The organism is Burkholderia theae, assembly GCF_048565265.1.
GTDB classification, from domain to species: domain Bacteria; phylum Pseudomonadota; class Gammaproteobacteria; order Burkholderiales; family Burkholderiaceae; genus Burkholderia; species Burkholderia theae.
Genome location: NZ_CP183461.1, coordinates 2657840 through 2714874 on the forward strand (window position 1 = coordinate 2657840; position 57035 = coordinate 2714874).

The following is a 57035-nucleotide window of genomic DNA, read 5'->3' on the forward strand; positions in this document are numbered from 1 at the left end:
AGCACCGTCACTTCGAGCGCCATCAGTTCGACTTCGAGCGCCGCGACCTTCGCGGCGAATACGGGATCGGCAAGCAACGGCTTGCCGTTCTTGCGCTGGTTCGACGCCACGCGCTTCAGGAACGCGAGTTCGCGCTTCGACGCGCCGACGCGTGCGATGCCGGTGCGCTCATGGCCAAGCAGGTATTTTGCGTAGGTCCAGCCGCGGTTCTCGTCGCCGACGAGATTCTCGACCGGTACCTTCACGTCCTCGAAGAACACCTCGTTGACCTCGTGGTCCTCGTCGAGCATGACGATCGGGCGCACCGTAATGCCGGGTGTCTTCATGTCGATCAGCAGGAACGAGATGCCCTCCTGCTTCTTCGCGTCCGGATCGGTGCGCACGAGGCAGAACATCATGTCGGCGTACTGGCCGAGCGTCGTCCAGGTCTTCTGGCCATTGACGACGTAGTGGTCGCCTTGGCGCTCGGCGCGCGTGCGCAGCGACGCGAGGTCGGATCCGGAACCCGGCTCCGAGTAGCCCTGGCACCACCAGTCCGAGCCGTCGAGAATGCGCGGCAGATAGTGACGTTTCTGCGCTTCGCTGCCGTATTTCATCAGCACCGGCGCGACCATCGACACGCCGAACGGCAGCACGGTCGGCGCACCGATCCGCGCGCACTCCTCATCCCAGATGTGTCGCTGCGTCGCGTTCCAGCCCGGGCCGCCGTATTCGACCGGCCAGGCAGGCGCGGACCAGCCGCGCTGGCCGAGAATCCGGTGCCAGCTCGCGAAATCCTCGCGGTCGAGTCGTTTGTGATCGAGTACCTTGGCGCGCAGTGCGTGAGGCAGGTTGGCCTCGAGCCAGGCGCGAACGTCGACGCGGAACGCGTCGTCGGCGGGGGAATAATCCAGATCCATGCGCAGTGTCTCCTGTCGACCGGAGTTAGCGCTTTAGCGGTTACTCCGGTCCCATGCAGACGCTCGCCACGGCCGTCCGGCCGGGCAAGGATCCACTGCGTACGTCATTGCAGCGGTTCTTTCAGCGCGGCGGGAATCGGCAGCGGCATCACGTCGATGCCTTCTTCGACCAAGGATTGCGCATCTTCCGGCGTGGTGACGCCACGGATGCTGCGTGCCGGCGCCTCGTTGTAATGGATGCGCCGCGCTTCCTCGGCGAAGCGCTCGCCCACGTTCTCGGTCTTCTCCAGCACCTCGCGCAGCGCGCGCATCACCTGCGCCTGCAGCGCACGCGGATCGGCCGGCTGTGCCTGCGTCGCGCCCGACAGGTTCAGGCGCGGCGCCGACGGCAGACGATTGACCTCGGTCGTCCCGCACACCGGACATTCGACCAGCTTGCGGGACAACTGCGCTTCGAATTCATCGGCGGAAGCGAACCAGCCTTCGAACCGATGACCGTGCGGGCACTGTAAATCGAGGACCTTCATGCTGAATCAGGGCGTGTGGCGAGTGTAGCGCAAAAACAGGTTTTGTGAACGATCGTGCTAAATCCCGATCGCGCGACGCGGAAGCGCCGCGTCACCGGATTGTAACGCGGCGCCCCACCCGCCGCTGACGCCGGGCTCAGGGCGTCAGGACCGGGCCGAGCGGCCAGGTGCCGGACAGCACCTTGTCGAGCCACATCGTGCCGATGATCGTCTTCACGTCGGAGATCTGCCCCGTGCGCACCCATTCCTGCAGGTCGGCTTGCGTCGCGGTGAAGGTTTCGAGGAATTCGCCTTCGTCGAGCTTGCGCTCGCCCGCGGTCAGCCCGCGCGCAAGGTACAGGTCGATGAATTCGGTCGAATAGGAAATGATCGGGTGAATGCGGGCCAGGAACACGTATTCGCGTGCCGTGTAACCCGTTTCCTCGCGCAGTTCGCGCACCGCGCACGCGAGCGCGCCTTCGTTCGGGTCGAGCTTGCCGGCCGGAAATTCGGCCATCACCTTGCCGATCGGGTAGCGAAACTGGCTTTCCATCAGCACGCGGCCGTCGTCGAACAGCGGGATCACCATCACCGCGCCCGGGTGCTGCACGTATTCGCGCAGGGCCTTTTTGCCGTCCGGCAGGCGGACGGTGTCGCGCTTGAGCTTGAGGAACGCGCCGTCGAAGATCGCCTCGCTCTCGAGGCAGGTTTCGGTCAGTGCGGCGTCGTGATTGGGTAGTTCGGCCATCGGCGGCTCCAAGATTGAGCGCGACGGCCGGAGCCGTCAGCGTCGTTTGACGAGATACTGGAACGTGAAGCCGGGAAACGCGAACACGATGAAAAGACTGAACGTGATCGCGTAAAACTGCCAGCCCTGTTCGAAGCGGTTGCCGGCGCGCGACTCAAGCCAGAAGCCGAGCGCACCGACGACGAAATACAGCACGATCAGCTCGCCGATCCGCACCCACGCGCTCTTCTTCGCCGCGCCGAACGGCACGACGGCGAAGAGGCGTTGGTTCAGGAACGGCAGGTTGGCGCACACGAGCGCCAACAGCACGATAAACCAGCCGGCTGCCGACATTACAGCGGCAGCGTGTGACGGATTGCCTGCAGGCAGGCCGTCAGCAGCGGGCTCGGAATCAGGCCGAGCACGACGACCGCAAGGCCGTTCAGCACGAGGATCGTGCGCTTGCAGAAATCGCCCGAGATCGGCGTCGAATCCTGCGGCGCATCGAAGTACATCAGCTTCACGATACGCAGGTAGTAGAACGCGCCGAACAGCGACGTGATCACGGCCAGCACGGCCAGCCACGTGAGACCCGCGTTGACGGTCGCCTCGAGCACGGCAAGCTTCGCGTAGAAGCCGACGGTCGGCGGGATGCCTGCCAGCGAGAACATCATGACCATCATCACGAACGCGAACACCGGGCTGCGCTTGTTGAGGCCCTTGAAGTCGTCGATCGTTTCGGCTTCGAAATCGCGGCGCGCGAGCAGCATCACCACGCCGAACGAGCCGAGCGTCGTGATCAGGTAGACGATCGCGTAGAACATCGCCGAGCTGTATGCGTTCGCCGGTGCCGCCGCGTCGCCCTTCACGATGCCCGCGAGCAGGCCGAGCAGCACGAAGCCCATGTTCGAGATCGCCGAATACGCGAGCATCCGCTTGATGTTGCGCTGGACGATACCCGTGATGTTGCCGACGATCAGCGACAGCGCGGCGAGGATCACGAGCGCGGTCTGCCAGTTCTGTGCGAGCGGCAGCAGGCCCATCACCAGGAAGCGCAGGCCCCACGCGAACGCGGCAACCTTCGGGCCGCCGCCGACGAACAGCGTCATCGCGGTCGGTGCGCCCTGGTAGACGTCCGGCACCCACATGTGGAACGGCACGGCGCCGAGCTTGAACGCGATACCGGCGACGATGAAGATCACGCCGAACATCAGCACGGCTGCGTCGGTGTTGCCGCCGACCGCCTTGTACACCTCGCCCAGCTCCAGCGAGCCGGTCGCACCGTAGAGCATCGAGATGCCGTACAGCACGAAGCCCGACGCGAGCGCGCCCAGCACGTAGTACTTCATCGCGGCTTCGCTCGACTGCGCGGCGTCGCGGCGCAGCGCGATGACCGCATACAGCGACAGCGACATCAGTTCGAGACCGAGGTACAGCGTCAGGAAGTTGTTGCCCGACACCATGACCAGCTGCCCGAGCAGCGAGAACATGCCGAGCAGGAACACGTCGCCGCGGAACATGTCGCGATCTTCGAGGTACTTGCGCGAATAAACGAGCGAGACCGCAAAACCGAACGACACGACCGCCTTCATCATGCTCGCGAACGAGTCGACGACGATCATCTTCGAGAAGAAGTAGTACTGCTGCGGGTCGAGCGCCTGCACGGCGAACCACACGCCGGCGACGACCGACGATACGACCGCGATCAGATAGGTCAGGCGGCGGCCTGAGGCACCGGTAAAGGTGTCGTTCAGCCATGCGACGACGATGGCAGCCATCACCAGCGCGTCAGGCAACAGGACATTCATAGGAGCGTTCATGATCTTGAGTTCCTCCGCTCGCGATTACTGCGCCAGCGGCAGCTTGGACTGCGCGACATGGGAGAGGAGGTTTTCCACGGAAACGTGCATCACGTCGGTGAAAGGCTTCGGATACAGGCCCATCAGCAGCGTGAACGCGGCAAGTACGGCCAGCATCACGAATTCGCGACGGCCGATATCCTTCAGCTTGGCGACGTGATCGTTCGCGACCGCGCCGAAGTACACGCGCTTGTACATCCACAGCGTATAGGCCGCGCCGAGGATCAGCGTGAACGCCGCGCCGAATGCAATCCAGAAGTTGTACTGGACGGCCGCGAGAATCACCATGAACTCGCCGACGAAACCCGAGGTACCCGGCAGGCCGCAGTTGGCCATCGAGAACAGCATCGCGAACGCCGCGAACTTCGGCATCACGTTGACGACGCCGCCGTAGTCGGCGATCTGGCGCGAGTGCACGCGGTCGTACAGCACGCCGATGCAAAGGAACATCGCGCCCGACACGAAGCCGTGCGAAATCATCTGGATGATCGCGCCTTCGACGCCGAGCTGGTTGAAGATGAAGAAGCCGAGCGTGACGAAGCCCATGTGCGCGATCGACGAATACGCGACCAGCTTCTTCATGTCGGCCTGCACCATCGCGACGAGGCCGATGTAGATCACCGCGATCAGCGACAGCGTGATCACGACGGGGGCCAGGAAATGGCTCGCGTCAGGCGTGATCGGCAGCGAGAAGCGCAGGAAACCGTACGCGCCGAGCTTCAGCATGATCGCGGCCAGCACGACCGAGCCGCCCGTCGGCGCTTCCACGTGCGCGTCCGGCAGCCAGGTGTGCACCGGCCACATCGGCACCTTCACCGCGAACGCAAGGAAGAACGCTATGAACAGCAGGATCTGCGGCGTCATCGCGATCTTCGCGTTCTGCCACGTCGCCAGGTCGAACGAATGCGTTTCCGTGTACAGGTAGATCAGTGCGACCAGCATCAGCAGCGAGCCGGCCAGCGTGTACAGGAAGAACTTGAATGCCGCATACACGCGGTTCGGGCCGCCCCACACGCCGATGATGATGTACATCGGGATCAGGGTCGCCTCGAAGAACACGTAGAACAGCAGGCCGTCGGCCGCCGAGAACACACCGATCATGATCCCGGACAGGATCAGGAAAGCCGCGAGGTACTGCGCGACGTTCTCGGTGATCACTTCCCACGCGGAGATCACGACGATCACCGTGATCAGCGCGGTCAGCACGACGAACCACATCGAGATGCCGTCGACCCCGAGGTGATACGAGATGTCGAAGCGTTCGATCCAGGTCGACTTCTCGACGAACTGCAGCGCGGCCGTGCTCGAATCGAAGCCCGTGATCAGCGGAATCGTGACCGCGAGGCCGAGCAGCGAACCGATCAGCGCGACCCAGCGGGCCGTCCCCGGATTTTTGTCGTTACCCACCGCAAGCACGAGGAGGCCGAAAACGATCGGCAGCCAGATCGCGGTACTCAGAATCGGAAAAGCGTGCATTAAGTTGTCCCCCCGCCTTATTTGCCGCCGAGCGTTACAAACAGGGTCAGGAGCCCCAGCATGCCGATGATCATGGCGAACGCGTAGTGATAGATGTAACCGGATTGGAGGAAGCGGATCACGCTGGCGAACCAGCCGATGAACCGCGCGCTGCCGTTGACGAGGCCGTCGATCACCACGACGTCACCCTCCTTCCACAGGCCGCGGCCGATCGCCACCGAACCGCGGGCGAACACCACCTCGTTGATCTTGTCCATGTAGTACTTGTTGTCGAGCAGCGTGTAGATCGGGCCGAACGCGCGGCGGATCGACGCCGGCAGCTCCGGACGCTTCAGGTACAGGAACCATGCGACGACGACACCGGCGAGCGCGAGCCAGACCGGCAGGCCCGACACCGAGTGCAGGCCCATGCCCACCCAGCCGTGGAACTCCTCGGCCATCTCGGCCAGTGCCGGATGGTTTTCGCCGATGAAGATCACCTTGTCGAACGCCACGCCGTGCGCGAAGAAGTCGCCGAACAGCATCGGGCCGACCGCGATCGCACCGATGATCACCGACGGGATCGCCAGCAGGACGAGCGGCACCCACACGACCCACGGGGTCTCGTGCGGCTCGTGCGCGTGGTCGTCATGACCGTGGCCATGGCCGTGGTCGTCGTGGCCGTGCGCGGCCGCCATGCCCATCGGCGATTCCGGATGCTTCGGCTTGCGGAAACGCTCTTCGCCGTGGAACACCAGGAAGTACATGCGGAACGAGTACAGCGCCGTGACGAACACGCTCGCGACGACCGCGAAGTACGCGAAGCCCGAACCCGGCAGGTGCGACAGCTTCACCGCGTCGATGATCGAGTCCTTCGAGTAGAAGCCCGAGAAGAACGGCGTACCGATCAGCGCGAGCGAGCCGACGAGCGACGTGATCCACGTGATCGGCATGTACTTGCGCAGGCCGCCCATGTTGCGGATGTCCTGGTCGTGGTGCATGCCCATGATCACCGAGCCCGCGCCGAGGAACAGCAGCGCCTTGAAGAACGCGTGCGTCATCAGGTGGAACAACGCGACCGGGTAAGCGGACACGCCGAGCGCGACGGTCATGTAGCCGAGCTGCGACAGCGTCGAATACGCGACCACCCGCTTGATGTCGTTCTGGATGATGCCGAGGAAGCCCATGAACAGCGCCGTGATCGCGCCGATCACCATGATGAACGACAGCGCGGTGTCCGACAGCTCGAACAGCGGCGACATGCGCGCCACCATGAAGATGCCGGCCGTCACCATCGTCGCCGCGTGAATCAGCGCCGAGATCGGGGTCGGGCCTTCCATCGAGTCCGGCAGCCACACGTGCAGCGGGAACTGAGCCGATTTACCCATCGCGCCGATGAACAGGCAGATACAGGCGGCGGTCAGCAGGCCCCAGTCGGTGCCCGGGAAGTGCAGGCTCGCGAGCTCGGCGCGCTTCGCGAACACTTCGCCGTAGTTCATCGAGCCGGCGAACGCGAGCAGCAGGCCGATGCCGAGCAGGAAGCCGAAGTCGCCCACGCGGTTCACGAGGAACGCCTTCATGTTCGCGTAGATCGCGCTCTCACGCGTGAAGTAGAAGCCGATCAGCAGGTACGACACCAGACCCACCGCTTCCCAGCCGAAGAACAGCTGCAGGAAGTTGTTGCTCATCACGAGCATCAGCATCGAGAACGTGAACAGCGAGATGTACGAGAAGAAGCGCTGGTAGCCGTCTTCTTCCGCCATGTAGCCGATCGTGTAGATGTGCACCATCAGCGAGACGAAGGTCACGACGACCATCATCATCGCGGTCAGCGAATCGACGAGGAAGCCGACTTCGAGCTTCAGCGAGCCGACGTTCATCCATTCGTAGACGGTCGCGTTGAAGCTCGCGCCGCCCATCACGTCGAGGAAGACTTTCGCCGACAGGAGGAACGCGATCATCACGCCGAGGATCGTGATCCGGTGTGCGCCCTTGCGCCCGACTGCGTTCCCGAACAGCCCCGCAATCAGCGAGCCGGCCAGCGGAGCGAGCGGAATCGCCAGCAGCAGGTTTTCATTGAGTGTCGTTGACATAACAGCGTAGCCTGAGATTAACCTTTGAGCTGATCGAGATCCTCGACATTGATCGTGTCGAGCTTGCGGAACAGGGTCACCAGAATCGCGAGACCGATCGCGGCTTCCGCTGCGGCGACAGTCAGCACGAAGAACACGAAGATCTGGCCGTGTATATCGCCGAGATAGTGCGAGAACGCGACGAAGTTGGTGTTCACCGCCAGCAGCATCAGTTCGATCGCCATCAGGATGATGATGATGTTGCGGCGGTTCAGGAAAATCCCGACGATGCTGATCGCGAACAGAATCGCGCCGAGCACGAGGTAATGAGCAAGAGTCAACATGGTTTTCTTTTCTCCGCTTAGCCGTTGTTGCCCGAACCGGCTTCGCTCTGCGCCGCTTCCGGCTCCGGCTTCTCGGCGTCCATCTTCACGAGGCGCACGCGGTCGTCGCGGCGCACCTTGACCTGATCCGACACACGCTGGCGCTTGCTGTCCTTGCCCTTGCGCTCGGTCAGCCCGATCGCGGCAATGATCGCGACCAGCAGCACGAGGCCGGCGATTTCGAACGCGAAGATGTAGTCGGTGTAGATCACCTTGCCGATCAGTCGCGTGTTCGACCAGTTGGCCATTTCGCCCGTCGCCATCGCGTGCACGGTGTGCGTGTCGCCGTAGCCGCGCCACAGGATCAGCGCGGTCTCGATCACGATGATCGCGCCGACCACGGTCGCCATCGGCACGAAGCGCTTGAAGTCGCGACGCAGGTAGTCGATGTTGATGTCCAGCATCATCACGACGAACAGGAACAGCACCATCACGGCGCCCACGTACACCAGCACCAGCAGGATCGCGAGGAACTCCGCTTCCAGCAGCATCCAGATCGCGGCGGCATTGAAGAACGCCAGCACAAGGAAAAGCGCAGACGCCACCGGGTTGCGCGAAGTGATCACCTTCAGCCCTGATACCACCAGGAGCAGCGCGAAGATGTAGAACAGTACGGTCGTGAATTCCATGATTACCGGTTCATCGTTAGGCCATAGTCAGGCGCGGCTTGCGGGACGCCCGCACCCGTCGCGGCGGCTGGCCCGTGCTTCGGGCCGGCACTGCAAACACAATCAACGATACGGCGCGTCGGCAGCCTTTGCCGCAGCGATGTCCTTCTCGTAGCGATCGCCCACCGCGAGCAGCATTTCCTTCGTGAAATACAGGTCGCCGCGCTTTTCGCCGTGGTACTCGAGAATCTGCGTCTCGACGATCGAATCGACCGGGCAGCTCTCTTCGCAGAAACCGCAGAAGATGCACTTCGTCAGGTCGATGTCGTAGCGCGTCGTGCGGCGCGTGTTGTCCGCGCGCGTTTCCGATTCGATCGTGATCGCCATGGCGGGGCACACGGCCTCGCACAGCTTGCACGCGATGCAGCGCTCTTCGCCGTTCTCGTAGCGGCGCAGCGCGTGCAGCCCGCGGAAGCGCGGCGAGATCGGCGTCTTCTCTTCCGGGAACTGCACGGTGACCTTGCGCTTGAACGTGTAACGACCGGTCAGCGCGAGCCCTTTCAGCAGCTCGGTCAGGAAGAAGGTCTTAAAGAAGTGTTGGATAGCCGTCATGATTTCGTCCGATCTTTACTTCACCCAGATGTTGAGCGGCGACATCATCCAGAAGCCGACCACGATCACCCAGATCACCGTGACGGGCAGGAACACCTTCCAGCCCAGGCGCATGATCTGGTCGTAACGGTAACGCGGGAACGTCGCACGGACCCAGATGAACACCGACAGCAGTGCGAAGACCTTCAGCACCAGCCAGAAGATGCCCGGAATGAACGACAGGAACTCGAACGGTGCATCCCAGCCGCCGAGGAACAGCGTCGCAGCCAGCGCCGAGATCACGATCATGTTGATGTACTCGGCGAGGAAGAACAGCGCGAACGCCATGCCCGAGTAATCGATCATGTGACCCGCGACGATCTCCGACTCCCCTTCCACCACGTCGAACGGGTGACGGTTCGTTTCGGCGATGCCCGAGATGAAGTAGACGACGAACGCCGGCAGCAGCGGCAGCCAGTTCCACGACAGGAAGTTCACGCCGTGGCCCGCGAAGAAGCCGTGCTGCTGCGAACCGACGATTTCCGACAGGTTCAGGCTGCCGGCCGTCATCAGCACCAGCACCAGCGCGAAGCCCATCGAGATTTCGTACGAAACCATCTGCGCCGCGGCGCGCATCGCGCCGAGGAACGCGTACTTCGAGTTCGATGCCCAGCCCGCGAGAATCACCGCGTACACGCCGATCGACGAGATCGCCATCGCGTACAGCAGGCCCGCGTTCACGTTCGCGAGGACAGCTTCGGCCTGGAACGGGATCACGGCCCACACCGCGAACGCCGGCACGACGGTCATGACCGGCGCGATCAGGTACAGCCACCGGCTGGCCGCGCTCGGCTGAATGACTTCCTTCAGCAGCAGCTTCAGCACGTCGGCGATCGGCTGCAGCAGGCCGCCGGGGCCGACGCGGTTCGGACCGAGACGCACGTGCATCCAGCCGATCAGCTTGCGTTCCCACAGAATCAGGTACGCGACGCACAGCAGGATGACGACGGAGACGACGAGGATGCGCACGATTGCCCACACCGTCGGCCACGCGAAGCCGAGAAGCTGGGATCCGCCCGCGTTGATCGTATCGAACAAGCTCATTTACGCCTTCTCCACCACCAGTTCACCGGACAGGCTGCCGAGCGCTGCGCCGGCAGGCGTTGCCGCCGACACGCGAACGACCGTCTCCGCAAGATTCGCGTCGCGCACGGCCGGCAACTGCACCGCACGCTCGCCCTGGCGCACGCGCACGGCGTCGCCTTCCTTCAAGCCCAGCTTGTCGAACAACGCGGCCGGCAGGGCTGCGGCATTCGCTGCCTTCGCGGCGACCGTCAGGTGCAGTGCACCTGCGCGGCGCACGAGCGCGTCGGCGTGATAGATCGGCACATCGGCGAGGCGCTCGAAGCCGCCGTTCGCGGCATTCGCTGCGGCACGCGCCGGCGCGACCGATGTCTGGTTCGACAGACGGCCGGCAACCCCTGCGTCGCCGAGCGCCGCGAGACGCACTTCTTCCGCCGTCTCGTATTCGAAGTTCGGCAGGCCGAGCAGGCTGCCGAGCACGCGCAGCACCTTCCAGGCCGGACGCGTGTCGCCGAGCGGGCGCACGACGCCGTTGAAGCTCTGCACGGTGCCTTCCGCGTTGACGAACGTGCCGGCCGTTTCCGTGAACGGTGCAACCGGCAGCAGCACGTCGGCGTAGTCGAGGCCGTGCTTGAACGGCGACATCACGACGACCATTTCCGCCTGGTTCAGCGCGGCAAGCGCCTGCGCCGGATCGGCCGTATCGAATTCCGGTTCGATGTTCAGCAGCACGTAGCCCTTGCGCGGCTGCGCGAACGCTTCGCGTGCATTCAGGCCGCCGTCGCCCGGCAGCGCGCCGACGACGTGCGCACCGACCGTGTTCGCCGCTTCCGTCAGGAAGCCGAACGTGGCGCCGGTGTTGTCGGCGATCCACTGCGCGACAGCGTGCAGCTTCGCGAATTCCGGATGGCGGACCGCGACGTTGCCGAGCAGCACCGCGCGGCGTTCGCCGTTTGCGAGCGCTTGAGCGACCGTCTGTGCAGCCGGCGATGCGGTGACGCCCGCGAGCGTGTCGGGCAGCGCGACGCCGCGCAGTTGCGCGACGGCTGCGGCGATGCCGGCCAGTTCGTCGAGCCATGCCGACGGCGCGGCGACGATGCGCTGCGCGGTCGGGATCAGTGCGTCGTCACCGGTCGCGTGCAGGAAGTGCAGCTTCGCACCATTCTTCGCGGCCTGGCGCAGGCGGGCGGCGAACAGCGGGTGGTCGCGGCGCAGGAACGAACCGATGACGAACGCGGCGTCCACGTTCGACAGGTCGGCGATCGGCATGCCGAGCCACGGTGCGCCCTGGACCGGCGCCGAGAAATCCTGCTGACGCAGACGGAAATCGACGTTCGGCGTCTTCAGTTCGTTGGCGAGCTGCTTCACGAGGAACAGCTCTTCAGCGGTGCTGTGCGCGCTCGCGAGCATCGCCAGCGCGTTCGCGCCGTGATCCGCGGCGATGCCCTTCAGGCCCTTCGCGACGTATTCGAGCGCGGTCTGCCAGTCGGTCTCGATCCACTGGCCGCCCTGCTTCAGCATCGGCTTCGTCAGGCGCTCTTCGCTGTTGAGGCCTTCATACGAGAAGCGGTCCTTGTCCGAGATCCAGCATTCGTTGATGGCTTCGTTCTCGAACGGCAGCACGCGCATCACGCGGTTGTTCTTCACCTGCACGACGAGGTTCGCGCCGACGGAATCGTGCGGGCTCACCGACTTGCGGCGCGACAGTTCCCAGGTACGGGCGCTGTAGCGGAACGGCTTGCTGGTCAGCGCGCCGACCGGGCACAGGTCGATCATGTTGCCCGACATTTCGGAGTCGACCGTCTTGCCGACGAACGTCGTGATTTCCGAGTGCTCGCCGCGGCCCAGCATGCCGAACTCCATCACGCCGGCGATTTCCTGGCCGAAGCGGACGCAGCGCGTGCAGTGAATGCAGCGCGACATTTCTTCCATCGAGATCAGCGGGCCCACGTTCTTGTGGAACACCACGCGCTTCTCTTCCGCGTAGCGCGACGACGACTTGCCGTAGCCGACCGCCAGATCCTGCAGCTGGCATTCGCCGCCCTGATCGCAGATCGGGCAATCGAGCGGGTGATTGATGAGGAGGAATTCCATCACCGACTGCTGCGCCTTCACAGCCTTGTCGGACTGCGTGTGGACGATCATGCCGGCCGACACGGGGGTCGCGCAGGCAGGCACGGCCTTCGGCATCTTCTCGACTTCGACGAGACACATCCGGCAGTTGGCCGCAACCGACAGTTTCTTGTGATAGCAGAAGTGAGGAATGTACGTATCCGCCTTGTGCGCAGCCTGGATCACCATGCTGCCTTCGGGCACCTCGACCTTCTTGCCGTCTATTTCAAGTTCAACCATGATGGTGAATGGTCCTTAACCTATTTCCGCTCGTTCGCGCGTTCGCCCGACCGTGCGCTCAAATTCCGCAACCGGGTGTTTCGCTTCAGGCTGCCGCAGCCACATGCGGCGCGTGGCCGCCGACCATGCAGTGCTTGTGCTCGACGTGGTACGCGAATTCGTCCCAGTAGTGCTTGAGCATCCCGCGCACCGGCATCGCCGCCGCATCGCCGAGCGCACAGATCGTGCGGCCCATGATGTTCTCGGCAACCGAGTTCAGCAGGTCCAGATCTTCCTGACGGCCTTCGCCGTGCTCGATACGGTTCACGACGCGATACAGCCAGCCGGTGCCTTCACGGCACGGCGTGCACTGGCCGCACGATTCCTCGTAGTAGAAGTACGACAGGCGCAGCAGCGAGCGCACCATGCAGCGCGTCTCGTCCATCACGATCACCGCGCCGGAACCGAGCATCGAGCCCGCCTTCGCGATCGCGTCGTAATCGAGATCGGTCTGCATCATGATGTCGCCCGGGATCACCGGTGCCGACGAACCGCCCGGAATCACGGCCTTGATCTTCTTGCCGCCGCGCATCCCGCCGGCGAGCTCCATCAGCGTCGCGAACGGCGTGCCGAGCGGCACTTCGTAGTTGCCCGGACGCTCGACGTCGCCCGACACCGAGAAAATCTTCGTGCCGCCGTTGTTCGGCTTGCCGATCTCGAGGTAATTCTGCGGCCCGATGGACAGCAGGAACGGCACCGCGGCAAACGTCTCAGTGTTGTTGATCGTGGTCGGCTTGCCGTACACGCCGAAGCTCGCCGGGAACGGCGGCTTGAAGCGCGGCTGGCCCTTCTTGCCTTCGAGCGACTCGAGCAGCGCCGTTTCCTCGCCGCAGATGTACGCGCCGTAACCATGGTGCGCGTGCAGCTGGAACGAGAATTCCGAGCCCATGATGTTGTCGCCGAGGAACCCGGCTGCGCGTGCTTCATCGAGCGCGGCCTCGAAGCGTCGATACACTTCGAAGATTTCGCCGTGGATGTAGTTGTAGCCGACGGTGATGCCCATCGCGTATGCGCCGATGGCCATGCCTTCGATCAGCGCGTGCGGGTTCCAGCGCAGGATGTCGCGATCCTTGAACGTGCCCGGCTCGCCTTCGTCCGAGTTGCAGACGAGGTACTTCTGCCCCGGGAACTGGCGCGGCATGAAGCTCCACTTCAGGCCGGTCGGGAAGCCCGCACCGCCACGGCCACGCAGGCCCGACGCCTTCACGTCGGCGATCACCTGCTCGGGCGTGATCTTTTCTTCGAGAATGCGGCGCAGCTGCTTGTAGCCACCGCGCGCAACGTAGTCTTCGAGATGCCAGTTCTCGCCGTTCAGACCAGCGAGGATCAGCGGTTTGATGTGACGGTCGTGGAGGGACGTCATTTCGAGAGCTCCTCAAGCAGCTGGTCGATCTTCTCGCGGCTCATGAAGCTGCACATTCTGTGATTGTTCACCAGCAGCACCGGCGCATCGCCGCACGAGCCCATGCATTCGCCTTCCTTCAGCGTGAACTTGCCATCGGGCGTGGTCTCGCCGAAGCCGATGCCCAGCTTCTGTTTCAGGTAGTCGGCAGTCGCTTCCGCGCCGCCGTCCGGACCCAGCTGGCACGGCAGGTTCGTGCAAAGCGTGATCTTGTGCTTGCCGACCGGGTTGAGCTCGTACATCGTGTAGAACGTCGCGACTTCCTGCACGGCAACGGCCGGCATGCCGAGATAGTCCGCAACGAACTGCATCAGTTCGGGCGACAGCCAGCCGTGCTCTTCCTGAGCAACGGCCAACGCCGACATCACGGCGGACTGTTTCTGATCGGCGGGATACTTCGTCAACGCTCGATCGATTTCCTTCAGGCCTTCAGCTGAGATCATTTTCAGACACGACTCTTTCAATTCCTACCGAACGAACAACCTGCCGCACACTGGGGTGCATGGACGGCAGACCTGGCGCTCACTCTGTTGACAGCTTGCGAAGCCGCACCGGTTCAGCGCGCATCGCGTGTGACTTACTGCTCGCCGCCCGCTCGTGCGGGCGGCGCAACCTATTAGCGATCGATCTCGCCGAACACGATGTCCTGCGTACCGATGATCGTGACGGCGTCGGCGATCATGTGACCGCGCGCCATTTCGTCGAGCGACGCCAGGTGAGCGAAACCCGGTGCGCGAATCTTGAGGCGATACGGCTTGTTGGCACCATCGGACACGAGGTAGATGCCGAACTCACCCTTCGGATGCTCGACCGCCGCGTACGCTTCGCCTTCCGGCACATGGAAACCTTCGGTGAAGAGCTTGAAGTGGTGAATCAAGTCTTCCATGTTGGTCTTCATGCCGACGCGCGACGGCGGTGCAACCTTGTGATTGTCCGTCATCACCGGGCCCGGATTCTTTCGGAGCCACTCAATACACTGTTTCGCGATGCGGATCGACTGGCGCATTTCCTCGACGCGGACCAGATAGCGGTCGTAGCAATCGCCGTTCACGCCGACCGGCACGTCGAAATCCATGCGATCGTACACTTCGTACGGCTGCTTCTTGCGCAGATCCCACGCGATGCCCGAGCCGCGCAGCATCGGGCCCGTCAGGCCCATCTGCAGCGCGCGTTCCGGGCTGACCACGCCGATCCCGACCAGACGCTGTTTCCAGATCCGGTTGTCGGTCAGCAGCGTTTCGTATTCGTCGACGCACTTCGGGAAGCGCGTGAAGAAGTCGTCGATGAAGTCGAGCACCGAGCCGCTGCGCGATTCGTTCATCTTCGCGAGCGCCTTCTCGTTGCGAATCTTCGACGCCTTGTATTGCGGCATTGCGTCAGGCAGATCGCGGTAGACGCCGCCCGGACGGTAGTACGCCGCGTGCATCCGGGCGCCGGACACCGCTTCGTACACGTCCATCAGGTCTTCGCGTTCGCGGAAAGCGTACAGGAACACGGCCATCGCGCCGACGTCGAGTGCGTGTGCGCCGATCCACATCAGGTGGTTCAGCACGCGCGTGATCTCATCGAACAGCACGCGGATGTACTGCGCACGCTCCGGCACGTCGATGCCGAGCAGCTTTTCGATCGCGAGCACATAACCGTGCTCGTTGACCATCATCGACACGTAGTCGAGACGGTCCATGTACGGCACGGACTGGATGAAGGTCTTGGATTCCGCGAGCTTTTCGGTCGCGCGGTGCAGCAGGCCGATGTGCGGATCGGCGCGCTGGATGACTTCGCCGTCGAGCTCGAGCACCAGGCGCAGCACGCCGTGCGCTGCCGGGTGCTGCGGGCCGAAGTTGAGCGTGTAGTTCTTGATTTCTGCCATGACGCCCCCTTAATGTTTCAGACCGCCATAGCGATCCTCGCGGATCACGCGCGGCGTGATTTCGCGCGGCTCGATCGTCACCGGCTGGTACACGACCCGCTTCTCTTCCGGGTCGTAACGCATTTCGACGTAACCCGACACCGGGAAGTCCTTGCGGAACGGGTGGCCGATGAAGCCGTAGTCGGTGAGGATGCGGCGCAGGTCGGGGTGGCCTTCGAACACGATGCCGTACAGGTCGAACGCTTCGCGCTCGTACCAGTTCGCGGAGGTCCAGATGTCGACCAGCGATGCCACGATCGGCAGGTCGTCGTCCGGCGCGAATGCACGCAGGCGCAGGCGCCAGTTGTTCGTGACCGACAGCAGGTGCGACACGGCCGCGAAGCGCGGGCCGTCGTAGGCGCCGTCGCCGAAGGTCTGGTAGTCGACGCCGCAGAGATCGATCAGCTGCTCGAAACGGAGCTTCGGATCGTCGCGAAGCGTCTTTGCGACTTCGAGGTAATCGCTCGCCTTCACAACGAGCGTCAGTTCACCGATCGCTTCGGTAAGGCTCACCACGCGCGCGCCGAGCGCGGCTTCGAGGTTTGCCTTGAGAGTCTCGATTTTGCTTGCCATATTGAGGGGACGCTCGGGGCTTTATTGACGGGCGATGGTATTGGTGCGGCGGATCTTCGCCTGAAGCTGGATCACGCCGTAGACCAGCGCCTCGGCCGTGGGCGGGCAGCCCGGCACGTAGACGTCGACCGGCACGATCCGGTCGCAGCCGCGGACCACCGAATACGAGTAGTGGTAGTAGCCGCCGCCATTCGCGCACGACCCCATCGAGATCACCCAGCGCGGCTCGGCCATCTGGTCGTACACGCGGCGCAGTGCGGGTGCCATCTTGTTGCAGAGCGTGCCGGCAACGATCATCACGTCCGATTGACGCGGGCTCGGACGAAACACGACGCCGAACCGGTCCAGATCGTAACGGGCCGCGCCCGCATGCATCATCTCGACGGCGCAACACGCGAGCCCGAACGTCATCGGCCACAGCGAGCCGGTACGCGTCCAGTTGATCAGCTTGTCAGCCGTCGTGGTGACAAACCCTTCCTTCAAGACCCCTTCGATACTCATTTGCTTTCCACTCCAGACGAGCGACCGAGCGTGGCCGCTCATGCAAACCGGCGATTAACCCATCACTCCCAATCGAGCCCGCCTTTCTTCCAGATATAGGCAAAGCCCAGCAGGAATTCGAGCAGAAAAATCATCATTGCGATGAAACCCGGCCAGCCGATGTCCCGGAGCGCGACGCCCCACGGGAACAGGAATGCGGTTTCGAGATCGAAGATGATGAACAGGATGGCGACGAGGTAATACCGAACGTCGAATTTCATCCGGGCGTCTTCAAAGGCTTCGAAGCCGCACTCGTACGGTGCGTTCTTCTCGACGTCCGGCTTGTTGGGACCAAGGAGCTTGCCGATGCTGACCAGCGCTATACCTAAACCAGTGCCCACGAGGAGGAACAACAAGACGGGGTAATAGGCTGCGAGGTTCAAGGCAATCCTCTATCGGTTAGTTCTGAGCGTCCGGAGAATACCACTATCCGGCGGAAGGAATCATTTCGGAGTGCATGCGGTCGCAAGACAACCGCAAGCACACCCCAGAAATGAAAAATGCCAGCCACTAGAAGCGGCTGGCATTGAGTAACTTTGGTGCCGACGGCGAGACTCGAACTCGCACAGCTTTCGCCACTACCCCCTCAAGATAGCGTGTCTACCAATTTCACCACGTCGGCACTGCATGCAACTCGGGTTATGCTGCTCGTTTCCCGCGAATCGCTTCAAGAATTAAATTCTAACCCGACTTCCAGAATTGTTCAACGCACAACCGCAAAATTTTTGACTTTTTATTTCGGGACGTCCTGGCCCGGCGCGCTTGCAGCCGAACCCGCTGCAGCAGACGCCGCGACAGCCGGCGCCGATGCGGCGGACACCGGTGCCGGAGCGGTCGCCGCCGCGCCCAGCACGCCTGCCGACGGCGTCGACTTGTACGAACCGAGGTACGTCAGCGCGAGCGTCGCGATAAAAAAGATCGTCGCGAGGATACCCGTCGTGCGCGACAGGAAGTTCGCCGAGCCCGTCGCACCGAACAGGCTGCCCGACGCGCCGCTGCCGAATGCGGCGCCCATGTCGGCACCCTTGCCGTGCTGCAGCAGCACGAGACCAATCACACCAAGTGCAGACAGTACCTGCACCACAATAATCAGCGTTTTGAATAACAGCATCACACCCACCCGATTGGATCGGGCGACCGGATCGACCGGCCGCCGTCATGGTTCAATTCGATCTCGGACCGCTCAACGCGCGGCCCGGCAGATCGCCAGGAAATCTTCCGCCTTCAGCGACGCGCCGCCGATCAGGCCGCCGTCGATGTCCGGCTGCGCGAACAGCTCTTCCGCGTTGTCCGGCTTCACGCTGCCGCCGTACAGCACGGACACGTCCGCCGCACCCTTCGCCGCGAGACGCGCACGCAGGAACGCGTGCACATCCTGCGCCTGCGCCGACGTCGCGCTCTTGCCCGTGCCGATCGCCCAGACCGGCTCGTACGCGACGACGATGCGCACCGCCTCGTCAGCCGTCAGCACGGCCAGCACCGCGTCGAGCTGCGCACCGACGACCTGCTCGGTCGCGCCCGATTCGCGCTCGTCGAGCGTCTCGCCGACGCACACGACGGGCGTGAGGCCGGCCGCGAGCGCGCGCTGCGTCTTCGCCGCGACCGTCTCGCTGCTTTCGCCGTGATACGCGCGACGCTCCGAGTGGCCGACGATCGCATAGCGTGCACCGAACTCGGCAACCATCGCGGCCGCCACTTCGCCGGTGAACGCGCCCTGCTCGTGCGCGGACACGTCCTGCGCGCCGAATGCGACACGACCGCCGCCAAGCTGCGCCTGAACCTGCGCGAGATACGGGAACGGCACGCACACGCCGACCGACGTTTCGGCCGCCACGGCGTCCGCGCCCTGCACCACTTCGTTCAGCAACGCCTGGTTGCCGGCCAGACGGCCGTGCATCTTCCAGTTGCCGATCACCCGCTTTGTTCTCTGTTTCGACATCGTGTCTGTCTCGTCACCGCTGTGTCATTAACGCACCGGAAACCGGCGGTCAGGTTTGATCTGGCGAAGCAAACCGGCGATTTTACTGCGCACGGCTTGAACCGGTCAAACCGCGCATGTCAAGCCCGGCCGCACGGGCGTCAGGCGTTCGTACCCCAATCAAGCACGATCTTGCCGGTATGCTCGCTGCTTTCCATCAGCGCATGCGCCTGCGCGGCTTCCGCGGCCGGCAGCACACGGTAGATCACCGGCTTGATGCGGCCGTCGGCGATCAGCGGCCACACGCGCGCCTGCAGCTGCGCGGCGATGCGCGCCTTGAACTCGACCGGACGCGGCCGCAGCGTCGAACCCGTCACCGTCAGCCGGCGACGCAGGATCTCGCTCAGGTTGACGTCGGCCTTCGCCCCGCCGAGCAGCGCGATCAGCACGAGACGGCCGCCGTCCGCGAGCGCGGACAGCTCGCGCGGCACGTACGAGCCCGCCACCATGTCCAGGATCACGTCGACGCCGCGATCGTGCGTCAGCGACTTCACGACCTCGACGAAGTCTTCGGTCTTGTAGTTGATCGCGCGTTCGGCGCCGAGCGCCTCGCACGCACGGCACTTGTCGGCGGTGCCGGCCGTCGCGAACACGCGAAAGCCGAGCGCATGCGCGATCTGGATCGCCGTGACGCCGATGCCGCTCGAGCCGCCCTGCACGAGCAGCGTCTCATGCTCGCCACCCTCGCCCGCGCCAAGCTGCGCACGGTCGAACACGTTGCTCCACACGGTGAAGAACGTTTCGGGCAGCGACGCGGCCTCGATGTCGGTCAGCCCGCCGGGCACCGGCAGGCATTGCAGCAGCGGCGCGACCGCATATTCGGCATAACCACCGCCCGCGAGCAACGCGCACACGCGATCGCCAAGCTTCAGGCCGAACGGATTCAGCGCGGCATCGGACAAGTCGCCGCCGACGATCTCGCCCGCGACCTCGAGGCCCGGCAGATCCGACGCGCCCGGCGGCGGTGCATATGCCCCCTTGCGCTGAAAGACGTCAGGCCGATTCACGCCGGAAGCCGCCACCTTGATCAGCACCTCGCCGCGCTTCGGTTCGGGGCGCGGACGCTCCGCAAGCTTCAGCACGTCGGGGGCGCCGAATTCGGTGATTTCGATGGCTTTCATGGTGATGGTCGCTCCAGGATCGGAATCGGATCGCACACCCGTGCGCGCGGCACGGGCGCCTCGCCGGCGCTGCTGCGCCGCACAACGATGCTACAGAAAAAACGGCCGGCGCGCTTTCGCACTGCCGGCCGTTGGTCCGCCTGCCCGCTTACTGCTGCGGCGGCGTATCCGACTGCGACGCCGCCGCTGCTTCATTCAGCAGCGCCTTGGCCGACAGACGCACGCGACCCTTTTCGTCCGTCTGGATCACCTTGACCTTGACCTGCTGACCTTCCTTCAGGTAGTCGTTGATGTCCTTCACACGCTCGTTGACGATTTCCGAGATGTGCAGCAGGCCGTCCTTGCCCGGCAGCAGGTTCACGATCGCGCCGAAATCGAGCAGCTTCAGCACCGTGCCTTCGTACACCTGACCGACTTCGATCTCGGCCGTGATGTTCTCGATGCGCTTCTTCGCTTCGGCCATGCCGTCGCTGTTCGTGCTCGCGATCGTCACGACGCCGTCGTCCGAAATGTCGATGGTCGTGCCCGTTTCTTCCGTCAGCGCGCGGATCACCGAACCGCCCTTGCCGATCACGTCGCGGATCTTTTCCGGGTTGATCTTGATCGTGATCATGCGCGGCGCGAATTCCGACAGTTGCGTGTTCGCACCCGAGACCGCCGACGTCATCTTGCCGAGGATGTGCATGCGGCCTTCCTTCGCCTGCGCGAGCGCGACCTGCATGATTTCCTTCGTGATGCCCTGGATCTTGATGTCCATCTGCAGCGCCGTCACGCCTTGTTCCGTGCCGGCCACCTTGAAGTCCATGTCGCCGAGGTGATCTTCGTCGCCGAGGATGTCGGTCAGCACCGCGAACTTGTTGCCTTCGAGGATCAGGCCCATCGCGATACCCGCGACGTGCGCCTTCATCGGCACGCCGGCGTCCATCAGCGCGAGACAGCCGCCGCACACCGATGCCATCGACGACGAACCGTTCGACTCGGTGATTTCCGACACGACGCGGATCGAGTAGCCGAATTCGTCGGCGCTCGGCAGGCACTTGACCAGCGCGCGCTTCGCGAGGCGGCCGTGGCCGATTTCGCGACGCTTCGGCGAGCCGACGCGGCCCGTTTCGCCGGTCGCGAACGGGGGCATGTTGTAGTGGAGCATGAAGCGCTCGCGATATTCGCCTTCGAGCGCGTCGATGATCTGCTCGTCACCCTTCGTGCCGAGCGTCGCGACGACCAGCGCCTGCGTCTCGCCGCGCGTGAACAGCGCCGAGCCGTGGGTACGCGGCAGCACGCCGGTGCGGATCTCGATCGGGCGCACGGTGCGCGTGTCGCGGCCGTCGATGCGCGGCTCGCCGTTCAGGATCTGCGAACGGACGATCTTGGCTTCGATGTCGAACAGCACGTTGCCGACGGTGGCCTTGTCGGCCGCTGCCGTACCAGCCGCCTGCGCGTCTTCCTCGAGCTTCGCCGAGGTCGCCGAGTAGACTTCCTTCAGCTTGGTCGAACGGGCTTGCTTGTCGCGGAGCTGGTAAGCGGCGAGCAGGTCGTTCTGCGCCAGTTCGGTCACGCGCGCGATCAGCGCTTCGTTCTTCGGCGCCGGCTGCCAGTCCCACTCGGGCTTGCCGCCTTCGCGCACCAGTTCGTGGATCGCGTCGATCGCCACTTGCATCTGCTCGTGGCCGAACACCACGGCGCCCAGCATCACTTCTTCCGACAGTTGATCGGCTTCCGATTCGACCATCAGCACCGCGCGTTCCGTACCTGCGACGACGAGATCGAGGCTCGATGCCTTGATCTGGTCACGCGTCGGGTTCAGCACGTAGGCGTTGTCGATGTACGCGACGCGCGCGGCACCGACCGGGCCGTTGAACGGCAGGCCCGACACGGCGAGCGCGGCCGATGCGCCGATCAGCGCGGGGATGTCCGCCGGGACTTCCGGGTTCACGGACAGCACGTGGATCACGACCTGGACTTCGTTGTAGAAGCCTTCCGGGAACAGCGGGCGCAGCGGACGGTCGATCAGGCGCGACGTCAGCGTCTCGTGCTCCGACGGACGGCCTTCGCGGCGGAAGAAGCCGCCCGGGATCTTGCCGGCCGAGTAGGTCTTTTCGAGGTAGTCGACGGTCAGCGGGAAGAAATCCTGACCAGGCTTCGCCGACTTCGCGCCGACGACGGTTGCCAGCACGACGGTGTCTTCGACGTCGACGATCACCGCACCGCTCGCCTGGCGAGCGACTTCACCGGTTTCGAGGCGCACCTTGTGCTGGCCCCACTGGAATTCCTTCACGACCTTGTTGAACATGGACATGGTTGCTCCTTTGAATGCATTTCTATCATTCACCGCATCGGCCCTGCCGTGCGGCGGCGTCGCGACCGAATCACCCGGAGCAAGGTGTGTTTCTTATGCCATTCCAGCGCGGCGCTCGTGCAGCGGCGCGCTGGAATGACACAAATCCCGACTCCGGTATCGGCCGTCCCGGCAGCCCGGCGCGAATGGCCGGACAGCCTGCGGTGCGCGTGACGCTACGCACCGCGCAAAAACAAAATGCCTGTATCAGCGGACTGACACAGGCATCTTGCTGGCGGCAATCGCCTCGATTACTTACGCAGACCCAGCTTCTCGATCAGCGCGCGGTAACGGTCGGCATCCTTGCCCTTGAGGTAGTCGAGCAGCTTGCGGCGGCGGCTAACCATGCGCAGCAGGCCGCGGCGGCTGTGGTGATCCTTCGCGTGGGTCTTGAAGTGACCCGTCAGTTCGACGATACGTGCGGTCAGCAGTGCGACCTGGACTTCGGGCGAACCCGTGTCGTTGGTACCGCGGGCGAACTGAGCAACGACTTCCGACTTCTTGATATCTGCAACAGACATTTGATTTCCTTTCTAACTGAACAGGCGGACACGGAAGAATGGCCGTGCCGTGACTTACAACCGGCGGGCATTGTAGCACAACTCCACGCCTTTCTTACCGCCCCCTGTCACGGGCGCGTCATCGAGCAGGTCGACGGCATTTCCGTGCGTTGCGCCGGCACCGCGAGCACCGTCCGGAAGCCGTAGCCGGAACCCTCGTTGTCGAAGCGCACGCCCGGCGTGCCGGCCTTGTCCATCTGCATCACGTAAAGGGGCTGGATCAATTGATGATCCTGCGCCCGCATCCGCGACGCGTGGAAACCGTCGTCGAACGACAGGCCCTCGAGCGCACGCGCGACCGCGACGGGGTCCGACGAACCCGCGCGGGTCATCGCGGCGGCCAGCATCTCGATCATCAGGCTCATGCGCCGCACCGGATAGTCGTCCTGCGCGGCCGGGAAACGGGTCCGGAACGCGCGGTAGAACGCGTCGGATTTCGCGCCGCCCGCGTTCGGGTGCCAGTCCGCCACGGCCACGACTCGCCCGACCCCGGCGTCGCCGAGTGCCGCCGGTGCGCCGAGGCTGTTGCCGTAGAACGTATAGAACTTCGCATTCAGCCCCTGCTCGCGCGCCGCCTTCACGAGCAGCGTGAGGTCGTTGCCCCAGTTGCCGGTCACGACGGCATCGGCGCCGCTCGCGCGGATCTTCGCGACGTACGGCGAGAAATCCTTGATCCGGCCGATCGGGTGGAATTCGTCGCCGGCGATCGTCACGTCGGGGCGCCGTGCGGCGAGCGCCTGCCGCGCGAGCGTGCTCACGTCGTGGCCGAAGCTGTAGTCCTGGTTCAGCAGATAGACCTTGCGCAGTGCGCGGTCGCTCGCCATCACGTCCGCGAGCGCGGCCATCCGCATGCCTGCGTGCGCGTCGAAACGGAAATGCCAGAAGCTGCAGCGCGCGCCGGTCAGCGCCGGATCGTCGGCCGAATAGTTGAGGAACAGCATCCGGTTGTCCGGATCGCGCGCATTCAGCTTGTCGAGCGCCGCGACGAGTGCGGCCGCGACAGCCGAGCTGTTGCCCTGCGCAACGAAACCGATATGGCGGTCCGCGGCCGCGCGCAACTGCACGAGTGCCTCCTCCGGGCTGCCCTTGCTGTCGAGCACGACCAGCTCGAGCGGATGCACGCCGTCGCGCAGCTTCACGCCGCCCGCCGCGTTGACCTGCTCGACACCGAAGCGCAGGTTGCGCTCGACCGCCGCGCCCGCGTTCGCGAACGGGCCCGACATCCCTTCGATCAGTGCGATCCGCACCGGCTCGCCCGCGGCAAACGCGGACGACACCAGCATCCAGCCCGCGCTCAACGCGAGCGCACACCGCTTCCATCCCTGCATCGGCTACCTGCCCTTCAATCCGCCCGAGAAGCGCGGATCATAGGCCCGCGCCCCTGCCGCCCGCAAGCATGGCAGCGCCGGCGATCCGCACCGATTTTTTTCGCACGACGCGCCGTCGCGCGCCGTCCGTGATAAAACGGGATGTGTTTCCGTGTTCTGGAGAATCCCCATGGGCATTCGCATTCCCGCGCGCCTGCCGGTGCTGTTGGCCTGTGCCGCCGCGCTGCTGGCCGGTTGCGCGCAACCGTGGCAGCAATACCAGGCCGGCCAGGACGAGTCGGCGATCGTCGCGCGCATGGGCCCGCCACGCGAGATCTACGACTTGCCCGGCGGCGGCAAGCGCCTGATGTGGCCAACCCAGCCGATGGGCGAGGTCACGGTCGCGGCCGACGTCGACGCCGCTCACAAGATCGTCAACGTGCGCCAGGTGCTGCAACCGAGCGAGTTCTATCGCGCGGAGATCGGCAAGTGGACGAAGACCGATGTCCTCGTCAATTTCGGACGCCCCGTCGAGACATCCTACTTCCCGCTGATGAAGCGCGAGGTGTGGACGTACCGGTATCTCGAGGACAACGTCTGGTACATGATGTACAGCTTCTATTTCGATCCGCAGGGCATTCTGCGCATCACGCAGAAAACGCCGGACCCGCTGCACGATCCCGATCGCCGCAACATGTTCTGATCGATTACGCATTGACGCGCAATTTTCACCATGGCCATTCACGAATTATTGCGTGAATGGCCATTTCCTTTTTTCCGCCATCTAATTAATTCAGAAAGTACGACGGAAATCTTTTCCGATCGATGACATCCCGATGGCAATACGCTGAAATCCCCGTCATGCGGGCCTTCGCGCGGAAACAGGCATGCGCCGTGCATGTCATGCGTTGGGTTGGTGCAGGCGATGCACTACGTCCAGCCAATTTGAAACAATTTGTTTCAGGACACCCGGAACGCTAGGGCATACCCCTAATATCAGTCGAAATTCAACCTTTCAATTTAGAAAGCATCATATTGCGCCAATTCGGCCGATATTCATTTGCCTTTATCAAAAAGGAGTCCTCATGAATCGCCCCAAGAGCATGCTGGTCGCCAACATCGCGTGGGCCCGCGAGACGCGCGAACACACGCCCGGCTTTTTCGACGCGCTCGCGCGCGGCCAGAATCCGCGCGTGCTGTGGATCGGCTGCTCGGACAGCCGCGTGCCGGCCGAAACCATCACGCATTGCGCACCCGGCGAGCTGTTCGTCCATCGCAACATCGCGAACCTGTTCCATCCCGACGACGACAATTCCGCCAGCGTGCTCGAGTACGCGGTACGCGTGCTTCAGGTCGACCACGTGATCGTGTGCGGGCACTACGGCTGCGGCGGCGTGCGCGCGTCTCTGCTGCCGCCGCCATCCGACCTGCCGCACGTCGCGCGCCGCATCGCGCCGCTCTGCGCGCTCGCGCGGCGCCATCGCGACACGCTCGACGGGCTCGACGACACGGTCGCCGCCGACCGCCTCGCCGAACTGAACGTGCTCGAACAGGTGCGGCTGCTGCGCGCGTCGCCGATCGTGCGGGGCCGTGAACGGCCGCCGCTCGTGCACGGCTGGATCTTTTCGCTCGCCGACGGCCGCCTGCTGGAGCTCGATTCGGGCTACGCGACGCCGCCCGCCAACGTCGCACCCGTGCCGACCGCGACGGCCGCCGCGCTCGGCTGACGCGTACCCCGCTGCCCCCCCAAGCCAATGAAATCACCCCAACCATGAAACTGAACGAGCGCCTGTCCACCCTGCCGCGCGACATCGTCGCCGGCATCGTCGTTTTTCTCGTTGCGCTGCCGCTGTGTCTCGGCATCGCCAACGCATCCGGCGTCGAGCCGTTCGCCGGGCTCGTGTCCGGCATCGTCGGCGGCATCGTCGTCGCGCTGCTGAGCGGCTCATCGCTGTCCGTCAGCGGACCGGCCGCCGGGCTCGTCGTGATCGTCGTCGAAGGGATCGCGCAGCTCGGCAGCTTCTCCGCGTTCCTGCTCGCGGTGCTGCTGTCCGGCGTGCTGCAATTCGGGTTCGGCATGCTGCGTGCCGGCCGCTTCGCCGCCTATGTGCCGTCGCCCGTCATCAAGGGCATGCTCGCCGCGATCGGCCTGCTGCTGATCGTGAAGCAGATTCCGTTTGCGTTCGGCATCGGCGGCTCGGCCGCGCAATCGTTTGCTTCGTGGCCGGGCCTGCCGGTCGCGTGGGCGGCCACGGCCATCGCGCTCGCCTCGCTCGCGCTGCTGATCGCGTGGGACACGCCCGCGCTGCGCCGCTTCGCGCTGGTGCGCTCGGTGCCCGCGCCGCTCGCGGTCGTCGTCCTCGGCATCGGCGCCACGCTCGTGCTGGGCATCGTCGCGCCGTCGATCGCGCCGGGCGCCGCCCATCGCGTGACGCTGCCCGAGCTCGGCTCGTTCGCGGCGTTCGCGGCCTCGCTCAAGCACGCGGAGCTCGGCCCGAACTTCGCGCAGCTCGTCAATCCGGACGTGTGGCGCGTCGCGATCACGCTCGCGGTCGTTGCCAGCCTCGAAACGCTGCTGAGCCTCGAAGCGGTCGAACAGATCGACCCGAAGCGCCGGCCGACCCAGCCCGACCGCGAGTTGAAGGCACAGGGCGTCGGCAATCTCGTCGCAGGTGCGTTCGGCGGCCTGCCGATCACGTCGGTGATCGTGCGCAGCTCGGTGAACGTCAACGCGGGCGCGCAAAGCCGGATGTCGGCAATCGTCCACGGGATGCTGCTGCTCGCGAGCGTGTTCGCGCTCACCGGCCTGATCAACCTGATCCCGCTCGCGAGCCTTGCCGCGATCCTGATCCACACCGGCTTCAAGCTCGCGAAACCGGCGCTGTTCCGCTCGGTGATGAAGCAGGGGCCGGCCGCGTTCGTACCGTTCGCCGCGACGATCGCCGGCGTACTCGCGGTCGACCTGCTGTTCGGCATCGCGTTCGGCCTCGCCTGCAGCGTGCTGGCGGTCGCCGTCGCGAACCTGAAAAGCCCTGTCACGCTCGCGCAGCACGACGATCACTTCCTGCTGTCGTTCCGCAAGGACGTCTCGTTTCTCGGCAAGGTGCAGGTCAAGCATCACCTGCGGCACATTCCAGACCGGGCGGCAGTGATCATCGACGCGACACGCGCCGACTACATCGATCACGACGTGCTCGAACTGCTCGACGCGTTCGTCGCCGATGCGCCGCGGCGCGGCATCACGGTCGAGTTCCGCCGACGCAGCCCGGCGCCCCGCCCGGCCGCCCGCCGCTGGATGTTCCGCGCGCCGGCCGCGGAATGAGCAGCGCATGAAAAAACGCCCCGGGCGGCACTGGGCCGCCACGGGGCGTTTCGGCAATGTGCAGCGCGCGGCGCTTATGAGCGCTGCGGGTTGACCTTGTCGTCCTTCGAATGCAGCTTGTTCAGCGCGGAGATGTACGCCTTCGCGGACGCGGCGACGATGTCCGGATCAGTGCCGACGCCATTGACGATCCGCCCGCTCCTCGACAGCCGGACGGTCACTTCGCCCTGCGCCTGCGTACCGGTCGTGATCGCGTTCACCGAGTACAGCAGCAGCTCGGAACCGCTGCCGACTTCGCCCTCGATCGCGTTGAACGTCGCGTCGACCGGCCCGTTGCCGCGCGCTTCGCCGGTCACTTCCTTGCCTTCGACCGCGAACACGATCTTCGCCTGCGGTTGCTCGCCCGTTTCCGAACGCTGCGACAGCGACACGAACTTGAAGTGCTCCTGCTCGTGCGCGAGCGCCGATTCCTCGGACACGATCGCGATGATGTCCTCGTCGAAGATCTCGGACTTGCGGTCGGCCAGATCCTTGAAGCGCATGAACGCGGCGTTCAGTTCCGCTTCACTGTCGAGCGACACGCCGAGCTCCTGCAGGCGCTGCTTGAACGCGTTACGGCCCGACAGCTTGCCGAGCACGATCTTGTTCGCGGTCCAGCCCACGTCTTCCGCGCGCATGATCTCGTAGGTGTCGCGCGCCTTCAGCACGCCGTCCTGATGGATGCCCGATGCGTGCGCGAACGCGTTCGCGCCGACCACGGCCTTGTTCGGCTGCACGACGAAACCGGTGATCTGCGACACAAGCTTCGACGTCGGCACGATCTGCGTCGTGTCGATGCCGACGTCGAGGCCGAAGTAATCCTTGCGCGTCTTCACGGCCATCACGATTTCTTCCAGCGACGTGTTACCCGCGCGCTCGCCGAGACCGTTGATCGTGCACTCGATCTGACGCGCGCCGCCGATCTTCACGCCGGCGAGCGAGTTCGCGACGGCCATCCCGAGGTCGTTATGGCAGTGCACCGAGAAAATCGCCTTGTCCGAGTTCGGAATGCGTTCGCGCAGCGTCTTCACGAGGTTGCCGTAAAGCTCCGGCACGCCATAACCGACCGTGTCGGCGATGTTGATCGTCGTCGCACCTTCGGCAATCACGGCTTCCAGCACGCGGCAGAGGAAATCCAGATCGGAGCGGCTGCCGTCTTCCGGCGAGAATTCGACGTTGTCGGTGAACTTGCGCGCGAAGCGCACCGCGAGGCGCGCCTGCTCGAACACCTGGTCGGGCGTCATCCGCAGCTTCTTTTCCATGTGCAGCGGCGACGTCGCGATGAACGTGTGGATCCGGAAGCTGTTGGCCGGCTTCAGCGCGTCGGCCGCGCGCTGGATGTCCTTGTCGTTGGCCCGGGCCAGCGAACAGATCGTGCTGTCCTTCACGAGACCGGCGATCGTGTGAATCGCGTCGAAGTCGCCGTTCGAGCTGGCCGCGAAGCCGGCTTCGATCACGTCGACCTTCATCCGCTCGAGATGCTTCGCGATGCGGATTTTCTCTTCCTTCGTCATCGACGCGCCAGGCGATTGTTCGCCGTCACGCAACGTCGTATCGAAAATGATCAGCTTGTCTGTCATGGGGGGCTCCAGGGCTCTTTATACGGAAGTCAAACGTAATGAGATCGCGCCACCGCTGGCGACGCTCAACAACAGACGAAGCTTGACGGAGGGCGAGAACGGTCAGCGCGGCAGGCGCGCCAACGCTAGCGCGCGTAGCGGCGCACCGGCTAGAAGGAGGGAGAGGCGGGGAAATGCAGTCATGCCGAAGACTATAGCGGCATTCCGCTGGACGCGCAATCGGACGGCACCCGGGCGCTCCGGGTCGCCCCATTCAAACAGGGGCAAATGAAAACGGCGGCCTCGAGGCCGCCGTTTTCGGTCAAATCGCGTATCGGGTCAGTGATCGCGCTGCGACGAGCGCGCCGGGTTCGCCCGCCCGCGGATGGCCATATAGCCCCAGAACACATAGCCGGACAGCCCGTACAGCACGAACAGGCAGAACAGCATCAGCGGCGGATCGGACGACACGAGCACGAACGCGACGACGACGAGCAGGATCGCCGCGAACGGCACGCGATGCCGTACGTCGAGCGCCTTGCCGCTGTAGAACGGCGCGTTGGACACCATCGTCACGCCCGCGTAGATCGTCAGCACGAACGCGACCCACGGCAGCCAGCCGAGCTTCATCGGCACGCGGTTGTCGGTCGCGAGCCACACGAAGCCCGCGATCAGCGCGGCGGCGGCCGGGCTCGGCAGCCCCTGGAAGAAGCGCTTGTCGACGACCCCGATGTTGGTATTGAAGCGCGCGAGACGCAGCGCGGCGCCCGAGCAGTAGACGAACGCAGCGAGCCAGCCCCAGCGACCGAGATCCTTCAGCACCCACTCGTACATCACGAGCGCGGGTGCGACACCGAACGACACCATGTCGGACAGGCTGTCGAACTGCTCGCCGAACGCGCTTTGCGTATGCGTCATGCGCGCGACGCGCCCGTCCATCCCGTCGAGCACCATCGCGACGAAAATCGCGATCGCGGCGATCTCGAAGCGCACGTTCATCGCCTGCACGACCGCGAAGAAGCCGCAGAACAGCGCGGCGGTCGTGAACGCGTTCGGCAGCAGGTAGATGCCGCGCGTCTTCAGGAAGCGCTGGCGCGACGCGCGGCGGCTCTCGATGGGCACCGGATCGGGCGCCATCCCCTTGTTGCGGCGGAACGGGCGTGGCGTCTGGCTGGAGCCGTTGCGCGGCCGGCGCGGTTTGAATGCGGCCATCGTGCGCCCGCCGCTTACTGTTCGAGCTCGGCGAGGATCGTCGACGACGCGTAGACCTTCTCGCCGATCGACACCTTCGCGCGGCTGCCGATCGGCAGGTACACGTCGACGCGCGAACCGAAGCGGATGAAACCGTAGCGCTGACCGCGCGACAGCGGCTCGCCGGCGCGTACGTAGCAGAGAATCCGGCGGGCGACGAGACCGGCGATCTGCACGGCGGTGACGGTCTTGCCGCTCGCCGTCTGGATCACGACCGCATTGCGCTCGTTCTCGGTCGACGCCTTGTCGATCGCCGCGTTCAGGAACGCGCCCGGGAAGTATTCGACCTTGGTGATCGCGCCATCGACCGGCGAACGCTGCGAATGGACGTTGAAGACATTCATGAACACGCTGATCTTCAGCGCTTCGCGGTTCGCATACGGATCCTGCGTGGTCTCGACCGCGACGATGCGGCCGTCCGCCGGGCACAGCACCGCGTTCGGCTGCGCCGGGATCGGGCGCTGCGGATCGCGGAAGAACTGGACGACGAAAGCGAGCAGCAGCCAGAACGGCCACGCGAAGCCGAAGCCCCCGACGGCGTGGATCAACAGCGCGATGACGGCAGCAATCGCGATGAACGGCCAGCCTTCGCGCGCGATGATCGGATGAGGATAGTTCATGGATTCGTTCTGTGTTCGGTGAATTGCAAAGCCCGTAGCATAACAAAAGCCGCCCGGGGCACTGCTGCCTTCGGACGGCTTTTTGATGCCGACCCTTCACTCGAAGGGCCGGAACAGCACGCGGTGCTTAGTTCTTCGACTGGTCGACGAGCTTGTTCTTCGCGATCCACGGCATCATCGCGCGCAGCTTCGCGCCGACCTGCTCGATCTCGTGCTCGGCCGTCAGGCGGCGGCGCGATTGCAGCGTCGGAGCGCCTGCCTTGTTCTCGAGAATGAAGCTCTTCGCGTACTCGCCCGTCTGGATGTCGGTCAGGCACTGCTTCATCGCCTTCTTCGTCTCTTCCGTGACGACGCGCGGGCCCGTCACGTACTCGCCGTACTCGGCGTTGTTCGAGATCGAGTAGTTCATGTTCGCGATGCCGCCTTCGTAGATCAGGTCGACGATCAGCTTCAGTTCGTGCAGGCACTCGAAGTACGCCATTTCCGGCGCGTAACCCGCTTCGACCAGCGTTTCGAAACCAGCCTTGATCAGCTCGACGGTACCGCCGCACAGCACGGCCTGCTCGCCGAACAGGTCGGTTTCGGTCTCTTCACGGAAGTTCGTCTCGATGATGCCCGCACGGCCGCCGCCGTTCGCTGCCGCGTAAGACAGCGCGATGTCGCGTGCCGCGCCCGACTTGTTCTGCGCAACCGCGATCAGGTGCGGCACGCCGCCACCTTGCGAGTACGTGCCGCGCACGGTGTGGCCCGGTGCCTTCGGCGCGATCATGATCACGTCGAGGTCGGCGCGCGGGATCACCTGGCCGTAGTGGACGTTGAAGCCGTGCGCGAATGCCAGCGCCGCGCCCTGCTTGATGTTCGCGTGCACTTCCTTCGCGTACACGTCGGCGATCTGCTCGTCCGGCAGCAGCATCATCACGACGTCCGCGCCCTTCACGGCTTCCGCGACTTCCTTGACCGACAGGCCGGCGTTCTCGGCCTTGCTCCACGACGCGCCGCCCTTGCGCAGGCCGACCGTCACGTTCACGCCGCTTTCCTTCAGGTTCAGCGCGTGTGCATGGCCTTGCGAGCCGTAGCCGATGATCGTGACTTGCTTGCCCTTGATGAGGGAGAGGTCAGCGTCTTTGTCGTAGAAAACGTTCATGATGGTTCCTTCGCTAATTCAAAAAATTCAATAATTCGTTCAGATGGAGTACTGCGGGCCGGGACATGACGGCGCACCCGGCGTGCCTTTGGGCATCACACCTTCAGGATGCGCTCGCCGCGTCCGATGCCGGAACTGCCGGTGCGCACGGTCTCGAGGATCGCGCCCGCGTCCAGCCCCTGGATGAATGCGTCGAGCTTGTCGCTCGCGCCCGTCAATTCGATCGTGTAGGTCTTTTCGGTCACGTCGATGATGCGGCCGCGGAAAATGTCCGCCATCCGCTTCATTTCTTCGCGCTCCTTGCCCACTGCACGTACCTTGATCAGCATCAGCTCGCGTTCGATGTGTGCACCGTCGGTCAGGTCCACCACTTTCACCACCTCGATCAGGCGGTTCAGATGCTTCGTGATCTGTTCGATCACGTCGTCGGAGCCAATGGAAACGATGGTGAGCCGCGACAGCGATTGGTCTTCGGTCGGCGCCACCGTCAAGGTTTCGATGTTGTAGCCGCGTGCGGAAAACAGACCGACCACGCGCGACAGCGCGCCCGGTTCGTTCTCCAGCAGGACGGAAATGATGTGTCTCATGTTCGCTTCTTCCAGAATGTGTCCGTGTCGATTCACTCGCGCCGCGCGCCGCCGCGTGCCGCACCGCCCTTCGTGAAGGCGGCCGCATCCGGGCCCGCGCGCGTCGCGCCGTTACAGATCTTCCGATCCGAGCAGCATCTCGGTGATGCCCTTGCCGGCCTGTACCATCGGCCAGACGTTTTCGGTCGGATCGGTCTGGAAGTCGAGAAACACGGTGCGATCCTTCAGGCGCAGCGCTTCCTTCAGCGCCGGCTCCACATCCGAGGTCTTTTCGATCCGCATGCCGACATGGCCGTACGCTTCGGCGAGCTTCACGAAATCGGGCAGCGCATCCATGTACGAATGCGAATAGCGCTTGCTGTATTCGATCTGCTGCCACTGGCGGACCATGCCGAGGTAGCGGTTGTTCAGCGAAATGATCTTCACGGGCGTGTCGTACTGCAGGCAGGTCGACAGTTCCTGGATGCACATCTGGATCGAGCCTTCGCCCGTGATGCACAGCACGTCGTCGTCCGGGTGCGCCATCTTGACGCCCATCGCTGCCGGCAGGCCGAAGCCCATCGTGCCGAGGCCGCCGGAGTTGATCCAGCGACGCGGCTTGTTGAAACGGTAGAACTGCGCCGCCCACATCTGGTGCTGGCCGACGTCCGAACACACGAACGCATTGCCGTCCGTCAGTTCCCACGCCTTCTCGACCACGTACTGCGGCTTGATGATCTCGCTTTCGCGGTCGAACTTCAGGCAGTCCTTCGAGCGCCAGCCCTCGATGTCCTTCCACCATTGCGCGAGCGCCTCGGTGTCGGGGCCATGCTCGGCCGTCTGCAGTTGCTCGATCAGCTCCTTCAGCACTTCCTTCACGTCGCCGACGATCGGGATATCGACCTTCACGCGCTTCGAGATCGACGACGGGTCGATGTCGATGTGGATGATCTTGCGCGGACGCGACGCGAAGTGCGCCGGGTCGCCGATCACGCGGTCGTCGAAGCGGGCACCGATCGCGATCAGCACGTCGCAGTGCTGCATCGCCATGTTCGCTTCGTAGGTGCCGTGCATGCCGAGCATGCCGAGGAATTTCTTGTCCGACGCGCGATAGCCGCCGAGGCCCATCAGCGTGTTCGTAACCGGGTAGCCGAGCAGGTCCGCGAACTGGTTCAGTTCACGCGACGCGTCGGCGAGGATGATGCCGCCACCCGTGTAGATATAGGGACGCTTCGCCGTCAGCAGCAGCGACACGGCCTTGCGGATCTGACCCGAATGGCCCTTCGTGACGGGGTTGTACGAACGCAGCGACACGCTCTTGACCGGCACGTACTCGCACGGCGTCTTCGAGATGTCCTTCGGGATGTCGATCAGCACCGGGCCCGGACGGCCCGTGCGGGCGATGTAGAACGCCTTCTTGACGGTTTCCGCGAGGTCGCGCACGTCCTTCACGAGGAAGTTGTGCTTCACGCAAGGACGCGTGATGCCGACCGTGTCGCATTCCTGGAATGCGTCCTGGCCGATCGCAGCCGTCGGCACCTGGCCGCTGATCACGACCATCGGGATCGAATCCATGTACGCCGTTGCGATGCCGGTCACCGCGTTGGTGACACCGGGGCCGGACGTCACGAGACAGACGCCGACATTGCCGGTGGAACGCGCATACGCATCGGCTGCGTGCACGGCCGCCTGTTCGTGGCGCACCAGCACGTGCTGAATCTTGTCCTGCTTGTAAAGCTCGTCGTAGATGTAGAGAACCGAGCCGCCGGGGTAGCCCCAGATGAATTCGACGTTTTCATCGGCCAGTGCCTTCATGAGCACGGTACCGCCGATGGAGTCGCTATCGGGAGGGGAAAGGGGTTCCGACGTGGAGAATTCCGCGCTGGGCATGTTCATTTTGACCTTTCGAATTTTCGGCAAAAAATTGATTGGGTGCTCTCTGCCGGGCTTGTGGCTCGGGTTCAAGCGGCGCGTCCAGTTTGAAGGGCGGGCTTCTTGGGCCAGCCTCAAATGAGACCATCACTTCATGTTGCGAATCATTGACGATAGCGGGTCATGATTGGGGCGTCAAGCAAAATATCCCGCAGCGCATCATGCGCGCCGTCCGGCACCCCGCCGCCGCGGCTCGCGCGCAACGCGCGGCGGCCAACCCGGTGCCAAGCGGCACGAAAATTTGATAGCATCCGCGGGTTTTACGAAATTTTTCGACCTTTCACACGCCGCAGTCCGCAGCGCATACCTTTACGGAATGGCATCAGACAAGGAACTCGCCGACTTTCTGGCGGGCGTCGAAAGGCGCGCGTTCAAGCAGGCTGCGTACGCCGTGCGTGACGACGATGCGTCGCTCGACATCGTGCAGGACGCGATGATCAAGCTTGCGGAGAAGTACGGCGACCGGCCGGCGGCCGAATTGCCGCTGCTTTTTCAGCGGATCCTGCAGAACGCGATCCACGACTGGTTTCGCCGGCAGAAAGTCCGCAACACCTGGGTTACGCTCTTCTCGTCGCTGAACAACACCGACGACGACGACTTCGACCCCCTCGAAACGCTCGAATCCGCGGACGACAACGCGGGGGTCGAGAGCAGCGAGCACCGCCTCGAACGAGAGCAGGTTCTGGCCCTGATCGACGAAGAAATCCAGAAACTTCCGGCACGTCAACGGGAAGCGTTCCTGATGCGTTATTGGGAAGATATGGATGTCGCCGAGACTGCCGCCGCGATGGGGTGCTCCGAAGGCAGCGTCAAGACGCACTGCTCACGAGCCACCCACACCCTGGCGCACGCGCTCAAGGCCAAAGGAATCACGCTATGAGCTTCGCTCCCGCAAATCGAGAACACGAATTCGCGCTGAAGGTGCGCCGCGCGCTGGACGAGCACGCGGCCGCACTGCCAGCCGAGACCACCGACCGGCTGGCCGTCGCCCGTCGGGCTGCGCTCGCGCGCAAGAAGCCCGAAGCCGCGACCGCGCCGGTGTTCGTGCCGGCCTTCGCCGGCGCGGCCGGCGGCGCATTCGGCCCGGCGCCCACGAGCCGCCCGCAGGCGTCGCTCGCGCGCCGCCTGCTGCGCGCGTGGCCGCTCGCGCTGCTGCTCGCGGGGCTCGTCGGCATCGCCTACTGGGAAGACCTGCAGCGCACCGCCGAACTCGCCGATATCGATGCGGCGATGCTCAGCGACGACCTGCCGCTCAACGCGTATCTCGATCACGGGTTCAACGCGTATCTTTCGCGCGCTCACTAACAGACAATAACGAGGGGATCGCACGGGTGAGTCAGAAGCGCGGCCTGGCCGTATTTTTCGGATGCGTGATCGCGATCGCCGTTTCCTACGTCGCCACCTATTCGCGATTCAACCCGCCCCCCGCGACGACCACCGTCGCGGCCAGCAACCCTGCCGCGCCCGCATCGGCCGCGGCAGGGCTGAGCACCGACCTCACCCCGCTGCCCCTGCCGCTGCCGGCCGCCACCGGCCCGCTGTCGTGGGCGCGTCTCACGCCGGCGCAGCACGCGGCACTCGCGCCGTTCGCCGACCAGTGGGACGGCTTCAGTGATGCCCGCAAGCGTAAATGGCTGAAGATCGCATCGCGTTTCGCGAAATTGACGCCCGATGATCAAAAGCGCCTGCAGGATCGGATGGCCGAATGGGCGCGGATGACACCCGACCAGCGCCGTGTCGCGCGCGAGAACTACCAGAGCGCAAAGGAGCTTTCCGCCCAGGCGCGCGAGCGCGCGTGGAAGGCTTACCAGCAACTCCCCGAGGAGCAGAAGGAACGTCTCGCGGCCGCCGAGCGCCGTCGCCGGCCGAGCGTCGTCAGCGCGCCGCCGACCGTCGCCGACCGTGACGTCCGCCGCCTCGTCAATTCGCACGAACACCCGGCAAGCGGCGCGGCCGCCGCGACGGCGCCCGCATCGGCCGGCGCCGCCGCGACGCCGGTGCCCGCGTCGTCGACGGCCGGCACCGCTTCCGCACCGGCCGCCGTGGCGCCGGTGTCGCCCGCCGACGCACCTTCGCTGTTCAAGGGTTCCTGAGCGGCCGTGGCGAACGCCCCCGCACCCGAGACTCCGGCCGCCGCGCCGTCCGTGCGGCGGCGCCTCGCCGCGCTGCTCTACGAAGGCGTGCTGCTGTTCGGCGTCGTATTCTTCGCCGGACTCGCGTTCAGCCTCGCGACGCAACAACGCAACGGCCTCGTCCACCACAACCTGCTCGCCGCCTGGATCGCGCTCGTCGTCGGCGCGTACTTCGTCTGGTTCTGGACGCACGGCGGCCAGACCCTGCCGATGAAGACCTGGCGGCTGCGGCTCGAATCGTCGAGCGGCCGGCCGTTGAGCGCGGCCCACGCGCTCGCTCGTTATGCGCTCGGCTGGCTGTGGTTCCTGCCGCCGCTCGCGCTGCATCCGCTGCTCGGCCTGTCGGTACCCGTCACGCTCGCGCTCGCCGCCGCGTGGATCGTTGCGTGGGCCGGCGCCGCCCGGCTGCATGCGGGCCGCCAGTTCCCGCACGACCGGCTCGCGCGCACGCGCGTCGTCGCCATGCCGCGCTGACACGCCAACGCGCCGCATTCGCCAGACGAAAGCAGTTCACCCAGGCTTCTCCTACCCGGTCTGACGACCTGCCGGACAACCGCCGGCCGTTCGGTGCGGCAGGTTACACAACGCCCTTTCATTCACTGCTAAACACCCTGCAACGGTCGTAATAAGAACGTCTCGTGACTGTCACGGCACAGTCACGCCCGCATGGCGGAATGCCGGTAATGTCAACCGGCGCGAGTCATGCATGGGCCAGAAATCGTCCGCGACCTCCCTCTTCCGTCACCCGATCGGCGCCCGCGCCGTCACCGCCTTCCTGTCCGGCTCGGCCGCAGCCGATGACCTGGCATCGCAAGAACCACCTGCCGAGCACGTCACGCCGCACGACGACCCCGACTCGTCCGCGCATCGCTATCGCACCATCTGGCTGTCCGACATCCACCTCGGTTCGAGCGGCTGCCAGGCGCCGTACCTGCTCGACTTCCTGCGCCACAACGATTCGGAATACCTGTACCTCGTCGGCGACATCATCGACGGCTGGCAGTTGAAGAAGGGCTGGTACTGGCCGCAGGCGCACAACGACGTCGTGCAGAAGATCCTGCGCAAGGCGCGCAAGGGCACGCAGGTCGTCTACATCCCCGGCAACCACGACGAAGGCGCACGGCAGTTCTGCGACCTCGCGTTCGGCGACATCCAGGTGCGCGGCGAGGCGTTCCACACGACGCTCGCGGGCAAACGTTTGTGGATCGTGCACGGCGACCTGTTCGACGGCGTGATCCAGCACGCGAAATGGCTCGCGTACCTCGGCGACACGCTCTACACGCTGATCCTCGTGCTGAACCGCTGGTTCAACCGGATCCGCAGCCGGCTCGGCTTCCAGTACTGGTCGCTGTCGCAGTACCTGAAGCACCAGGTGAAGAACGCGGTAAATTTCATCTCGCAGTTCGAAACCGTGATGACCGACGAGGCGCGCCGCCGCGGCTGCGACGGCGTCGTGTGCGGCCACATCCACAAGGCGGAGATCCGCGATATCGACGGCGTGCTGTACTGCAACGACGGCGACTGGGTCGAAAGCCTGTCCGCGCTCGTCGAAACGATGGAAGGCGAACTGAAGATCGTCTACTGGACGGTGATGCGCGCCGCACCGTCGGAGACCTCGTCGCGCAAGGCCAAGGCCACTGCCTGACACAACTCTACTTACAGGACAATGCCGCGATGAAGATCATGATCGTCACCGATGCGTGGGAACCGCAGGTCAACGGCGTCGTGCGCACGCTGAAGAGCACGGCGCGCGAACTCACCGCGCTCGGCCATCGCGTCGAACTGCTGACACCGCTGGAATTCCGCACGGTGCCCTGCCCGACCTACCCCGAGATCCGCCTGTCGATCCTGCCGTACCGCAAGCTGCGCGCGCGGATCGACGCGTTCGCGCCCGACGCGCTGCACATCGCGACCGAAGGCCCGCTCGGCCTCGCGGCGCGACGCTATGCGCGCTCGCGCAAGCTGCCGTACACGACCGCATACCACACGCGCTTTCCGGAATACGTGCAGGCGCGCTTCGGCATCCCGCTGGCCGCGACCTACCGCTTCCTGCACTGGTTCCACGGCCCGTCGCTCGCGGTGATGGCGCCGACGCCGGTCGTCAAGGACGACCTCGAGAAATTCGGCTTCACGAACGTCGTGCTGTGGACTCGCGGCGTCGATCTCGACGTGTTCCGCCCGATGGAGTCGAAGGTGCTCAACACCGCGCGGCCGATCTTCCTGTACGTGGGCCGCGTCGCGATCGAGAAGAACGTCGAGGCGTTCCTGCGCCTCGACCTGCCCGGCTCGAAGTGGGTCGCGGGCGAAGGCCCCGCGCTCGCCGAGCTGAAGTCGCGCTATCCGGAGGCGAACTATCTCGGCGTGCTGTCACAGGCCGAGCTCGCGAAGGTGTATGCTGCGGCCGACGTGTTCGTGTTCCCGAGTCGCACCGACACGTTCGGCCTCGTGCTGCTCGAGGCGCTCGCCTGCGGCACGCCGGTTGCCGCGTATCCCGTCACGGGCCCGATCGACGTGCTCAGCGGCGGCGACGCGGGCTCGATGCACGAGGACCTGCAGGAAGCCTGCCTCGAAGCGCTGAAGATCGAACGCACGACCGCGCGCGCGTGGGCGGAACGCTTCTCGTGGCGCGCCGCCTCCGAGCAGTTCGCGTCGCATCTGAAGCCGCTGCCGAAGACCGCGTACTCGCCAGCCGAAGGTGCCGCCGTTTGAAACGAGACCTGAACGACAAGACCCCGCCCCCCGCCGCGCCGCAGCATCGGCACCGCCCGTTCGACGAGGACGAGCCGCACGCCGAAGCGGACGTGCACGCGCACGAACCGCTCGGCCCCGACGATCAGCTGACCCCGCTGCCGCCGAACCCGTACAAGCGCCACCGCGGCATCACGCGCGCCTGGTACGCACTCAAGCATTCGCTGAACGGCTTTCGTGTCGCGATCCGCGAGGAAAGCGCGTTTCGCCAGGAGCTCACGCTCGCCGCGCTGATGCTCCCGATCGGCGCGTTCGCGCCGGTGCCGGCCGCGTCGCGCGCGCTGCTGATCGCCTCGGTGCTGCTGGTGCTGATCGTCGAGTTGCTGAACTCGAGCGTCGAGGCCGCGATCGACCGCATCTCGCTCGAACGCCATGAACTGTCCAAGCGCGCGAAAGACCTCGGCAGCGCGGCCGTGACGGTCGCGCTGTTCGCGTGCGTGACGACGTGGGGCTTCGTACTCGGCCCGGTCGTCGCACACTGGCTCGGCTTCTAGACGGCTGCCCGGCAGGTGCCCTCGGCACCGCCCGCGTGCGGCGCTGCACCATGCGCCGCGCGGGGCCGCGATCACGAAATGCGCCCGATGTGGCGAAACCCCGGTTTATAATCGTCCGCTAGACATAGAACAGCAACCCGCGCCGGACGAATCACGCAGCATCGATTGCAGCGCCCGCCAGTCCGGCACACACAGGGCCGGACGACATGGAAGCGAAACCTCCCCGCCGCACCCGCGAACGGATTCTCGAGTTGTCGTTGAAACTCTTCAACGAGATCGGCGAGCCGAACGTCACGACCACGACGATCGCCGAGGAAATGGAAATCAGTCCAGGCAACCTGTACTACCATTTCCGCAACAAGGACGACATCATCAACAGCATCTTCGCGCAGTTCGAGCAGCAGATCGAACGGCGGCTGCGCTTCCCCGAAGATCATCGTCCGACGATCGACGAAACCTGGTCGTATCTGCAGTACATGGCCGATTTCATGTGGACCTACCGGTTCCTGTATCGCGACCTCAACGACCTGCTCGCCCGCAACCGCACGCTCGAGACGCACTTCAAGCAGATCATCAGCCACAAGGTGCGCTTCGCGCACGACATGTGCGAGCTGCTCGTGTCCGACGCGGAGATGGTCGCGACGCCCGCCGAGATCGAGGTCATCGCAACCAACATGGCCGTCATCTCGACGTACTGGCTGTCGTATCAGTACGTGATGCATCCGCGCAAGTACAACGACCAGGACGCGATCCGCGAGGAACTGCACCAGGTCAGCATGCACGTGATCTCCGTGATGGCGCCGTACCTGCGCGGGCGTTCGCGCCAGCTGTTCGACGACCTGGTCTCCGGCAAGCTGCCCAAGCGCCAGTTCACCGACTACCTGCCGCCGCGCGACGGTTCGCCGCGCCCCGCCGGCGGGCCGGTCACCGTCGGGCAGGCCCCCGCGAAGGACGCCAAGCAATGAAGGCTGTGTGCGTTTATTGCGGCTCGTCGTCAGGCGTGCGGCCCGTCTATGCCGACGCCGCGCGCGCGTTCGGCCGTGCGCTCGTCGATGCGGGCCTCACGCTCGTCTACGGCGGCGGCCGCGTCGGCCTGATGGGCGTGATCGCCGACGAAGTGATGGCGGCCGGCGGCCGTGCGGTCGGCGTGATCCCCGAACTGCTCGTCGACAAGGAAGTCGGCCATACGGGGCTGTCGGAACTGCACGTCGTGCCCGACATGCACCACCGCAAGAAAATGATGGCCGACCTCGCCGACGCGTTCGTCGCGATGCCCGGCGGCGCCGGTACGCTCGAGGAGTTCTTCGAGGTCTACACGTGGGCGCAGCTCGGTTATCACCGCAAGCCCGTCGCGCTCTACAACATCGATTCGTTCTACGATCCGCTGATCACGTTGCTGCGCCATACGGTCGACGAGGGTTTCATGCGGCCGGCCTATTTCGACGCGCTGTGCGTCGATTCGAAGCCCGTCGAACTGATCGAGCAGCTGCGTCGCTACCAGCCGCCCGCCAGCGACAAGTGGGCGCCCGACGCGGCAAAGTAACCCTCACCGGAAACCGTACGCGATGACCGCATCGTCCGACCGCAAGGCCGTCCTCATCACCGGCGCGAGCCGTGGCATCGGCCGCGCGACCGCCGTGCTCGCGGCCGAACGCGGCTGGGACGTCGGCATCAACTACGCGCGCGACGCGGCGGCGGCCGAACTCACCGCGCAGGCCGTCCGCGACGCGGGCGGCCGTGCGTGCGTGGTCGCGGGCGACGTCGCGAACGAAGCCGACGTCGTCGCGATGTTCGACGGCGTCGCTGCTGCATTCGGACGCCTCGACGCGCTCGTCAACAACGCGGGCATCGTCGCGCCGTCGATGCCGCTCGCCGACATGCCGACCGACCGGCTGCGGCGGATGTTCGACACCAACGTGCTCGGCGCGTACCTGTGTGCGCGCGAAGCCGCGCGCCGGTTGTCCACCGACCGTGGCGGCCACGGCGGCGCGATCGTCAACGTGTCGTCGATCGCGTCCCGGCTCGGCTCGCCGAACGAATACGTCGACTACGCGGGCTCGAAAGGCGCGGTCGACTCGCTGACGATCGGTCTTGCGAAGGAACTCGGCCCGCATGGCGTGCGTGTCAACGCTGTGCGCCCCGGCCTGATCGAGACTGAAATCCACGCGAGCGGCGGCCAGCCGGGCCGTGCGGCCCGCCTCGGCGTGCAAACGCCGCTCGGCCGCGCAGGCGAAGCGCACGAGATCGCCGAAGCGATCGTCTGGCTGCTGGGCGACGCGGCGTCTTACACGACGGGCGCCCTGCTCGACGTCGGCGGCGGCCGCTAAACCCGCATTCGCGGCGCATAAGAATCGCCGCCTGAAACGATCTGTCGTCACGACACCACAAATCTCCACAATTTTGTGACAGTTTCAGTAAACACCCGTAACAAATCCGTGCTCTACTAGCGGACATTCAGACAGGTGTCATACAAGCCTGTCCGCCGCCCCCTGATGTGGCCCTTATCGGTCCTGCCCCTGCCGCCGGACCGGCTCGACTCGACCCGAGATCCTTTCCATGCCTGGAACCGCAGCGCCCAGCCGGCGACGCACGTCTGTGCCCGCTCCGGCCCCGCACACCCGCTCGACCGCCGACGCCAACCTCACCGCGACGCTGGACGCCGCCGGCACGCCCGTCGTGGCTGCGACGGCCGCGACCAGCGCCACGCGCGGCCGCTCGCTGCTGCTCGGCTGGCGGGCCTGGCTGCTCGTCGCCGCACTGGTCTGCGCGTATGTGCTGCCGGGCGTGCTCGGCCACGATCCGTGGAAACAGGACGAAACCTACACGTTCGGCATCATCCAGCACATGCTCGAGACCGGCGATTTCGTCGTGCCGACCAATGCCGGCCTGCCGTTCATGGAAAAGCCGCCGCTTTACGCCTGGGTGGCGACCAGCCTCGCATGGCTGCTGCAGCGCGTGATGCCGCTGCACGACGCGGCACGGCTCGCGAGCGCGCTGTTCGCGGCGCTCGCGTTCGGCTTCATCGCGCGCGCCGCGCGCGTGGCCAGCCGCGCGGACAGCTGGTTCGACCTGCGCGTGATCGGCCCCGTCGTGCTGAGCGCAGGCACGCTCGTCGTCATCAAGCACATGCACGACATGATGACGGACGTCGCGCTGTTCGCCGGCACGGCGATGGGCTTCTGCGGGCTGCTCGAACTCGTGATGCAGCACGTCGCGCGCGCGCAGCAGATGCGGCACGGACTGCCGGTCCGGCCGTCGGGCCGTTGGGCCGCGCCGATCTTCGGCGCGGGCGTCGGCATTGCGCTGATGACGAAGGGGCTGTTCGTGCCGCTCGTGTTCGCGGCCACGCTCGTGGGCACGCTGGTGCTCTACCCGGCCTGCCGCACCCGCGCGTTCGCGCGCTCGCTCGGCATCGCCGCGCTCGTATTCGCGCCGTTTGCGCTGATCTGGCCGACCGCGCTGTTCCTGCGCTCCGAAACGCTGTTCATGACGTGGTTCTGGGAAAACAACGTCGGCCGCTTCTTCGGCTTCTCCGTCCCGCAACTGGGCGCGGAAAACGACAAGCCGTTCTTCATCCTGCGCGCGTTCCTGCTCGTCGGCTTCCCGGTCGCGCCGCTCGCGATCGTCGCACTCGCGCGCGGTGCATGGCGCGACTGGCGCACGCCGCGCATCGCGCTGCCCGTGCTGTTCGTCGGCATCGGGCTCGTGGTGCTGCAAGTGTCCGCGACGTCGCGCCAGCTCTACATCCTGCCGTTCTTCGCGCCGCTCGCGCTGGTCGCCGCGCAGGCGATCGAACGCCTGCCGCGCCAGCTGCATCTCGCATGGGATTACCTGAGCCGCATCCTGTTCGGCACCACCGCCGCGCTCGCATGGGCGATCTGGGCGGTGATGGCCGACCCGGCCGCGTCGCGCGCGGATCTCGCGCCGCTCGGCCGCTGGCTGCCGCTCAATTGGACGATGCCGATCGAGCCTGCGCTCGTGATCGGCGCGCTCGCGCTGACGATCGGCTGGCTGACGCTGCTGCCGAAGCTGCGCACGACGGGCCGCTGGCGCGGTGCGCTGTCGTGGGGCGCCGGCGCACTCGTCGCATGGGGGCTCGTCTATACACTGCTGCTGCCGTGGCTCGATATCGCGAAGAGCTACCGCTCGGTGTTCGACGACCTGAACGCGCATCTCGCACTCGAATGGAACGACGGCGACTGCATGGCGAGCCTGCACGGGCTCGGCGAATCGGAAGCGCCGATGCTGTACTACTTCTCCGGCATCCAGCACACGCCGATCGACGACGCGCGGACGACGCGCTGTACCTGGATGATCGTCCAGGGCGTGCGGGCCGTCGATCCGGCGCCCGGCAGCGAATGGAAACTGTTCTGGACCGGCGCCCGCCCGGGCGATAACGAGGAACTGCTGCGCGTCTACGTGCGCACGCCAGAACAGCATTTGCAGTGACGCAGGACGGCGCATCGCGCCGTCGTGCCTGGCTTGATATGCGGCAGCGGTCGGGAACGGCCGCCTGAGCGCAGTGCGCGCCGACCGTCTCGCTTCTTCCAATGACCGCCACGGCGCCCGCACGACTCCGCGGGCGCGCCGCTTCTCCTCATCGGGCAACCGCCCGACCGCTCAAAACGACGAACCCGGTTCGCGCAGGAAGGCCGTCTCCTCATCGGTCGACGCACGGCCGAGAATCGCGTTCCGGTGCGGGAAGCGGCCGAAGCGCTCGACGACGGCCGCATGCCGCAATGCGAAGCGGTGATAACCCTCGCACCCTGCTTCATCGCGAATGCCCGCGCACAGGCGCACGGCCTCGCGCTGGCTCTCGACCGACTCGTCGTGCTCGAACGGCAGATACGCGAATGCGCGGTGATGTCCGCTCGGCAACTGCGCGTCCCACCCGGCCGCGACGACGCGGCGCGCGAGCGCGAGCGCCCTCGGATCGGCGGCAAACGCACGCGGCGTGCCGCGATGGATGTTGCGCGAGAACTGGTCGAGCACGACGATCAGCGCCAGTGCTCCCGACGACGAGTCGGCCCAGTGATCACGTGCGCCATCGCACGCGGCGTCGAGCAACGCGCCGTAGCGCGTGCGCAGCACGTCGTCGAACGCCGCGCCGCCGTTGAACCAGATCTTGCGTTCCTGCCCGAACTCGGCCGAACCCGGTTCGCCGAACCAGAAATCCAGAATTTCCGCCGCTTGCGGATCCAGCGGCGCCGCACCCGCCGTGCCGGTGTCGATCGTCATGCAAACTCCAGTACGAGGCGCCGGGTCCGCGCGCTCTTCTTTTCAAGTTTCGCGACCCGCAGCCCGCCGATTTCCGACGTGTTGCGCACGTGCGTGCCGCCGCACGGCTGCAGGTCGACATTCTCGATGCGCAGCAGCCGCACGCGGCCGAGGCCCATCGGTGGCTTCACGCTCATCGTGCGCACGAGTTCGGGCCGCTCGGCCATCTCGTCATCGGTGATCCATTCGGTCGTGACCGGATGTGCGCCGACGACCAGGCCGGCAAGGCGCTGCTCGACGTCGTCGCGGTCGATCGCTTCGGACGTCGCGAAATCGAGCCGCACGTAGTCGGCCGTCACGCTGCAGCCGTCGACCGCGTACGGCAGCACCGCGCACATCAGGTGCGCGGCCGTATGCAGGCGCATGTGCCGGTAGCGGCGCAGCCAGTCGATCGTCGCGACCACGCGCGTGCCGGGCTCGAGCGCGGCGACGCGCGCCTCCTGCCCCGGCGCCGGCACGTGCACCGCGTCGTCGGGCGTCGCGCCGTCGAACTTTGCCTTGCGCGTATCGGCGATTTCGATCGTGCTGCCGTCGGGCAGCGTCAGCGTGCCGGTGTCGCCGGCCTGGCCGCCGCCGAGCGGATAGAACACGGTGCGGTCGAGCCGGATGCCGTCGTCGCCGACGGCCTGAACGATCGCATCGCATTGCGTGAGGTACGCGTCTTCGCGAAACAGCGCTTGTGTCGTCATCGGGCGAGCCTCGTATCGATGGGGGAAACGATCAGTGTCGCGCCGCGCGGCATGCGCGCCCAGACGCAGATCGTCCCGCGCGCGGGCAGCGGCGTACCGGTCGATCAACCGGGCCGGTTGCGCATCCAGTCGGCCGTTTCGTAAAACGAATGCATGAGCCGCTCGCGCAACGGCTCGGGCAGCCCGATATCCTCCATTGCCCACGCCATGCAGCGCAGCCACTGGTCGCGCTCGACCGACGCGATCGGGAACGGCAAGTGCCGCGCGCGCAGCCGCGGATGGCCGAACCGGCTGATGTAGTGGTCGGGGCCGCCGAGCCAGCCGCACAGGAACCAGAACAGCTTGTCGCGCGAACCGTCGAGCGACGCCGGGTGCACCGCGCGAATCTGCGCGAACTCGGGCTCGAGGTCCATCAGGTCGTAGAAGCGGTCCACCATTTCGCGCACGCGGGCTTCGCCGCCCACGAGTTCGAACGCCGTCGGTTGCGACGGCGCATCGTCATTCACATCGGTCATACGGATAGTCGGAAAACGGGATCTTCGGGGCCGCCGGCGACGCTCATGCGTCGCGCAGCGACTGCAGCGCGGGGCGCCGCAACACATTATGCAGGCTCAGCCAGCCGGCCGCACCGGCGCATGCGACGCCGGCCACGATGCCGGCCGGCACGAGCCACGGATCGACGGCCAGCTGGAAGTCGAATACGCGCGACGCCAGCACCCAGCCGACCGCGATCGCGCCCGCCGACGCCAGCACGCCGGCCAGTGCGCCGACCACGACGAATTCCGCGCGCTGCACCGCGTTGACCTGCGCGCGCGACGCGCCGAGCGCGCGCAGCAGCGCGGCCTCGCGCACCCGCTCGTCGCGCGAACCGGCGAGCGCCGTGTACAGCACGAGCACGCCGGCTGCGAGCGTGAACAGAAACAGGAACTGCACCGCGCCGACTACCTGCAGCATCATCCGCTGCAACTGCGCGAGGATCGGCGCGACGTCGATCGCGGTCAGGTTCGGGTAGCGCGCGATCAGCGGATCGAGCAGCGCGGCATCCGATGCCGGCAGATGGAAGCTCGTGAGGTAGACGGCCGGGAAATCCTTCAGCGCCGCCGGCGGCATCAGCACGAAGAAGTTGACGCGGAACGTGCCCCAGTCGAGCTTGCGCACGCTCGTGATCGGCGCGTCGACCGTCAGCCCCGTCACGTCGAAGCGCAGCACGTCGCCCGGCTTCACGTTCAGCGTCTTCGCCAGGCCGGCCTCGATCGAGATCTGCGGCGTGGCGGCGGTGCCGAACCAGTCGCCTTCGACGATCCGGTTGTCGGACGGCAGCTCGGTCGTGTACGACAGGTTGAACTCGCGGTCGACGAGCCTGCGTGCCTCGTCGGACGGGTAGGCGTCCGGATTCACCGGCTTGCCGTTGATCGCGATGAGACGGCCGCGCACCATCGGCGCGGGCACCGCGTCGCGCACGCCGTGCGCGGTCAGATAGGCCGCGACGTCGTTGCGCTGGTCGGGCTGGATGTCGATCAGGAACTGGTTGGGCGCATCGGGCGGTGTCGACTGCCGCCAGCCCGCGACGAGGTCGTTGCGCGTGATCGCGATCAGCAGCAGGCACATCAGGCCAAGCGCCAGCGCGGTGATCTGCAGCGCGCTGGACGTGCCGCGCCGGTGCAGCGACGCGAGCGCGTAGCGCCAGCCGACGCCCGCGGCCACGCGCGCATTGCGCACCGCGCGCGCGGCCGCGAACAGCACGAGCCGCGCGATCAGCGCGAAGCCGACCAGCGCACCGGCGAAGCCGCCCGCGACGATCAGGCCGAGCTTCAGGTTGCCGGCCGCGACGATCAGCAGCCCCGCGAACAGCACGACGCCGATCGCATACGCGGCCCACGCGGTGCGCGACGCATCACCCCACTCACGCCGCAGCACGCGTACCGGCGGCACGCGCGTGAGCGGCACGAGCGGCGGCAGCGCGAAGCCGAGCAGCAGCACGAGTGCGGCGGCCACGCCGATGAGCGCCGGCCACAGCGTGGGCGGCGGCAGCACGACGTCGATCAGCCCGCCGAGCGCGGCCAGCAACGCCCAGTGGCCGCCGTAGCCGAGCGCCGCGCCCGCGGCGCCCGCCACGACCCCGATGCCGACGAATTCGAGCGCGAACAGCGCGCCGAGCGTGCGGCGGCTCACGCCGAGGCAGCGCATCGTCGCGCAGCCATCGAGATGGCGCCGCATGTAGCGCTGCGCGGCCATCGCGATCGCGACCGCCGCGAGCAGCGCGGTCAGCAGCGCGACGAGCGTCAGGAAATGGCGCGCGCGATCGAGCGTCTGCCGCACCTGCGGCTGGCCTTCCTGCAACGACTCGAGCCCGACGCCGCGCAGCTTCCCGCCGTCGACGCGCGCATGCGCATACGTTTCGAAGCGCGTAACGGCCTGCGCGTCGCCCGCGACCAGCAACCGGTACGTGACGCGGCTGCCGTAGCCGGTGAGCCCCGTCGCGGCGAGTTCATCCGCGCGCATCATCAGCCGCGGCGAGAAATTGACGAACGAAAAACCGCGATCGAGTTCGCGGGAAATCGACGCCGCGACCGTAAACGTGCGCAGCCCGACGCGCACCGTATCGCCCGCCTTCAGGTGCAGCGCGTCGAGCAGCGCGGGATCGGCCCAGACGGTGCCGGGCGCCGGAATCGCGGCCGCCTTGTGCGCGACGGTGGCGCCGGCCGGCAGGATATCGACCGCGCCGCGCAGCGGATACCCGGGCGACACGGCCTTCACGGCAGCGAGGCGCGAGGGCGCCGCGTCGGTCGCCTGCCCGCCCGCGGCGGACGCGATCATGCTCGGGAAGATCGCGGTCGTTGCGGTCTGCAGGCCGAGCGCGCGGGCCTGCCGGTCGAACGACGGATCGACGGGACGATCGGCGCGCACGACAAAATCGGCGCCGAGCATCTGGCGCGCGTCGCGCTCGAGCCCCTGCCGCAGCCGGTCGGCAAGAAAGCCCACGCTCGTCAGCGCCGCGACCGCGAGCACCAGCGCGAGTACGAGCAAGGTCAGCTCGCCCGCGCGCCAGTCGCGCGTGGTCATCCGCGCGGCCTGGCGGACCAGGTCGCGCAGGCCGAAGCGGCCGGCATGCGCGTGCATGTCAGGGCCGGGGTGCCCGGCCGGCGGCTGTGCCGCGTGTTGCGGCCCCTTCAATCGCGCTTCCCCCCGATCGAGTTGAGCCGCGACACCATGTGGTTCGCCATCCCGCGAAAACCGCCCGACACACCGCGCCACAGGCGCGGCAGCGCCCACGCCGAAGCGGCGATGAAAGCGGCGAGCAGCACGAGGAACGCGAGCGGAACGAAGAACGCGAGCACCAGCCCGCCGACCACGAGGCCGTCCTCGGTCGACGACGCGACCCAGTTCGAAATCGGTTCGGGAGACAGGTTGATCAGCGCGCGCGTACCGGCCTTCGCCACGTGCGCGGCACCGGCAAGCGAGCCGCCGGCGAGCCCCGCGACCGCCAGCACGGTCGGATCGGCATGGCCGAGCGCGCCGGCCGCGAGCACGGCACCGGCCGGGATGCGGATGAAGGTGTGCACGGCATCCCACAGCGAGTCGAACGCGGGGATCTTGTCGGCAAGGAATTCGGTGAGGGCAAGCACGGCCGCGGCGCCGATGACCCACGGCGACATCAGGACGGCAAGCGTGTCGGGCAGATGGAGCCAGCCGACCCGCGCCAGCACGCCGGCGATCAGCACCGTCAGGTACAGGCGCAGCCCGCTCGCCCACGCGAGCCCCGCGCCGAGCGAAATGGCTTCGATCATGGCCCTCTCCTTGCACTTTCCGTGCGATTTGCCGATTGATCGGATCGGGTCGGTCTGACCGGCCGCGCGGCGCGTGGCGACCGGCACCGCGTGCCGCGAACGGCGCATCGGCATTCAGGCCCGAATGCGTTCCATTATAGACAGGCTATCCGGACGACCGGCGCAATTCCGCAGCGCGGCCCCCGGGTGCTCGCGCGCCCGGGGGCCGGCATCAGGCGGCGGACGACAGCTTGAGGCCGACCAGCCCCGCGACGATCAGCGCGGCGCTCGCGACGCGTGCGGCGGTCAGCGCCTCGCCCATCATCACGATGCCGAACACGAATGCGCCGACCGCGCCGATGCCCGTCCACACCGCGTACGCGGTGCCGAGCGGCAACTGGCGCATCGCGACCGCGAGCAGCCCGAAGCTGGCCAGCGCGGTGACGATCGTAAACACCGACGGACCGAGCTTCGTGAAGCCGTCCGACGATTTCATGCCGGCCGCCCAGGCCACTTCCAGCAAACCGGCAATCAACAACAATACCCACGCCATCTCGACGTACTCCGTATCGGATGGGGCCGTCCCCGTTGAAGCGAATGACCCGGGGTCGTCCCCGGGCGGCGCCGAGTATAACAAGATGCTTACGGACACGCCGGGCGCGGCGCACGGCCGGCGGCCGATCCGGGGCAGGATCGGCCGGGCCCGCTCAAAACGACGTCAGTTCGACACGCGCTTCGGCGCGGCGCCGCCGACGCAGCGGTCGTCGCGGTACAGCGTCCACTCCTCGCACACGCGACCATCCTTGAACATGCACATCCCGACTTGCCCGCGCGGCAGGCTGCGGATCACGTGGCGACCGCCGAGTTTCTCGCAGTTGACCGACGCGGGATTGGCCAGTGCCGCCTGACCGGGCGGCTGTTGCCCCGGCGGCAGCGGTTGGGCGAACGCGCCGGGCGCAGCAAGCGCCAGCGCACAGATGACGGTCAGACGGACGGACATTGCACGCTCCTTGTTTTTGTTCGCTGAGCGGTCAGCATAACGGGGAATCCGCGGCCGGTGTGCACGGCGGGCGTCGGTCGCGAGACTGTCGCGTCGCCGCAACCCCGCCGGCCCGCGGCGTCACGCCCGCATGCGCTGCCGGCGCCGGGCGTTGCCCGTCACGCGGCGCCGACGAGCCGGTAGCCGACGCCCGTCTCGGTGACGATGTACTCGGGCTGCGCCGGGTCGCGCTCGAGCTTCTGGCGCAGGTGCGCCATGTAGATGCGCAGGTAGTGATGGCTTTCGACGTGCGACGGTCCCCACACGTCGCGCAGCAACTGGCGGTGCGTGAGCACGCGCCCTGCGTGCCGCACGAGCGTCGCGAGCAGCCGGTATTCGAGCGGCGTCAGGTGCACGATCTCGTTGTCGCGCCACACCTGGCGCAGCGCGAGATCCACGATCACGGTGCCGAAGCTCACCTTCGGCGACTCGTTCGCGCCGCCCTGGTTGCGCCGGCGCAGTTGTGCGCGGATCCGCGCGCGCAGTTCGGACACACCGAACGGCTTGGTCAGGTAGTCGTCGGCGCCCGCGTCGAGCGCGGCGACCTTCTCTTCTTCCTGGGTTCGCGCGGACAGCACGATCACCGGCACCTCGGACCAGCCGCGCAACTCGCGGATCACGTCGAGGCCGTCGGTATCGGGCAGGCCGAGGTCGACGATCACGAGATCGGGCTTGCGCGTCGCCGCGTCGATCAGCCCCTGTTTGCCCGTCTCGGCCTCGAACACGGCGATGTCCTCCTCTTCGAGCGCGGCGCGCACGAAACGGCGGATCTGCTTTTCGTCCTCGATCAGGACGACGGTCAGGCTGGGTTCACTCATGGTCTGGCAATGGCTCGGATGGGGACGATGCGCCCGGCACGTCGGCTTCGTCGTCGGGTACGGCGGGTGCGGCCGGCGGCGTCTCGACCGGCAGCGTGAACCAGAAACGCGCGCCCGTCACGTGGCCGTCGGGCGCGATGCGGTTGAGCGCGCCGATTTTACCGCCGTGCGCCTCGACGATCGCGCGGCAGATCGCGAGGCCGAGCCCGATGCCCGGCGTCGCCGATTCCTTCTCGCCGCGCGTGAACTTGTCGAAGATTCGCGTTTCCATGCCGGCCGGCAGGCCCGGGCCGTGATCGTCGACGTGCACGCGCACGAATGGCAGCCCGTCGTCGGTCATGCGCTCCGCGCCGATGTCGAGCGGCGTGTCGGGCGGCGTGTACTTCGCCGCGTTCTCGAACAGGTTGGTGAACAGGCGCTCCATCAGCACCGCGTCCATCTGCAGCAACGGCAGGTCGGCCGGCAGCGTGACACGGGCGGGATGGCGCGCGAGCACACGCTTGCACGCGGCGAGCGCCGCGCCGACGGCTTCCTCGAGCAGCGACCACTGGCGCTTCAGCTGCAAGCTGCCGGCCTGCAGCCGCGCCATGTCGAGCAGGTTCGTGACGATGCCCGTCATGCGCAGCGCCTCGTCGTGAATCGCGTCGACGAGCTCGCCCTCGCGCTGCGCGAACCGTTCGGCCGCCGCAACGTCGCCGCTCTGCGCGGCCGCGCGCCCGTTCGCGAGCATCGACGAGAAGCCGACGATCGTCGTGAGCGGCGTGCGCAGGTCGTGAGAAATCGCCGACAGCAGCGAGTTGCGCAGCCGCTCGGACTCCATGTTGACGAGCGCGTCGCGCGCGATTTCGACGTAGTGCACACGTTCGAGCGCGAGCGCGATCTGCGCGGCGAATGCGTCGAGCATCCGCTGCTGCTCGGGCACCTCGAGTTCGCGCGGCTCGCGCGACGCGACCGCGAGCACGCCGCGCGTGCGCATCGGCGCCTTCAGCGGCAGGTACAGCGCGACCGTCGCGGGCAGCGTATCGGTGCCGCGGCCGGCCGGCTTCTGCTGGTCGTACACCCACTGGCCGACGTCGCTGTCGAGATCGGCGCCCGTCAGCGTGACGGCCGCATCGGGCTCCTCGATCTTCTGGCGCACCTTGTCCGCGCTGTCCGGCAGCAGGAACGCGACGCGCGCGCGGAACACCTCGCCCACGTGGCGGCTGCCGATCTCGACGATCTGCTCGGTCGTCAGCGCCGCGCCCAGCTCGCGCGCCATCGCATAGATCGCGCCGGTGCGGCGCTCGCGGCGCTGCGCGACGCTCGCCTGGCGCGTCAGCGTCGACGTCAGGTGGCTGATCACGAGCGACGTCAGCAGCATGCCGAAGAAGGTCAGCAGGTATTGCGTGTCGCTGACCGAGAACGACATGCGCGGCGGCACGAAGAAGAAATCGAACGCGGCCACCGACAGGAACGACTGCAGCACGCCCGGGCCGCGCCCGAGCCGCACGGCCGAGAACACGACGCCGAGCAGGTACAGCATCACGAGGTTCGTGAGGTCGAGCCGCTCGGACACGAGGCTCGCGACGACCGTGATCGCCGCGCAGATCGCGGCCGCGTACGCGTAGTGCCGCGGCGGCGAACGATGCGTGCCGAACTGCGCGAACGCGTCGCGCCAGTCACGCGCACGCGGGTCGAGCGGCGCGGCGCGCGCCTCGTCGCTCGCGGACGCGCGGATCAGCATCAGATCGACGTCGCCCGCGCGCTCGGCCAGCTTCTCGCCGAACGGCCGCGCGAAGCGGCGCATCAGCCCGACCTTCGGCGAGCCGCCCGCGACGATCTTCGACACGTTGCGCACTTTCGCATAACCGATCAGCGCGGCGACCGCGTCGGTACCGGCGAGCGTCGCCGTCTCCGCACCCAGCTCGGCCGCGAGCTTCAGCGCGTCGAGCGTGCGCTGCCGCTGCGCATCGGGCAGCCGCTGCAGGCGCGGCGTTTCGACATACACGGCGATCCAGTCGGCCTTCAGGCTCGCGGCGAGCCGCGCGGCCGCACGCACGAGCGTCGGCGCTTCGGCGCCGGGCCCGACGCACACGAGCAGCCGCTCGCGCGCCTGCCAGATGCGCTGGATCGAACGGTCGGCGCGGTATTCGCGCATCTGCGCGTCGACCCGATCGGCCGTGCGCCGCAGCGCCAGCTCGCGCAGCGCGATCAGGTTGCCCTTGCGGAAGAAGTTGCGCACCGCGCGCTCGGCCTGCTGCGCGAGATAGACCTTGCCGTCGCGCATCCGCTCGAGCAGTTCCTCGGCCGGCAGGTCGACGAGCGTGACCTCGTCGGCCGCGTCGAACACGCGGTCCGGCACGGTCTCCCACACGCGGATGCCGGTGATCGCGCCAACCACGTCGTTGAGGCTTTCGAGATGCTGGACATTGACGGTCGTATAGACGTCGATGCCCGCGTCGAGCAGTTCGTAGACGTCCTGCCAGCGCTTCAGGTGCCGTGCGCCCTGCACATTCGAGTGCGCGAGTTCGTCGACGAGGATCAGTTGCGGCTGGCGGGCGAGCGCACCGTCGAGATCGAATTCGGCGAGCGTGCGGCCACGATAGTCGATGCGCGCGAGCGGCAGCACGTCGAGGCCGTCGAGCAGCGCGGCGGTTTCGCTGCGGCCGTGGGTCTCGACGATGCCGACGACGACGTCGACGCCTTCCTGCAGGCGCTGGCGCGCGACCTGCAGCATCGCGTAGGTCTTGCCGACGCCGGCCGATGCGCCGAAGAAGATCTTGAGCTGGCCGCGCCGCTGCTTTTCTTCGTCTCGCTGCAGCTTGTCGAGGAGTTGGTCTGGGTCGGGACGGTTCATGCGTCAGGAAGGCGGAGCGCCCGGATGCGCGCGAGTACGAGCATTGTTGTTCCAAATCGCCACAAAAGGCAAAGACGGCGCATGCGCCGTCGGAAAATACGCGTCCGGCGCGGGTCGGACCGCGCCGGACGCCGATCAGTGTGCGATCAGTGCGCGGCCTGCGCCGCGTCGAGCGCGAGGTTCAGCTTCAGCACGTTCACGCGCGGCTCGCCGAGCACGCCGAACTGGCGGCCCGTCGTGTTCGCGGCGACGATCTGCGCGACCGCATCGGGCGTCAGGTTGCGCACCTTCGCCACCCGGTCGACCTGATACGCGGCGGCGGCCGGCGTGATCTCCGGATCGAGGCCGCTCGCCGACGCCGTCACGAGGTCGACCGGCACCGGCTTCGACATGTCGGTGCCCGAGTCGCGCAGCGCGGCGATGCGCCCCTTCACCTGGTCGGCGAGCGACGGGTTCAGCGGGCCGAGGTTCGAACCGCCGGAGCCGGTCGCGTTGTACGGCATCGGCGACGTGGCCGACAGCCGGCCCCAGAAGTACTTCGGCGCGTCGAACTGCTGGCCGATCAGCGCGGAGCCGACCGCCTTGCCATCCTTCTCGATCAGGCTGCCGTTCGCCTGCGACGGGAACACGGCCTGGCCGAACACGGTCATCACGGCCGGGTAGGCGAGCCCCGTCACGGCGGCCATTACGACAAAGATCACGACGAGCGGACGAATCAACGTTTTCATGATGTTTCCTTCAAGACCTCAGGCCCAGCCGAGTGCGGCGAGCGTCATGTCGATCAGCTTGATGAACGGGAACGGCAGCAGCACGCCGCCGAGGCCGTAGACCAGCAGGTTGCGGCGCAGCAGCGACGCGGCGCCGAGCGGCCGGTAGGTCACGCCCTTCAGCGCGAGCGGGATCAGCGCGACGATGATCAGCGCGTTGAAGATCACCGCCGACAGGATCGCGGACGCCGGCGACGTCAGGTGCATGATGTCGAGCACGCGCAGTTGCGGGTACGTGGTCACGAACGCGGCCGGGATGATCGCGAAATACTTCGCGATGTCGTTCGCGATCGAGAACGTCGTCAGCGAGCCGCGCGTCATCAGCATCTGCTTGCCGATCTCGACGATCTCGATCAGCTTCGTCGGGTTCGAGTCGAGATCGACCATGTTGCCCGCTTCCTTCGCGGCCTGCGTGCCCGTGTTCATCGCCACCGCGACGTCGGCCTGTGCGAGCGCCGGTGCGTCGTTGGTGCCGTCGCCCGTCATCGCGACGAGCCGGCCGGCCGCCTGGTGTTCGCGGATCGTCGCGAGCTTGGTTTCCGGCGTCGCTTCCGCGAGGAAATCGTCGACGCCCGCTTCCGCCGCGATCGCCGCCGCCGTCAGCCGGTTGTCGCCCGTCACCATCACGGTCTTGATGCCCATCTTGCGCAGTTCCGCGAAGCGCTCCTTGATGCCGCCCTTCACGATGTCCTTCAGCTCGATCACGCCGAGCACGCGCGCCGCCCCTTCATGCAGGTCGGCCACGACGAGCGGCGTGCTGCCGCGGCGCGCGACCTCGTCGACCGCGCGGCGCACTTCTTCCGGGAAGCGGCTGCCGTGCGTCTCGACGTAGCGGCGGATCGCATCGGCCGCGCCCTTGCGGATTTCACGGCCCGGGAGGTCGACGCCGCTCATCCGCGTCTGTGCGGAGAAGCCGATGAACGTCGCATGAAGCTGGGCCATGTCGCGCTGGCGAATGTTGAAGCGCTCCTTCGCGAGCACCACGATGCTGCGGCCTTCCGGCGTTTCGTCGGCGAGCGACGACAGCTGCGCGGCGTCGGCCAGCGCTTCCTCGGTCACGCCCGGCGCGGGCACGAACATCGATGCCTGGCGGTTGCCGAGCGTGATCGTGCCGGTCTTGTCGAGCAGCAGCACGTCGACGTCGCCGGCCGCTTCCACCGCGCGGCCCGACGTCGCGATCACGTTCGCCTGCATCATCCGGCTCATCCCGGCCACGCCGATCGCGGACAGCAAGCCGCCGATCGTCGTCGGGATCAGGCATACGAGCAGCGCGACGAGCGCGGTGATCGTCACCACATGGCCGGCCTTCATCGCTTCGACCGAGAACATCGAGAACGGCAGCAGCGTCGCGGTCGCGAGCAGCATCACGATGGTCAGCGCGACGAGCAGGATCGTCAGCGCGATCTCGTTCGGCGTCTTCTTGCGCTTCGCGCCTTCGACCATCGCGATCATCCGGTCGAGGAACGCCTCGCCGGGGTTCGCGGTGACCTTGACGACGATCCAGTCGGACAGCACGCGCGTGCCGCCCGTCACCGACGAGAAGTCGCCGCCCGATTCGCGGATCACCGGCGCGGATTCGCCGGTGATCGCCGATTCGTCGACCGATGCGACGCCGTCGACGACCTCGCCGTCGGCCGGGATCACGTCGCCCGCTTCGACGAGCACGACGTCGCCCTTGCGCAGCTCGGTCGCGGTCGTGATGCGGATCGGCGACTTCGGATGCGGCTCGTTGAGCT

Annotated in this window: 55 protein-coding genes and 1 tRNA gene (2 of these 56 running past the window's edge); 14 read left to right on the forward strand and 42 right to left on the reverse strand. The window is 66.1% G+C overall.

What is annotated here, in order from left to right:
- The 25 genes from ACN22W_RS12565 to ACN22W_RS12685 form a co-directional block, all read right to left on the reverse strand.
- Positions 1-899: the 5' portion of an acyl-CoA dehydrogenase family protein gene (locus ACN22W_RS12565; protein WP_419684604.1), read on the reverse strand. 298 nt of this gene lie to the left of the window's left edge; the window shows 899 of its 1197 coding nt (coding positions 1-899); the start codon lies at positions 897-899; its stop codon lies beyond the left edge, outside the window.
- Between the two features lie 104 nt (positions 900-1003).
- On the reverse strand, positions 1004-1426 hold the full coding sequence (locus tag ACN22W_RS12570) for a DUF1178 family protein (protein WP_006478278.1): 423 nt from the start codon (positions 1424-1426) through the stop codon (positions 1004-1006).
- 136 nt (positions 1427-1562) lie between these two features.
- Positions 1563-2153, reverse strand: a complete 591-nt coding sequence (locus tag ACN22W_RS12575; RefSeq protein WP_048249375.1) for an NUDIX domain-containing protein — start codon at positions 2151-2153, stop codon at positions 1563-1565.
- A gap of 36 nt (positions 2154-2189) precedes the next feature.
- Complete coding sequence (locus tag ACN22W_RS12580; RefSeq protein WP_034184896.1) at positions 2190-2486, reverse strand: DUF2818 family protein; 297 nt, start codon at positions 2484-2486, stop codon at positions 2190-2192.
- Positions 2486-3940, reverse strand: a complete 1455-nt coding sequence (gene nuoN, locus ACN22W_RS12585; protein ID WP_193099487.1) for an NADH-quinone oxidoreductase subunit NuoN — start codon at positions 3938-3940, stop codon at positions 2486-2488. The genes ACN22W_RS12580 and nuoN overlap by 1 nt, the downstream gene beginning before the upstream one ends.
- A 36-nt stretch (positions 3941-3976) precedes the next feature.
- The gene (locus tag ACN22W_RS12590; protein WP_129512601.1) at positions 3977-5467 is read right to left on the reverse strand and encodes an NADH-quinone oxidoreductase subunit M; all 1491 of its coding nucleotides are present in this window, start codon (positions 5465-5467) and stop codon (positions 3977-3979) included.
- Between the two features lie 17 nt (positions 5468-5484).
- Complete coding sequence (nuoL, locus tag ACN22W_RS12595) at positions 5485-7539, reverse strand: NADH-quinone oxidoreductase subunit L (RefSeq protein WP_129512602.1); 2055 nt, start codon at positions 7537-7539, stop codon at positions 5485-5487.
- A gap of 17 nt (positions 7540-7556) precedes the next feature.
- A complete protein-coding gene (gene nuoK, locus ACN22W_RS12600) occupies positions 7557-7862 on the reverse strand; it encodes an NADH-quinone oxidoreductase subunit NuoK (protein ID WP_048249367.1) in 306 nt (101 codons plus the stop codon).
- 17 nt (positions 7863-7879) lie between these two features.
- Positions 7880-8530 (reverse strand): NADH-quinone oxidoreductase subunit J, encoded by a 651-nt coding sequence (locus ACN22W_RS12605; RefSeq protein WP_048249365.1) that lies wholly within the window; start codon positions 8528-8530, stop codon positions 7880-7882.
- A gap of 102 nt (positions 8531-8632) precedes the next feature.
- Positions 8633-9121, reverse strand: coding sequence for an NADH-quinone oxidoreductase subunit NuoI (gene nuoI / locus ACN22W_RS12610; protein WP_014896508.1), 489 nt, complete (start codon positions 9119-9121; stop codon positions 8633-8635).
- Positions 9122-9136: 15 nt separating this feature from the next.
- Positions 9137-10204 (reverse strand): NADH-quinone oxidoreductase subunit NuoH, encoded by a 1068-nt coding sequence (nuoH, locus tag ACN22W_RS12615; protein ID WP_129512604.1) that lies wholly within the window; start codon positions 10202-10204, stop codon positions 9137-9139.
- Positions 10205-12535 (reverse strand): NADH-quinone oxidoreductase subunit NuoG, encoded by a 2331-nt coding sequence (gene nuoG / locus ACN22W_RS12620; RefSeq protein ID WP_419684610.1) that lies wholly within the window; start codon positions 12533-12535, stop codon positions 10205-10207.
- An 85-nt stretch (positions 12536-12620) separates the two neighbouring features.
- On the reverse strand, positions 12621-13937 hold the full coding sequence (gene nuoF, locus ACN22W_RS12625; RefSeq protein ID WP_048249360.1) for an NADH-quinone oxidoreductase subunit NuoF: 1317 nt from the start codon (positions 13935-13937) through the stop codon (positions 12621-12623).
- A complete protein-coding gene (nuoE, locus tag ACN22W_RS12630) occupies positions 13934-14419 on the reverse strand; it encodes an NADH-quinone oxidoreductase subunit NuoE (protein WP_006750460.1) in 486 nt (161 codons plus the stop codon). Before nuoE ends, nuoF begins: the two co-directional genes overlap by 4 nt.
- A gap of 173 nt (positions 14420-14592) precedes the next feature.
- Positions 14593-15846: an NADH-quinone oxidoreductase subunit D gene (locus ACN22W_RS12635; protein WP_129512607.1), complete on the reverse strand. Its 1254-nt coding sequence runs from the start codon at positions 15844-15846 to the stop codon at positions 14593-14595.
- Between the two features lie 9 nt (positions 15847-15855).
- Positions 15856-16458, reverse strand: a complete 603-nt coding sequence (locus ACN22W_RS12640; protein WP_006478264.1) for an NADH-quinone oxidoreductase subunit C — start codon at positions 16456-16458, stop codon at positions 15856-15858.
- A 21-nt stretch (positions 16459-16479) separates the two neighbouring features.
- A complete protein-coding gene (locus tag ACN22W_RS12645) occupies positions 16480-16959 on the reverse strand; it encodes a NuoB/complex I 20 kDa subunit family protein (protein WP_006398799.1) in 480 nt (159 codons plus the stop codon).
- Positions 16960-17021: 62 nt separating this feature from the next.
- Positions 17022-17381, reverse strand: a complete 360-nt coding sequence (locus ACN22W_RS12650) for an NADH-quinone oxidoreductase subunit A (RefSeq protein WP_006398798.1) — start codon at positions 17379-17381, stop codon at positions 17022-17024.
- A gap of 154 nt (positions 17382-17535) precedes the next feature.
- Positions 17536-17620 (reverse strand) — tRNA-Leu (locus ACN22W_RS12655).
- Positions 17621-17731: 111 nt separating this feature from the next.
- Positions 17732-18109 (reverse strand): preprotein translocase subunit SecG, encoded by a 378-nt coding sequence (secG, locus tag ACN22W_RS12660; protein ID WP_048249357.1) that lies wholly within the window; start codon positions 18107-18109, stop codon positions 17732-17734.
- Between the two features lie 72 nt (positions 18110-18181).
- Positions 18182-18937 carry a triose-phosphate isomerase gene (gene tpiA, locus ACN22W_RS12665; protein ID WP_419684644.1) on the reverse strand — a complete coding sequence of 252 codons (756 nt, stop codon included), beginning with the start codon at positions 18935-18937 and terminating at the stop codon, positions 18182-18184.
- 140 nt (positions 18938-19077) lie between these two features.
- Complete coding sequence (locus ACN22W_RS12670) at positions 19078-20097, reverse strand: NAD(P)H-quinone oxidoreductase (RefSeq protein WP_048249353.1); 1020 nt, start codon at positions 20095-20097, stop codon at positions 19078-19080.
- Positions 20098-20245: 148 nt separating this feature from the next.
- A complete protein-coding gene (gene pnp / locus ACN22W_RS12675; protein WP_343493706.1) occupies positions 20246-22393 on the reverse strand; it encodes a polyribonucleotide nucleotidyltransferase in 2148 nt (715 codons plus the stop codon).
- 290 nt (positions 22394-22683) lie between these two features.
- A complete protein-coding gene (rpsO, locus tag ACN22W_RS12680) occupies positions 22684-22953 on the reverse strand; it encodes a 30S ribosomal protein S15 (RefSeq protein ID WP_006398792.1) in 270 nt (89 codons plus the stop codon).
- Between the two features lie 107 nt (positions 22954-23060).
- Positions 23061-24320 (reverse strand): branched-chain amino acid ABC transporter substrate-binding protein, encoded by a 1260-nt coding sequence (locus tag ACN22W_RS12685; protein ID WP_419684650.1) that lies wholly within the window; start codon positions 24318-24320, stop codon positions 23061-23063.
- A gap of 169 nt (positions 24321-24489) precedes the next feature.
- On the opposite strand from ACN22W_RS12685, the gene ACN22W_RS12690 reads away from it, so the two are divergent.
- The 3 genes from ACN22W_RS12690 (at position 24490) to ACN22W_RS12700 (ending at position 27621) form a co-directional block, all read left to right on the forward strand.
- Positions 24490-25002 (forward strand): hypothetical protein, encoded by a 513-nt coding sequence (locus ACN22W_RS12690; RefSeq protein WP_419684652.1) that lies wholly within the window; start codon positions 24490-24492, stop codon positions 25000-25002.
- A gap of 382 nt (positions 25003-25384) precedes the next feature.
- On the forward strand, positions 25385-26026 hold the full coding sequence (locus ACN22W_RS12695; protein ID WP_419684654.1) for a carbonic anhydrase: 642 nt from the start codon (positions 25385-25387) through the stop codon (positions 26024-26026).
- Positions 26027-26070: 44 nt separating this feature from the next.
- Complete coding sequence (locus tag ACN22W_RS12700; RefSeq protein WP_412023344.1) at positions 26071-27621, forward strand: SulP family inorganic anion transporter; 1551 nt, start codon at positions 26071-26073, stop codon at positions 27619-27621.
- A gap of 74 nt (positions 27622-27695) precedes the next feature.
- On the opposite strand, the gene ACN22W_RS12705 is transcribed toward ACN22W_RS12700, so the two are convergent.
- The 6 genes from ACN22W_RS12705 to ACN22W_RS12730 form a co-directional block, all read right to left on the reverse strand.
- Positions 27696-29240 (reverse strand): 2-isopropylmalate synthase, encoded by a 1545-nt coding sequence (locus ACN22W_RS12705; protein WP_048249346.1) that lies wholly within the window; start codon positions 29238-29240, stop codon positions 27696-27698.
- A gap of 318 nt (positions 29241-29558) precedes the next feature.
- Positions 29559-30431 carry a CDP-diacylglycerol--serine O-phosphatidyltransferase gene (pssA, locus tag ACN22W_RS12710; protein WP_129512616.1) on the reverse strand — a complete coding sequence of 291 codons (873 nt, stop codon included), beginning with the start codon at positions 30429-30431 and terminating at the stop codon, positions 29559-29561.
- A 14-nt stretch (positions 30432-30445) separates the two neighbouring features.
- Positions 30446-31090, reverse strand: a complete 645-nt coding sequence (locus tag ACN22W_RS12715) for a phosphatidylserine decarboxylase (protein ID WP_048249343.1) — start codon at positions 31088-31090, stop codon at positions 30446-30448.
- 127 nt (positions 31091-31217) lie between these two features.
- The gene (gene ilvC, locus ACN22W_RS12720) at positions 31218-32234 is read right to left on the reverse strand and encodes a ketol-acid reductoisomerase (protein ID WP_048249341.1); all 1017 of its coding nucleotides are present in this window, start codon (positions 32232-32234) and stop codon (positions 31218-31220) included.
- 95 nt (positions 32235-32329) lie between these two features.
- Complete coding sequence (gene ilvN / locus ACN22W_RS12725) at positions 32330-32821, reverse strand: acetolactate synthase small subunit (RefSeq protein WP_011352712.1); 492 nt, start codon at positions 32819-32821, stop codon at positions 32330-32332.
- Between the two features lie 111 nt (positions 32822-32932).
- The gene (locus tag ACN22W_RS12730; RefSeq protein WP_048249340.1) at positions 32933-34696 is read right to left on the reverse strand and encodes an acetolactate synthase 3 catalytic subunit; all 1764 of its coding nucleotides are present in this window, start codon (positions 34694-34696) and stop codon (positions 32933-32935) included.
- 352 nt (positions 34697-35048) lie between these two features.
- Between ACN22W_RS12730 and ACN22W_RS12735 the strand changes: the two genes are divergently transcribed.
- The 11 genes from ACN22W_RS12735 (at position 35049) to ACN22W_RS12785 (ending at position 44555) form a co-directional block, all read left to right on the forward strand.
- The gene (locus tag ACN22W_RS12735; protein ID WP_048249338.1) at positions 35049-35612 is read left to right on the forward strand and encodes an RNA polymerase sigma factor; all 564 of its coding nucleotides are present in this window, start codon (positions 35049-35051) and stop codon (positions 35610-35612) included.
- Entirely contained in the window at positions 35609-36037 is a 429-nt protein-coding gene (locus tag ACN22W_RS12740; RefSeq protein WP_129512617.1) for a DUF3619 family protein, read from the forward strand. Before ACN22W_RS12735 ends, ACN22W_RS12740 begins: the two co-directional genes overlap by 4 nt.
- A gap of 26 nt (positions 36038-36063) precedes the next feature.
- Positions 36064-36825 carry a DUF3106 domain-containing protein gene (locus ACN22W_RS12745; RefSeq protein WP_129512618.1) on the forward strand — a complete coding sequence of 254 codons (762 nt, stop codon included), beginning with the start codon at positions 36064-36066 and terminating at the stop codon, positions 36823-36825.
- 6 nt (positions 36826-36831) lie between these two features.
- Entirely contained in the window at positions 36832-37338 is a 507-nt protein-coding gene (locus ACN22W_RS12750; RefSeq protein WP_419684660.1) for an RDD family protein, read from the forward strand.
- Positions 37339-37570: 232 nt separating this feature from the next.
- The gene (locus ACN22W_RS12755) at positions 37571-38509 is read left to right on the forward strand and encodes a UDP-2,3-diacylglucosamine diphosphatase (protein ID WP_048249332.1); all 939 of its coding nucleotides are present in this window, start codon (positions 37571-37573) and stop codon (positions 38507-38509) included.
- Between the two features lie 29 nt (positions 38510-38538).
- Positions 38539-39573 carry a glycosyltransferase family 4 protein gene (locus ACN22W_RS12760; protein ID WP_129512621.1) on the forward strand — a complete coding sequence of 345 codons (1035 nt, stop codon included), beginning with the start codon at positions 38539-38541 and terminating at the stop codon, positions 39571-39573.
- Positions 39570-40106, forward strand: a complete 537-nt coding sequence (locus ACN22W_RS12765; RefSeq protein ID WP_193098769.1) for a diacylglycerol kinase — start codon at positions 39570-39572, stop codon at positions 40104-40106. The genes ACN22W_RS12760 and ACN22W_RS12765 overlap by 4 nt, the downstream gene beginning before the upstream one ends.
- Before the next feature lie 206 nt (positions 40107-40312).
- Entirely contained in the window at positions 40313-41071 is a 759-nt protein-coding gene (locus tag ACN22W_RS12770) for a TetR/AcrR family transcriptional regulator (protein WP_048249327.1), read from the forward strand.
- Positions 41068-41649 carry a TIGR00730 family Rossman fold protein gene (locus ACN22W_RS12775; RefSeq protein ID WP_419684663.1) on the forward strand — a complete coding sequence of 194 codons (582 nt, stop codon included), beginning with the start codon at positions 41068-41070 and terminating at the stop codon, positions 41647-41649. The genes ACN22W_RS12770 and ACN22W_RS12775 overlap by 4 nt, the downstream gene beginning before the upstream one ends.
- Before the next feature lie 22 nt (positions 41650-41671).
- Complete coding sequence (locus ACN22W_RS12780) at positions 41672-42433, forward strand: SDR family oxidoreductase (RefSeq protein ID WP_419684665.1); 762 nt, start codon at positions 41672-41674, stop codon at positions 42431-42433.
- Positions 42434-42662: 229 nt separating this feature from the next.
- Positions 42663-44555 (forward strand): ArnT family glycosyltransferase, encoded by a 1893-nt coding sequence (locus ACN22W_RS12785; RefSeq protein ID WP_419684667.1) that lies wholly within the window; start codon positions 42663-42665, stop codon positions 44553-44555.
- A 171-nt stretch (positions 44556-44726) separates the two neighbouring features.
- On the opposite strand, the gene ACN22W_RS12790 is transcribed toward ACN22W_RS12785, so the two are convergent.
- From ACN22W_RS12790 to kdpB, 11 genes are all read right to left on the reverse strand, one after another.
- Positions 44727-45344 carry a DUF924 family protein gene (locus ACN22W_RS12790; RefSeq protein ID WP_419684669.1) on the reverse strand — a complete coding sequence of 206 codons (618 nt, stop codon included), beginning with the start codon at positions 45342-45344 and terminating at the stop codon, positions 44727-44729.
- Positions 45341-46072, reverse strand: a complete 732-nt coding sequence (locus ACN22W_RS12795; protein WP_419684671.1) for an alanyl-tRNA editing protein — start codon at positions 46070-46072, stop codon at positions 45341-45343. The genes ACN22W_RS12790 and ACN22W_RS12795 overlap by 4 nt, the downstream gene beginning before the upstream one ends.
- A 104-nt stretch (positions 46073-46176) precedes the next feature.
- Entirely contained in the window at positions 46177-46587 is a 411-nt protein-coding gene (locus tag ACN22W_RS12800; RefSeq protein ID WP_129512627.1) for a group II truncated hemoglobin, read from the reverse strand.
- Between the two features lie 43 nt (positions 46588-46630).
- The gene (locus tag ACN22W_RS12805; protein WP_419684674.1) at positions 46631-49192 is read right to left on the reverse strand and encodes an ABC transporter permease; all 2562 of its coding nucleotides are present in this window, start codon (positions 49190-49192) and stop codon (positions 46631-46633) included.
- A 50-nt stretch (positions 49193-49242) separates the two neighbouring features.
- Positions 49243-49860, reverse strand: coding sequence for a DUF4126 domain-containing protein (locus tag ACN22W_RS12810; RefSeq protein ID WP_048249428.1), 618 nt, complete (start codon positions 49858-49860; stop codon positions 49243-49245).
- Positions 49861-50071: 211 nt separating this feature from the next.
- Positions 50072-50392, reverse strand: coding sequence for a quaternary ammonium compound efflux SMR transporter SugE (gene sugE, locus ACN22W_RS12815; RefSeq protein WP_419684676.1), 321 nt, complete (start codon positions 50390-50392; stop codon positions 50072-50074).
- Positions 50393-50557: 165 nt separating this feature from the next.
- Entirely contained in the window at positions 50558-50839 is a 282-nt protein-coding gene (locus ACN22W_RS12820; RefSeq protein ID WP_129512628.1) for a DUF333 domain-containing protein, read from the reverse strand.
- A gap of 158 nt (positions 50840-50997) precedes the next feature.
- Positions 50998-51696, reverse strand: coding sequence for a two-component system response regulator KdpE (kdpE, locus tag ACN22W_RS12825; RefSeq protein ID WP_048249307.1), 699 nt, complete (start codon positions 51694-51696; stop codon positions 50998-51000).
- Positions 51689-54532: a DUF4118 domain-containing protein gene (locus ACN22W_RS12830; protein ID WP_419684679.1), complete on the reverse strand. Its 2844-nt coding sequence runs from the start codon at positions 54530-54532 to the stop codon at positions 51689-51691. The genes kdpE and ACN22W_RS12830 overlap by 8 nt, the downstream gene beginning before the upstream one ends.
- A gap of 146 nt (positions 54533-54678) precedes the next feature.
- The gene (gene kdpC, locus ACN22W_RS12835) at positions 54679-55260 is read right to left on the reverse strand and encodes a potassium-transporting ATPase subunit KdpC (RefSeq protein WP_419684681.1); all 582 of its coding nucleotides are present in this window, start codon (positions 55258-55260) and stop codon (positions 54679-54681) included.
- Between the two features lie 18 nt (positions 55261-55278).
- Positions 55279-57035 carry the 3' portion of a potassium-transporting ATPase subunit KdpB gene (gene kdpB, locus ACN22W_RS12840; protein ID WP_419684683.1) on the reverse strand. The gene runs 328 nt beyond the window's last position, so only the last 1757 of its 2085 coding nucleotides appear in the window; its start codon lies beyond the right edge, outside the window; the stop codon is at positions 55279-55281.

Coding starts and splice junctions, on each gene's coding strand:
- ACN22W_RS12715 (WP_048249343.1), bottom strand. CDS start 31,090: ATGAACTATCCTCATCCGATCATCGCGCGCGAAGGCTGGCCGTTCATC.
- ACN22W_RS12820 (WP_129512628.1), bottom strand. CDS start 50,839: ATGTCCGTCCGTCTGACCGTCATCTGTGCGCTGGCGCTTGCTGCGCCC.
- pnp (WP_343493706.1), bottom strand. CDS start 22,393: ATGTCCATGTTCAACAAGGTCGTGAAGGAATTCCAGTGGGGCCAGCAC.
- ACN22W_RS12775 (WP_419684663.1), top strand. CDS start 41,068: ATGAAGGCTGTGTGCGTTTATTGCGGCTCGTCGTCAGGCGTGCGGCCC.
- ACN22W_RS12685 (WP_419684650.1), bottom strand. CDS start 24,320: ATGCAGGGATGGAAGCGGTGTGCGCTCGCGTTGAGCGCGGGCTGGATG.
- ACN22W_RS12830 (WP_419684679.1), bottom strand. CDS start 54,532: ATGAACCGTCCCGACCCAGACCAACTCCTCGACAAGCTGCAGCGAGAC.
- ACN22W_RS12670 (WP_048249353.1), bottom strand. CDS start 20,097: ATGAAAGCCATCGAAATCACCGAATTCGGCGCCCCCGACGTGCTGAAG.
- ACN22W_RS12700 (WP_412023344.1), top strand. CDS start 26,071: ATGAAACTGAACGAGCGCCTGTCCACCCTGCCGCGCGACATCGTCGCC.
- ACN22W_RS12705 (WP_048249346.1), bottom strand. CDS start 29,240: ATGACAGACAAGCTGATCATTTTCGATACGACGTTGCGTGACGGCGAA.
- ACN22W_RS12735 (WP_048249338.1), top strand. CDS start 35,049: ATGGCATCAGACAAGGAACTCGCCGACTTTCTGGCGGGCGTCGAAAGG.
- ACN22W_RS12740 (WP_129512617.1), top strand. CDS start 35,609: ATGAGCTTCGCTCCCGCAAATCGAGAACACGAATTCGCGCTGAAGGTG.
- ACN22W_RS12605 (WP_048249365.1), bottom strand. CDS start 8,530: ATGGAATTCACGACCGTACTGTTCTACATCTTCGCGCTGCTCCTGGTG.
- ACN22W_RS12575 (WP_048249375.1), bottom strand. CDS start 2,153: ATGGCCGAACTACCCAATCACGACGCCGCACTGACCGAAACCTGCCTC.
- nuoK (WP_048249367.1), bottom strand. CDS start 7,862: ATGTTGACTCTTGCTCATTACCTCGTGCTCGGCGCGATTCTGTTCGCG.
- ACN22W_RS12690 (WP_419684652.1), top strand. CDS start 24,490: ATGGGCATTCGCATTCCCGCGCGCCTGCCGGTGCTGTTGGCCTGTGCC.
- kdpE (WP_048249307.1), bottom strand. CDS start 51,696: ATGAGTGAACCCAGCCTGACCGTCGTCCTGATCGAGGACGAAAAGCAG.
- nuoG (WP_419684610.1), bottom strand. CDS start 12,535: ATGGTTGAACTTGAAATAGACGGCAAGAAGGTCGAGGTGCCCGAAGGC.
- ACN22W_RS12800 (WP_129512627.1), bottom strand. CDS start 46,587: ATGACCGATGTGAATGACGATGCGCCGTCGCAACCGACGGCGTTCGAA.
- secG (WP_048249357.1), bottom strand. CDS start 18,109: ATGCTGTTATTCAAAACGCTGATTATTGTGGTGCAGGTACTGTCTGCA.
- ACN22W_RS12640 (WP_006478264.1), bottom strand. CDS start 16,458: ATGGCAAGCAAAATCGAGACTCTCAAGGCAAACCTCGAAGCCGCGCTC.
- ACN22W_RS12780 (WP_419684665.1), top strand. CDS start 41,672: ATGACCGCATCGTCCGACCGCAAGGCCGTCCTCATCACCGGCGCGAGC.
- ACN22W_RS12570 (WP_006478278.1), bottom strand. CDS start 1,426: ATGAAGGTCCTCGATTTACAGTGCCCGCACGGTCATCGGTTCGAAGGC.
- ACN22W_RS12645 (WP_006398799.1), bottom strand. CDS start 16,959: ATGAGTATCGAAGGGGTCTTGAAGGAAGGGTTTGTCACCACGACGGCT.
- kdpC (WP_419684681.1), bottom strand. CDS start 55,260: ATGAAAACGTTGATTCGTCCGCTCGTCGTGATCTTTGTCGTAATGGCC.
- tpiA (WP_419684644.1), bottom strand. CDS start 18,937: ATGTCGAAACAGAGAACAAAGCGGGTGATCGGCAACTGGAAGATGCAC.
- nuoL (WP_129512602.1), bottom strand. CDS start 7,539: ATGTCAACGACACTCAATGAAAACCTGCTGCTGGCGATTCCGCTCGCT.
- ilvC (WP_048249341.1), bottom strand. CDS start 32,234: ATGAACGTTTTCTACGACAAAGACGCTGACCTCTCCCTCATCAAGGGC.
- ACN22W_RS12785 (WP_419684667.1), top strand. CDS start 42,663: ATGCCTGGAACCGCAGCGCCCAGCCGGCGACGCACGTCTGTGCCCGCT.
- ACN22W_RS12755 (WP_048249332.1), top strand. CDS start 37,571: ATGGGCCAGAAATCGTCCGCGACCTCCCTCTTCCGTCACCCGATCGGC.
- ACN22W_RS12635 (WP_129512607.1), bottom strand. CDS start 15,846: ATGGCAGAAATCAAGAACTACACGCTCAACTTCGGCCCGCAGCACCCG.
- ACN22W_RS12805 (WP_419684674.1), bottom strand. CDS start 49,192: ATGCACGCGCATGCCGGCCGCTTCGGCCTGCGCGACCTGGTCCGCCAG.
- nuoN (WP_193099487.1), bottom strand. CDS start 3,940: ATGAATGTCCTGTTGCCTGACGCGCTGGTGATGGCTGCCATCGTCGTC.
- rpsO (WP_006398792.1), bottom strand. CDS start 22,953: ATGTCTGTTGCAGATATCAAGAAGTCGGAAGTCGTTGCTCAGTTCGCC.
- nuoI (WP_014896508.1), bottom strand. CDS start 9,121: ATGACGGCTATCCAACACTTCTTTAAGACCTTCTTCCTGACCGAGCTG.
- ACN22W_RS12790 (WP_419684669.1), bottom strand. CDS start 45,344: ATGACGATCGACACCGGCACGGCGGGTGCGGCGCCGCTGGATCCGCAA.
- ACN22W_RS12770 (WP_048249327.1), top strand. CDS start 40,313: ATGGAAGCGAAACCTCCCCGCCGCACCCGCGAACGGATTCTCGAGTTG.
- ACN22W_RS12695 (WP_419684654.1), top strand. CDS start 25,385: ATGAATCGCCCCAAGAGCATGCTGGTCGCCAACATCGCGTGGGCCCGC.
- sugE (WP_419684676.1), bottom strand. CDS start 50,392: ATGGCGTGGGTATTGTTGTTGATTGCCGGTTTGCTGGAAGTGGCCTGG.
- ACN22W_RS12590 (WP_129512601.1), bottom strand. CDS start 5,467: ATGCACGCTTTTCCGATTCTGAGTACCGCGATCTGGCTGCCGATCGTT.
- nuoH (WP_129512604.1), bottom strand. CDS start 10,204: ATGAGCTTGTTCGATACGATCAACGCGGGCGGATCCCAGCTTCTCGGC.
- ACN22W_RS12810 (WP_048249428.1), bottom strand. CDS start 49,860: ATGATCGAAGCCATTTCGCTCGGCGCGGGGCTCGCGTGGGCGAGCGGG.
- ACN22W_RS12730 (WP_048249340.1), bottom strand. CDS start 34,696: ATGAACATGCCCAGCGCGGAATTCTCCACGTCGGAACCCCTTTCCCCT.
- pssA (WP_129512616.1), bottom strand. CDS start 30,431: ATGGCCGCATTCAAACCGCGCCGGCCGCGCAACGGCTCCAGCCAGACG.
- ACN22W_RS12580 (WP_034184896.1), bottom strand. CDS start 2,486: ATGTCGGCAGCCGGCTGGTTTATCGTGCTGTTGGCGCTCGTGTGCGCC.
- nuoF (WP_048249360.1), bottom strand. CDS start 13,937: ATGACGTCCCTCCACGACCGTCACATCAAACCGCTGATCCTCGCTGGT.
- ACN22W_RS12760 (WP_129512621.1), top strand. CDS start 38,539: ATGAAGATCATGATCGTCACCGATGCGTGGGAACCGCAGGTCAACGGC.
- ilvN (WP_011352712.1), bottom strand. CDS start 32,821: ATGAGACACATCATTTCCGTCCTGCTGGAGAACGAACCGGGCGCGCTG.
- nuoE (WP_006750460.1), bottom strand. CDS start 14,419: ATGATCTCAGCTGAAGGCCTGAAGGAAATCGATCGAGCGTTGACGAAG.
- ACN22W_RS12795 (WP_419684671.1), bottom strand. CDS start 46,072: ATGACGACACAAGCGCTGTTTCGCGAAGACGCGTACCTCACGCAATGC.